General features: G+C 47.1%; 56 protein-coding genes and 2 pseudogenes (1 of these 58 cut by a window edge). 13 read left to right on the forward strand and 45 right to left on the reverse strand.

Annotated elements, in window-relative coordinates:
* Positions 1-71: 71 nt before the first annotated feature.
* From ACQCVH_RS14290 to ACQCVH_RS14320, 7 genes and pseudogenes are all read right to left on the reverse strand, one after another.
* Entirely contained in the window at positions 72-512 is a 441-nt protein-coding gene (locus ACQCVH_RS14290; protein WP_426836329.1) for an NUDIX hydrolase, read from the reverse strand.
* A 10-nt stretch (positions 513-522) separates the two neighbouring features.
* Complete coding sequence (locus ACQCVH_RS14295; RefSeq protein ID WP_426836330.1) at positions 523-1,149, reverse strand: alpha/beta family hydrolase; 627 nt, start codon at positions 1,147-1,149, stop codon at positions 523-525.
* 33 nt (positions 1,150-1,182) lie between these two features.
* A pseudogene (locus ACQCVH_RS14300) lies at positions 1,183-1,569 on the reverse strand (GNAT family N-acetyltransferase); the annotation flags it as partial.
* A 59-nt stretch (positions 1,570-1,628) separates the two neighbouring features.
* The gene (locus ACQCVH_RS14305; protein ID WP_426836331.1) at positions 1,629-2,009 is read right to left on the reverse strand and encodes a hypothetical protein; all 381 of its coding nucleotides are present in this window, start codon (positions 2,007-2,009) and stop codon (positions 1,629-1,631) included.
* 111 nt (positions 2,010-2,120) lie between these two features.
* Complete coding sequence (locus tag ACQCVH_RS14310; RefSeq protein ID WP_426836469.1) at positions 2,121-3,599, reverse strand: aldehyde dehydrogenase family protein; 1,479 nt, start codon at positions 3,597-3,599, stop codon at positions 2,121-2,123.
* Between the two features lie 106 nt (positions 3,600-3,705).
* On the reverse strand, positions 3,706-4,356 hold the full coding sequence (locus ACQCVH_RS14315; RefSeq protein ID WP_426836332.1) for a PspA/IM30 family protein: 651 nt from the start codon (positions 4,354-4,356) through the stop codon (positions 3,706-3,708).
* A gap of 5 nt (positions 4,357-4,361) precedes the next feature.
* Positions 4,362-4,877, reverse strand: a complete 516-nt coding sequence (locus ACQCVH_RS14320) for a hypothetical protein (protein WP_426836333.1) — start codon at positions 4,875-4,877, stop codon at positions 4,362-4,364.
* 225 nt (positions 4,878-5,102) lie between these two features.
* On the opposite strand from ACQCVH_RS14320, the gene ACQCVH_RS14325 reads away from it, so the two are divergent.
* Positions 5,103-6,071 (forward strand): NAD(P)-dependent alcohol dehydrogenase, encoded by a 969-nt coding sequence (locus ACQCVH_RS14325; protein ID WP_426836334.1) that lies wholly within the window; start codon positions 5,103-5,105, stop codon positions 6,069-6,071.
* Positions 6,072-6,112: 41 nt separating this feature from the next.
* Here ACQCVH_RS14325 and ACQCVH_RS14330 read toward each other — a convergent pair whose 3' ends face one another.
* From ACQCVH_RS14330 to ACQCVH_RS14355, 6 genes are all read right to left on the reverse strand, one after another.
* Positions 6,113-6,946, reverse strand: a complete 834-nt coding sequence (locus tag ACQCVH_RS14330; RefSeq protein ID WP_426836335.1) for a hypothetical protein — start codon at positions 6,944-6,946, stop codon at positions 6,113-6,115.
* A 195-nt stretch (positions 6,947-7,141) separates the two neighbouring features.
* Positions 7,142-8,056, reverse strand: a complete 915-nt coding sequence (locus tag ACQCVH_RS14335) for a peptidoglycan recognition protein family protein (protein WP_426836470.1) — start codon at positions 8,054-8,056, stop codon at positions 7,142-7,144.
* 226 nt (positions 8,057-8,282) lie between these two features.
* The gene (locus tag ACQCVH_RS14340; RefSeq protein WP_426836336.1) at positions 8,283-9,371 is read right to left on the reverse strand and encodes an NAD(P)-dependent alcohol dehydrogenase; all 1,089 of its coding nucleotides are present in this window, start codon (positions 9,369-9,371) and stop codon (positions 8,283-8,285) included.
* 205 nt (positions 9,372-9,576) lie between these two features.
* Positions 9,577-10,953 (reverse strand): sensor histidine kinase, encoded by a 1,377-nt coding sequence (locus tag ACQCVH_RS14345; RefSeq protein WP_426836337.1) that lies wholly within the window; start codon positions 10,951-10,953, stop codon positions 9,577-9,579.
* Complete coding sequence (locus ACQCVH_RS14350; protein ID WP_426836338.1) at positions 10,943-11,617, reverse strand: response regulator transcription factor; 675 nt, start codon at positions 11,615-11,617, stop codon at positions 10,943-10,945. The genes ACQCVH_RS14345 and ACQCVH_RS14350 overlap by 11 nt, the downstream gene beginning before the upstream one ends.
* Positions 11,618-11,768: 151 nt before the next feature.
* Positions 11,769-12,050 carry a hypothetical protein gene (locus tag ACQCVH_RS14355; protein ID WP_426836339.1) on the reverse strand — a complete coding sequence of 94 codons (282 nt, stop codon included), beginning with the start codon at positions 12,048-12,050 and terminating at the stop codon, positions 11,769-11,771.
* 223 nt (positions 12,051-12,273) lie between these two features.
* Between ACQCVH_RS14355 and ACQCVH_RS14360 the strand changes: the two genes are divergently transcribed.
* Complete coding sequence (locus ACQCVH_RS14360) at positions 12,274-13,083, forward strand: hypothetical protein (protein ID WP_426836340.1); 810 nt, start codon at positions 12,274-12,276, stop codon at positions 13,081-13,083.
* A 105-nt stretch (positions 13,084-13,188) separates the two neighbouring features.
* The gene (locus tag ACQCVH_RS14365) at positions 13,189-13,671 is read left to right on the forward strand and encodes a DinB family protein (protein WP_426836341.1); all 483 of its coding nucleotides are present in this window, start codon (positions 13,189-13,191) and stop codon (positions 13,669-13,671) included.
* A 38-nt stretch (positions 13,672-13,709) separates the two neighbouring features.
* On the opposite strand, the pseudogene ACQCVH_RS14370 reads toward ACQCVH_RS14365, so the two are convergent.
* A pseudogene (locus ACQCVH_RS14370) lies at positions 13,710-14,269 on the reverse strand (maltose acetyltransferase domain-containing protein).
* Between the two features lie 147 nt (positions 14,270-14,416).
* Between ACQCVH_RS14370 and ACQCVH_RS14375 the strand changes: the two are divergent.
* Entirely contained in the window at positions 14,417-14,794 is a 378-nt protein-coding gene (locus ACQCVH_RS14375; RefSeq protein ID WP_094768026.1) for a YidH family protein, read from the forward strand.
* A 60-nt stretch (positions 14,795-14,854) separates the two neighbouring features.
* Here the strand turns inward: ACQCVH_RS14375 and ACQCVH_RS14380 are convergent, their stop codons facing one another.
* A complete protein-coding gene (locus ACQCVH_RS14380) occupies positions 14,855-15,337 on the reverse strand; it encodes a cupin domain-containing protein (protein WP_426836342.1) in 483 nt (160 codons plus the stop codon).
* A 21-nt stretch (positions 15,338-15,358) separates the two neighbouring features.
* The gene (gene ypfJ / locus ACQCVH_RS14385; RefSeq protein WP_094768025.1) at positions 15,359-16,204 is read right to left on the reverse strand and encodes a KPN_02809 family neutral zinc metallopeptidase; all 846 of its coding nucleotides are present in this window, start codon (positions 16,202-16,204) and stop codon (positions 15,359-15,361) included.
* 174 nt (positions 16,205-16,378) lie between these two features.
* Between ypfJ and ACQCVH_RS14390 the strand changes: the two genes are divergently transcribed.
* Positions 16,379-17,437 (forward strand): sulfite oxidase, encoded by a 1,059-nt coding sequence (locus ACQCVH_RS14390; RefSeq protein ID WP_426836343.1) that lies wholly within the window; start codon positions 16,379-16,381, stop codon positions 17,435-17,437.
* A gap of 40 nt (positions 17,438-17,477) precedes the next feature.
* Here ACQCVH_RS14390 and ACQCVH_RS14395 read toward each other — a convergent pair whose 3' ends face one another.
* From ACQCVH_RS14395 to ACQCVH_RS14410, 4 genes are all read right to left on the reverse strand, one after another.
* Positions 17,478-18,788, reverse strand: coding sequence for a DUF4179 domain-containing protein (locus tag ACQCVH_RS14395; protein WP_426836344.1), 1,311 nt, complete (start codon positions 18,786-18,788; stop codon positions 17,478-17,480).
* Positions 18,781-19,302 (reverse strand): sigma-70 family RNA polymerase sigma factor, encoded by a 522-nt coding sequence (locus ACQCVH_RS14400; RefSeq protein ID WP_426836345.1) that lies wholly within the window; start codon positions 19,300-19,302, stop codon positions 18,781-18,783. The genes ACQCVH_RS14395 and ACQCVH_RS14400 overlap by 8 nt, the downstream gene beginning before the upstream one ends.
* 175 nt (positions 19,303-19,477) lie before the next feature.
* Positions 19,478-20,935 carry an MDR family MFS transporter gene (locus ACQCVH_RS14405; protein WP_426836471.1) on the reverse strand — a complete coding sequence of 486 codons (1,458 nt, stop codon included), beginning with the start codon at positions 20,933-20,935 and terminating at the stop codon, positions 19,478-19,480.
* 178 nt (positions 20,936-21,113) lie between these two features.
* A complete protein-coding gene (locus ACQCVH_RS14410; protein WP_426836346.1) occupies positions 21,114-21,854 on the reverse strand; it encodes a DUF1836 domain-containing protein in 741 nt (246 codons plus the stop codon).
* A gap of 249 nt (positions 21,855-22,103) precedes the next feature.
* Between ACQCVH_RS14410 and htpX the strand changes: the two genes are divergently transcribed.
* Positions 22,104-22,982, forward strand: coding sequence for a protease HtpX (htpX, locus tag ACQCVH_RS14415; RefSeq protein ID WP_094768018.1), 879 nt, complete (start codon positions 22,104-22,106; stop codon positions 22,980-22,982).
* Between the two features lie 134 nt (positions 22,983-23,116).
* Here the strand turns inward: htpX and ACQCVH_RS14420 are convergent, their stop codons facing one another.
* Both ACQCVH_RS14420 and ACQCVH_RS14425 read right to left on the reverse strand, forming a co-directional pair.
* Positions 23,117-24,100: a bile acid:sodium symporter family protein gene (locus ACQCVH_RS14420; RefSeq protein ID WP_426836347.1), complete on the reverse strand. Its 984-nt coding sequence runs from the start codon at positions 24,098-24,100 to the stop codon at positions 23,117-23,119.
* A 21-nt stretch (positions 24,101-24,121) separates the two neighbouring features.
* The gene (locus ACQCVH_RS14425; protein WP_426836348.1) at positions 24,122-25,495 is read right to left on the reverse strand and encodes an FAD-binding oxidoreductase; all 1,374 of its coding nucleotides are present in this window, start codon (positions 25,493-25,495) and stop codon (positions 24,122-24,124) included.
* A gap of 185 nt (positions 25,496-25,680) precedes the next feature.
* Between ACQCVH_RS14425 and ACQCVH_RS14430 the strand changes: the two genes are divergently transcribed.
* The 3 genes from ACQCVH_RS14430 (at position 25,681) to ACQCVH_RS14440 (ending at position 27,463) form a co-directional block, all read left to right on the forward strand.
* Positions 25,681-26,385 carry a FadR/GntR family transcriptional regulator gene (locus ACQCVH_RS14430; protein WP_426836349.1) on the forward strand — a complete coding sequence of 235 codons (705 nt, stop codon included), beginning with the start codon at positions 25,681-25,683 and terminating at the stop codon, positions 26,383-26,385.
* A 32-nt stretch (positions 26,386-26,417) separates the two neighbouring features.
* Positions 26,418-26,747 carry a hypothetical protein gene (locus tag ACQCVH_RS14435; protein WP_426836350.1) on the forward strand — a complete coding sequence of 110 codons (330 nt, stop codon included), beginning with the start codon at positions 26,418-26,420 and terminating at the stop codon, positions 26,745-26,747.
* Between the two features lie 227 nt (positions 26,748-26,974).
* The gene (locus ACQCVH_RS14440; RefSeq protein ID WP_426836351.1) at positions 26,975-27,463 is read left to right on the forward strand and encodes a DUF2798 domain-containing protein; all 489 of its coding nucleotides are present in this window, start codon (positions 26,975-26,977) and stop codon (positions 27,461-27,463) included.
* A 38-nt stretch (positions 27,464-27,501) separates the two neighbouring features.
* Here ACQCVH_RS14440 and ACQCVH_RS14445 read toward each other — a convergent pair whose 3' ends face one another.
* The 8 genes from ACQCVH_RS14445 to ACQCVH_RS14480 all read right to left on the reverse strand — a co-directional run bounded on the left by ACQCVH_RS14445 (position 27,502) and on the right by ACQCVH_RS14480 (position 40,755).
* The gene (locus ACQCVH_RS14445; RefSeq protein WP_426836352.1) at positions 27,502-29,718 is read right to left on the reverse strand and encodes an alpha-galactosidase; all 2,217 of its coding nucleotides are present in this window, start codon (positions 29,716-29,718) and stop codon (positions 27,502-27,504) included.
* A 24-nt stretch (positions 29,719-29,742) separates the two neighbouring features.
* Positions 29,743-32,781: a beta-galactosidase, LacZ type gene (gene lacZ / locus ACQCVH_RS14450; protein WP_426836353.1), complete on the reverse strand. Its 3,039-nt coding sequence runs from the start codon at positions 32,779-32,781 to the stop codon at positions 29,743-29,745.
* A gap of 28 nt (positions 32,782-32,809) precedes the next feature.
* Entirely contained in the window at positions 32,810-33,634 is an 825-nt protein-coding gene (locus ACQCVH_RS14455; protein ID WP_426836354.1) for a carbohydrate ABC transporter permease, read from the reverse strand.
* Positions 33,627-34,577: a carbohydrate ABC transporter permease gene (locus tag ACQCVH_RS14460; RefSeq protein WP_224905650.1), complete on the reverse strand. Its 951-nt coding sequence runs from the start codon at positions 34,575-34,577 to the stop codon at positions 33,627-33,629. The genes ACQCVH_RS14455 and ACQCVH_RS14460 overlap by 8 nt, the downstream gene beginning before the upstream one ends.
* Before the next feature lie 128 nt (positions 34,578-34,705).
* On the reverse strand, positions 34,706-35,995 hold the full coding sequence (locus tag ACQCVH_RS14465; protein WP_426836355.1) for an ABC transporter substrate-binding protein: 1,290 nt from the start codon (positions 35,993-35,995) through the stop codon (positions 34,706-34,708).
* A 168-nt stretch (positions 35,996-36,163) separates the two neighbouring features.
* A complete protein-coding gene (locus ACQCVH_RS14470) occupies positions 36,164-37,909 on the reverse strand; it encodes a cache domain-containing sensor histidine kinase (RefSeq protein ID WP_426836356.1) in 1,746 nt (581 codons plus the stop codon).
* A 13-nt stretch (positions 37,910-37,922) separates the two neighbouring features.
* Positions 37,923-39,452, reverse strand: a complete 1,530-nt coding sequence (locus tag ACQCVH_RS14475) for a response regulator transcription factor (RefSeq protein ID WP_426836357.1) — start codon at positions 39,450-39,452, stop codon at positions 37,923-37,925.
* Between the two features lie 283 nt (positions 39,453-39,735).
* Complete coding sequence (locus ACQCVH_RS14480) at positions 39,736-40,755, reverse strand: NADP-dependent oxidoreductase (protein WP_426836358.1); 1,020 nt, start codon at positions 40,753-40,755, stop codon at positions 39,736-39,738.
* Positions 40,756-41,024: 269 nt separating this feature from the next.
* Here ACQCVH_RS14480 and ACQCVH_RS14485 point away from each other — a divergent pair, with 269 nt between their 5' ends.
* Positions 41,025-41,333 carry a hypothetical protein gene (locus ACQCVH_RS14485; protein ID WP_426836359.1) on the forward strand — a complete coding sequence of 103 codons (309 nt, stop codon included), beginning with the start codon at positions 41,025-41,027 and terminating at the stop codon, positions 41,331-41,333.
* 122 nt (positions 41,334-41,455) lie between these two features.
* On the opposite strand, the gene ACQCVH_RS14490 is transcribed toward ACQCVH_RS14485, so the two are convergent.
* The 3 genes from ACQCVH_RS14490 to ACQCVH_RS14500 form a co-directional block, all read right to left on the reverse strand.
* Positions 41,456-41,656, reverse strand: a complete 201-nt coding sequence (locus tag ACQCVH_RS14490) for a transcription initiation factor TFIIIB (RefSeq protein WP_426836360.1) — start codon at positions 41,654-41,656, stop codon at positions 41,456-41,458.
* 69 nt (positions 41,657-41,725) lie between these two features.
* Positions 41,726-42,280 (reverse strand): GNAT family N-acetyltransferase, encoded by a 555-nt coding sequence (locus ACQCVH_RS14495; RefSeq protein WP_426836472.1) that lies wholly within the window; start codon positions 42,278-42,280, stop codon positions 41,726-41,728.
* A gap of 6 nt (positions 42,281-42,286) precedes the next feature.
* Entirely contained in the window at positions 42,287-42,559 is a 273-nt protein-coding gene (locus ACQCVH_RS14500) for a hypothetical protein (protein ID WP_426836361.1), read from the reverse strand.
* A 68-nt stretch (positions 42,560-42,627) separates the two neighbouring features.
* Here ACQCVH_RS14500 and ACQCVH_RS14505 point away from each other — a divergent pair, with 68 nt between their 5' ends.
* Positions 42,628-43,002 carry an immunity 22 family protein gene (locus ACQCVH_RS14505; protein WP_426836362.1) on the forward strand — a complete coding sequence of 125 codons (375 nt, stop codon included), beginning with the start codon at positions 42,628-42,630 and terminating at the stop codon, positions 43,000-43,002.
* A 51-nt stretch (positions 43,003-43,053) separates the two neighbouring features.
* Here the strand turns inward: ACQCVH_RS14505 and ACQCVH_RS14510 are convergent, their stop codons facing one another.
* The 12 genes from ACQCVH_RS14510 to ACQCVH_RS14565 form a co-directional block, all read right to left on the reverse strand.
* On the reverse strand, positions 43,054-44,100 hold the full coding sequence (locus tag ACQCVH_RS14510) for an aldose epimerase family protein (RefSeq protein ID WP_426836363.1): 1,047 nt from the start codon (positions 44,098-44,100) through the stop codon (positions 43,054-43,056).
* A 46-nt stretch (positions 44,101-44,146) separates the two neighbouring features.
* Complete coding sequence (gene galT, locus ACQCVH_RS14515; protein ID WP_426836364.1) at positions 44,147-45,646, reverse strand: UDP-glucose--hexose-1-phosphate uridylyltransferase; 1,500 nt, start codon at positions 45,644-45,646, stop codon at positions 44,147-44,149.
* Between the two features lie 12 nt (positions 45,647-45,658).
* Complete coding sequence (gene galE, locus ACQCVH_RS14520) at positions 45,659-46,648, reverse strand: UDP-glucose 4-epimerase GalE (protein WP_426836365.1); 990 nt, start codon at positions 46,646-46,648, stop codon at positions 45,659-45,661.
* Entirely contained in the window at positions 46,645-47,835 is a 1,191-nt protein-coding gene (locus tag ACQCVH_RS14525) for a galactokinase (RefSeq protein WP_426836366.1), read from the reverse strand. Before ACQCVH_RS14525 ends, galE begins: the two co-directional genes overlap by 4 nt.
* A 25-nt stretch (positions 47,836-47,860) precedes the next feature.
* Complete coding sequence (locus ACQCVH_RS14530; protein WP_426836367.1) at positions 47,861-48,850, reverse strand: LacI family DNA-binding transcriptional regulator; 990 nt, start codon at positions 48,848-48,850, stop codon at positions 47,861-47,863.
* A gap of 299 nt (positions 48,851-49,149) precedes the next feature.
* Entirely contained in the window at positions 49,150-49,470 is a 321-nt protein-coding gene (locus tag ACQCVH_RS14535) for a YrhK family protein (protein ID WP_426836368.1), read from the reverse strand.
* 144 nt (positions 49,471-49,614) lie between these two features.
* Positions 49,615-49,953 carry a DnaJ family domain-containing protein gene (locus ACQCVH_RS14540; protein WP_426836369.1) on the reverse strand — a complete coding sequence of 113 codons (339 nt, stop codon included), beginning with the start codon at positions 49,951-49,953 and terminating at the stop codon, positions 49,615-49,617.
* A 90-nt stretch (positions 49,954-50,043) separates the two neighbouring features.
* Positions 50,044-50,532, reverse strand: coding sequence for a methylated-DNA--[protein]-cysteine S-methyltransferase (locus ACQCVH_RS14545; RefSeq protein ID WP_426836370.1), 489 nt, complete (start codon positions 50,530-50,532; stop codon positions 50,044-50,046).
* Positions 50,525-51,424, reverse strand: a complete 900-nt coding sequence (locus tag ACQCVH_RS14550) for a DNA-3-methyladenine glycosylase family protein (RefSeq protein WP_426836371.1) — start codon at positions 51,422-51,424, stop codon at positions 50,525-50,527. Before ACQCVH_RS14550 ends, ACQCVH_RS14545 begins: the two co-directional genes overlap by 8 nt.
* On the reverse strand, positions 51,421-51,960 hold the full coding sequence (locus ACQCVH_RS14555) for a bifunctional transcriptional activator/DNA repair enzyme AdaA (RefSeq protein WP_426836473.1): 540 nt from the start codon (positions 51,958-51,960) through the stop codon (positions 51,421-51,423). Before ACQCVH_RS14555 ends, ACQCVH_RS14550 begins: the two co-directional genes overlap by 4 nt.
* Positions 51,961-52,172: 212 nt before the next feature.
* On the reverse strand, positions 52,173-52,847 hold the full coding sequence (locus ACQCVH_RS14560; RefSeq protein WP_426836372.1) for a YdeI/OmpD-associated family protein: 675 nt from the start codon (positions 52,845-52,847) through the stop codon (positions 52,173-52,175).
* Between the two features lie 35 nt (positions 52,848-52,882).
* Positions 52,883-56,080 carry a DEAD/DEAH box helicase gene (locus ACQCVH_RS14565; RefSeq protein ID WP_426836373.1) on the reverse strand — a complete coding sequence of 1,066 codons (3,198 nt, stop codon included), beginning with the start codon at positions 56,078-56,080 and terminating at the stop codon, positions 52,883-52,885.
* Between the two features lie 194 nt (positions 56,081-56,274).
* On the opposite strand from ACQCVH_RS14565, the gene ACQCVH_RS14570 reads away from it, so the two are divergent.
* Both ACQCVH_RS14570 and ACQCVH_RS14575 read left to right on the forward strand, forming a co-directional pair.
* A complete protein-coding gene (locus ACQCVH_RS14570; protein WP_426836374.1) occupies positions 56,275-56,718 on the forward strand; it encodes a MarR family winged helix-turn-helix transcriptional regulator in 444 nt (147 codons plus the stop codon).
* A protein-coding gene (locus ACQCVH_RS14575; protein ID WP_426836375.1) for an MFS transporter crosses the window boundary here: on the forward strand, positions 56,715-57,671 show its 5' portion. The gene runs 243 nt beyond the window's last position; only the first 957 of its 1,200 coding nucleotides appear in the window; it begins with the start codon at positions 56,715-56,717; the stop codon falls past the right edge of the window. The genes ACQCVH_RS14570 and ACQCVH_RS14575 overlap by 4 nt, the downstream gene beginning before the upstream one ends.

A 57,671-nucleotide genomic window follows, 5' to 3' on the forward strand; every position in this document is an offset into this window, starting at 1 on the left:
TCAAACATGTTTTACACTTCCTCAAAATAAAAAAGAACCTTGAAGGCTCTTTTTACATGAAAGAATACTTATTAGATATATCCTGTCTTTTCAAGCATTTTCCGGGCTGTACTATTCAGTGAAGGAAGGGAATGCAGGGGGAAATAGGCCAGCTCCAGGCTTTCTCCGTCTTTTTTTAGGATGCCCTCTATGTCAACCGCTTTATAGACTGCTGTTGCATTATAGATTTCATCCCCGTGGGGAAACTGATAATAAAACTCTTTCCCTGAGACCAGCGTCAGCAATTCCAAAGATTTGGCCGTTAAGCCCGTTTCCTCGAAAAGTTCTTTCCTGGCCGTCTCTTCAAAAGAATCACCCAATTCCATCCCGCCCCCGGGAATCCCCCAATCCAGTGTATCTGACCTTAATTGAAGCAGCAGCTCCCCCTTGCCATTGAAAACAATGACCGCTGAACCGGGAGCTATGATTGGCTCTGTACCGATATATCTCCGCAAAGATTTAATATAATTCATAGAAACTCCTTTAGAAAGACTGGAAGTGCTGAATATCAGAAATGACGTTCTTTAACAGATCTATAGATCGGATGGGATCATCGCTTAGCTCCAGGCTGTGATTGCCGCCTTCCACTATTTTAATTGAAAGATTGGGATTCACTTTAATTCTTTCAATGCGTTCCCAAGTGAAAAATGGATCTTGATCTCCAATGATACAGAGCCCCTTATGGCTGCCAGCCGCCATGCTACTCAATACAAACTCTTTTTGAAGCAAAGGGGTCAGCCATACTGCTTTCGCATCCAGAAAGCTTTGATCCTTTAATAGATAAGGCAGCGCCATGGTTCCTATCGATTTAGCAACGATAAAATACTGCTCATACCCTTTACTTTTCAGTGCGTCATCAATCACAAGCCGGACCGCTTCAGCCAGTCCTTCCCCGGATAAGGAAGCCTGCTCTTCACGATTAAAGCTGTAGTTAAGATGAAGGACATCATAGCCCTTCGAGTAAAATAACCCTGTACAAAAATGAAGCAGCGGAGCCTGTACCGTATACCCTGCTCCAGGCAAAATAATGGCCAGGCTGTCAGCCGTTTCTTTTTGCTCTATCAATCTGGAAGAGATTTTAGCATGATTTACTTTGTTTGCTGCTGTCATATGGACACTCCTTTTTCATGGCCTTCACCCTTTCTAAAAACAAAGAGTCTCTTTCAGCCCATTTATTTTGTCTTTGGCCTCCATATATACATTTCCGTTCAGCCAGGTTGAGTATATCTTACTTCTTAAGTACTTCTTGAATCCCTTGCTTACTGCCCCGTCATACCCCTCACGTTCAAAAAACTGATGGGCCATTTGCCGCTTCGAGCTGCTCAACAGCATGATTCTATGGCAATCCAGTGCTCTGCAATAATTCTCTGCATATTGCAATAGCTTCTGCCCAACCCCGCGGCCACGATGATGTTCGTGAACCACAATATTCTCAATTACTCCATATGGCCTTAAGACATGCAACGCTTGCATACATATGTTTACAGTCAGTGTTCCGAGAAGTATTCCTTCATCATCGTAAACAATGGAAAGATTCTCTCCCCTATCACCTTATTTAAGCAGCTCGCCTGTTAACCACAAGCTGATAGCTATAAAAAAGCAGGCCAATGATGTAGGCCAATCAGGCTGAAAAAAGAGACTTCATCCATGTAACCAAGCAGCGCCAGCGTAATAGTGCAAATTGAATATAGCCCAATCATTAAATTGAATGCTTTTGATTTAGCCTGTTGGACGGCTTTTTCACTTCCTTTATCCCTTTCTTCCGGAGTTTCAAATCTTTTATCCAGAATGAACATAACGCCTGCAAACAAAAGCATAATACCAAGGAAACTGACTGCTATTGGGACTAAATCCATCCTTGTAAATAGTATGTTTAGGACGTCTGCCCCACTAATTCCAAGGAAGATTCCCATGCACGTCAAAAAAAGTCCTGCGGCAGCAAGAAACCATGGCCATATCAGCCTCTTCATAGCACAACTCCTTTTTATATTTTTCCATAATTATACATCCCCTGCTTCAACTCTGTAAACTCAGAAAATAAACGAAGGCTGCCTCTTCAGCAGCCTTCGTTTTTTCGCTCATTATTCAGGAATATATGGCAGCTCTAATGTCTTCGGAATATTGATAACATGCACTTCTAGATAGGATTTCAGCCCTTCTTTGCCGTATTCTCGTCCAACTCCGGACTGCTTTACGCCTCCGAAAGGAAAGCGGACATCCAGTCCCTGTACGGCGGCGGTATTGATCATTGTGGTGCCTGCTTCGATCCTGCGCGCAACCTTGATCGCTTCTTCTTCGTCTCCCCAGACAGAGCTGGTCAGTCCATAAATGCTTTCGTTATGAAGCTGGATCACCTGTTCTTCGTCATCGTAAGGAATGATCGGGACAGTCGGGCCGAATTGCTCTTCCACTACAATCGGATCATGCGGATCTGCACCGAGTACTAATGTAGGCTGCAGGAAGTAGCCGTTATCCATAAGGTCCTGATCGAGGATTTTGCCAAGCTGGATGACTTCTGCCCCTTTGCTTTTTGCATCCTCAACCAGACTTTTCACATATTTGACCTGACCTTGATTATTGACCGGCCCGACGGTTACTTCAGGATTAAATGGATCGCCGACCCGGATCCAATTGTCCGCTGCTTCCCTGTATTTCTCCACAAAGTCTTTATAAATGGATTGATGCACATACACTCTTTTGGCAATCATGCAGATCTGGCCTGATGTCAGGAAGTTGGAGATGACCATACGGCGCATCGCCTTCCCATCATTAACATCAAAGCTTGGCAGCACGATGGCAGCATCATTCCCGCCCAGCTCAAGTGTCATTTTCTTGATCGTCTCAGAGGCAGCCTTCATAATGCTCTTAGCTGTTTTAGTTCCGCCTGTAAATGCGATTTTCGCTACCTTCGGATTGGATGTAAGCTCGACCCCTACATCCGCCTCCCCATGAACCAGATTAAGGACACCCGGCGGGAATTCGGAAGCAATGATCTCCACCACCCGGCTGACAGCAAGGGGCGCAAACGGGCTTGGCTTCAGCACCATCGTATTTCCGGTCAGGAGCGCAGGGGCTATTTTAATCGTTGATAGCGATATCGGATAATTCCATGGCGTGATGGCTGACACCACCCCGATGGGATCATAGGTAATAAGGGTTCTTCCGTTGTCATGCTCCTTTACCTGCGGTTCTGTTACCTCTTTTACATTCTGGCAGGCAAATTCCATCCACATCAGGGAAACGGCAATTTCCCCTTTCGAATCCCACAGTGCCTTGCCATGCTCCCGCGACAACAGCTCCGCAATTTCAGGGGTGGCATCTTTAATTTTCCGGATGGCGCGCTCCATACGTTCGACCCGGTCTTCTACCTTGCTGACTTTCCACCGGCTGAATGCATCATAAGCTGCATCTATCGCCCTGATGGCTTCCTCTTTGGTATTGACCGGTGCATATCCAGCGATTTCCTCCGGATGGGCAGGATTTTCACGGGGAAAATTTTTCTCAGTCGGTGCTTTCTCCCCATTAATGATTGCGTCAATCTTTATTGGCTCCCTGTTCATCAAAGCTTAACCTCCCATAATCATAGATAAGCCTTAGTATGATGAAATCATCAAGGTTATATTCCAAAATTTGAAAAAGCAAGGAACCAGAGTCCCTTGCCGTGATTTATTCCTTTGTCTTCAGTTTATCCAGTTCAAGCTCCACTTCATCTGCTAAATGCGGGCTGACAGACGGTTTATTGGCATTGGCAGAGAGCAGCCGCCCTGCCTTTATATAAGCTTCCTGTTCAAGTACCTTTTCCTCCATTCTGGCAAACCCGCTGAGGACCTGGTCCGCCTTAAAGGAAACCGTGCTTTCCTGGATGTTCCTGATGGCCGCCGCTGCCTGATAGCGGGCTGACAGCTCATTTTTCTTCAGCATGAGCTCTTCATATTGCTGGTGGAGTGATTCAAGCTGCCCTGCCAGTTCATTGGTTTTTTCCTGGATGATTTCATATTGCTGAATGTAAACCGAGAGCTTCTTTTCGCTGACGATCTTCTCCTGTAAGGCAAGCTTTGCAATATCTTCCTCACCCTTTGATACGGCCAGTTCCGCCTGTCTGTTGCGCTTCTCTGCTGTTTCCTGTTCCGATGCAATCAGTAACGAGTATTTCTGTTCAACAGCATACTGCTGGGCCATTGCCTGCTTTCCTTTTTCCAGCTGTTCCTCCACTTCCCTTATATACTGCTTCAGAAGGCTTATTGGATTCTCCATTTTATCAACTGCATCATGCAAGTCAGCAGTAACGATGCGTTTCATTCTTTTTAATACGCCCATTTCTCCTATTCCTCCATTTTCGTTTTCTTTTCCCACTCATCCAGGAAGTCTCTGTTTCCCTGAAAGACGGTGCTTGTCCATTCATATGAAAAAGCGGCTGTCTCCTCATTTCTGCGTATTTTATAGATCGTGTACAGTCCAATGAGTGCCACTGGAATGAACACAATCTCAGGAAGGAGCAGGAATAATCCCAGACCCGCGAGAAGTATGCCAGCCCATTTCTTCAGCCCGCCATTTTGGGCCGTTCTCCATAAAAGAAATCCTGCTGCAATCATGAGCAGCTGCAGGATAACTGCCATTATGCTGCCTGTCTGCATCGAGGAGTGATGCTGCGCGGCTGGAGCAAACTCGATCACATGCTGGTGGAACCCGCGGCCCCGATGATGAGGTGCATAGTGGATCTGCACCACTGCTGCCATTGGCCTTGAAGCTTGTCCATAGAACCAGCCCCCGGCTGATTTATAAATGGCGTATACTCCGGCAGCACCGATAGCGCCTCCGATAAGCATCTTCATTTTCACTTTCTTCACCTCCTTGTTAGTTGATGGCTGCAAAGAGAATATTAAAGGGCTTAGGAGAAAATCGGGTGAAAAAACAGGTTTTTTCAGGAGATATAAAAAAAGACCAATCTGATCCTTATTCTTCTCGCGAACGCATAAATACAAGATATATTTTTCCTAAAGCGATAGTCTTATTTGTTAGTCCCTGGAATATCTTTTCCCGAAAGAAAGAGAAGGAGGTACAAAATGAAAGCCATCATTAGTGAAAAATATGGCTCGCCCGAAGTACTTAAATTAGCGGAGATTGATAAGCCTGTGCCTGAGGATGATCAGGTCCTGGTTAAGATACACGCTGCTTCCATCAATTTTGGCAATTTGGTTTTATTAAAAGGGGAGCCGTTTCTTGCGCGTTTTGCCTTTGGGCTCTTCAAGCCGAATCACCTCATACCAGGCGGGGATATGGCCGGTGTGGTAGAAGCTGCCGGCATAAATATTAAGAAGTTCAAGCCGGGCGATAAAGTGTTCGGCGACCTTTCCGGGAGCGGCTGGGGCAGCTTTGCTGAATATGCTGCTGTTCCGGAAAGTTCATTAGCCCTGATGCCTGCAGGACTATCCTTCACAGAAGCAGCCGCTGTGCCGATGGCTGCCGTCACAGCTCTGCAAAGCCTGCGTGATAAGGGAAATATCAAAAAGGGGCAAAAGGTGATGATATACGGAGCATCGGGGGGTGTCGGAACTTTTGCCGTACAGATTGCCAAATCTTTCGGAGCTGAGGTAACGGGAGTGTGCAGTACAGGAAATATAGATATTTTGAAGTCGCTCGGCGCTGACCAATATATCGATTATAAGAAGACGGACTTTACTGTTCACAATGATCAGTACGACTTAATCCTAGGCGTGAACGGATCTAATTCAATAAGGACTTACAGGCGTGCATTGAGGCCAGACGGGCAGTTTGTCCATGTCGGCGGATCTGGGAAGCAGATGTTTCAAGCTTTGATGATGGGACCTTGGGCTTCCTTAACAGGAAAACAAAAGGTGGGCAGTTTTCTTCAAAGGCAAAATCAGAATGACCTGATGTTTGTGGCTAAACTTATTGAAGAAGGCAAGGTCCGGCCAGTCATTGACCGCACCTACAGTCTTGAAGACGTCCAGGAGGCATTCCGGTATTTTGCTGAAGGGCATGCCCGGGGAAAGGTCGTCATATCGGTATAAATTGAAGCCCCCCTTCAGTGCCTGGAAGGGGGGGCTAAAGTTTAGATGCCAAACAGCAGATATTCTTCCGCTTCGTTTACTTGTCCTTCCTTCAGCTCTTTATACCGGATATAGATCAGGCTCTCTCCCGTCTCTTCCATTTTTCCGGTATAAAGACTGACCGTCTTGATGGCTGTGTTTTCATCCATGCTGGTGATGTCTCCCGGGCTATCAACATTCCCTTCATCAATCTCCCAGACATGGCCGTTCCAAGGACCGGTAACTGTCTGGTTATCTGACGCTTTGATCTCATCGCCGTAAGGAAGCTCTCCGAATGGCGTCTGGACTGTATTTTTCTTTAAATCAAAGACAATTTCCTGAAAGTTCTCTGTTGAATCTGCCTTTACAATCAGTTTATCCCCGCTGCGGCTGACCTCAACAGGTGAATTCCCCTGTTTTATCAGCTTCATATGATCCTGAGCCGTCAGGACTTTATTATATTCTTCTTCTGTTATACCGAAGTTTTCATGATAGGGCAGTGCCTCTCCATCCTTCATATTTTCTGAAGAATAGGAAGCAAACCACTCCTGGTTTTCCATCATTTTGGTGCGCATCTTTGCACTGATTTTGTTTAACTCCATTGCCTTGTCAGGTTCCATACCAATAGCCATAATATCGGCCTCTGCCTTTCCTTCCGCAAGATAATCATAAGCTGGATAGACTGAGGTATCCTCTTTAGTCTCCTCCTGGCTTGCAGCAGAACCTTCCTTTTCATCGCCAACAGCGCTGTCCGCAGCAGCCGGCTCCGCTTTCGGCTCTTCAGTTCTGGTGTTTGAGCTGCTGCACCCGGCCATGATGCCAGTTAAACAAGCCAGCAGCAAAAATAATTTCTTCAATCCTTAAACTCCCCTTCTCTTTTAATCGGAATATATTTCCATTTAAATCACATACCCTATTTTGCCTGCTTCAAGACAATATGGGAATAGGGACACATTCCTAAAGAGCTAATGAAAGGACTAGTACTTTTGTACTTCAGGGAGCACAAAAAAGAGCATTCTCCTGCTAAGAAAAATACTCTTCTTTCCCCATGCTTAACGAATGGAAGCCGATATTTCTTTCATTTTCCTCTCCACCAGCGGATAAAAGCCTTTCTTGGCGTCCTCAGTGGAATTCCCGCCGAAGAATTCCGTCCCGGGACATGTCTTGACTGCATGTCCGCTGCTTTTGTCCAGCACTTTTTCACCTGTATTAATATCCCACCAATGATGATAGGTGATGGTATCGACTGATGGGGAGAGCCCGTATTTGAGCATGAGGAGCGCGGTTACCAGAGTGATGGTCTCCTTTTGCTCTTTTGTCATTTTATTTTTATCAAAATTGCCGACATTTTCGATTGCTATGCTATCTGCTTCAATCCGGTGCATGGCGGCCTCATTCTGAAGACCGAATGACCCTTCAGGTGCGATATTGAATGAGCGCCCGACCGCTACCTTACCATCCGGGAAGGTCGTCAGATGCTGGCTGATATCCTTCCAGCCCATCCCTGTCACATGATACTCCTTCATGCCTTTCAGCATGGAAAAATGGTTGGTGCCGTTGAATTGCTCATAAGATGGCTGAAACGTATGATGCTGCTGAACCTTGCCGACATTCCTTTTGAATTTCTGATTGAAAATCCAATCCTGGAACTCTTCTCTTGTCATCAGGACAAACTGCCCTTCCATTTGAAGTTTCTTCGGCGGGATTCTCAGTTTCTGTCCCGTATAAATCCGGTCAGAAGCAAGCCGGTTCACTTTCTTTATGGCCCCGACATCAGAGCTGAAGCTTTGTGACAGCTTCCATAGCGTGTCTCCCGACCTTACCTCAAACATGATGGGCACCCGCAGCTTCTGGCCCGGCAAGAGCAGGGTCGTCTGCAGCCCATTGATTTTCTTTAATTCTTCGGTTGTTGTCTTATAAGTTTCCGATATTCTCCACAAGGTATCTCCCCGCTTTACATCGTACATGTTTCGGGGATTATTCGCTGCACTGGCGGGGGCAGCCAATGCTGAGGCCGATAGAAGAACGCTAAGTAAAACAGCTAGTTGTTTTTTCATCTGTGATGTCCTTTCATTGTGATTCCATCCTGCTATTAGTTTGGTTGTCAGCAATGAAATTATTCCCGCCAGCTCTCCCCGCTGCTTTGTATACAAATAAACCCCCGCCGGAGGCGGCGAGGGTTTATTCTCTGTCTTATCCAATTTTTACAATCGGCTTGATCGCAAGGCCTTTTTTAGAATCTTCAAAGGCCTGGTTGATGTCGCTGAAGTCATAGAATTCCACTAGTTTGTCAAATGGGAACATGCCATTTTTATAATAATCGACCAATTGAGGGATGAATAATTGCGGCACAGCATCTCCTTCGATAACGCCGACCATGGTTTTGCCTTCTGCCATGATTTCTTCATGAACATTGATTTCCATTTCCGGCGTCACACCGACGATTGCCAGTGTGCCAAGCGGACGGAGAGCCCGAAGCCCCTGGCGCACCACAACCGGAACCCCGGTGGTTTCAAGTCCGTAATGCACTCCGCCATTAGTAATTTCTTTTATCCGTTCAACCACATCTTCGTTTTTGCTGTTAATGACATGTGTAGCACCAAGCTCTTTTGCTTTTTCCAGGCGGCTTTCATGAATATCAATGGCGATGATATGCCTGCATCCGGTTATTTTGGCCGCCATGATGCCGCTCAAGCCTACTGCCCCTGTGCCGTAAACAGCAATGGACGTTCCAAAATCCGGCTTCAGGCGGTTCAATACCGTTCCGCTTCCGGTTTGGATGCCGCATCCTAAAGGTCCAAGCAAGGCAAGATCAACATCTTTGTCGACCTTAACCACATTTCGCTCATTGGCAACTGCATATGTACCAAAAGATGATTGCCCAAAGAACGTGGAAAGTTCGTGATCATGCTGATGCAGACGATGGGTTTCGTCTTCCATTTTGCCCCCGAAGTTAAGGTCATTGAATTCTGTGCAGACTGTTGGATGACCTGTTAAACAATTTTCGCAATGGCCGCAGGAGGCAAAAGACAGCACAACATGGTCTCCCGGCTCGATTGTTTTTACGCCGGCACCAACTTTTTCAACAATTCCGGAGCCTTCATGCCCCAGTACAACCGGATAAGGCGTCAGGCCCAGATCACGTGCCACGGCATCTGTATGGCAGACGCCGGAAGCAACGATTTTAATCAGAACTTCATTTGCCTGTGGTTCGGCCAGTTCTACTTCTTCGATCTTGAAGTCTTCTCCCTGGCCATGGGTGACAGCTGCTTTAATCTTCATAAGATGTCATCTCCTAAATAAATGGTTTATCATTATTTTAGAACATTAATATCTCTGTTTCAAAATATCTTGCTCAGCTTAAAAATCTCTTCTTCGAAGTACGCAACACCTATCAAAAGTTACACCGAAATACTAAAAAGCAGGTATTCATGTACCCGCTTTTTAGTATGGCAGTTAAAGAACCATTTCAATCATTACTTATTGTCTAATCAAAAGGTATTTCGACCCGGAATTCCGCTCCTCTCCCAGATTCACTTTCCACAGTGATCCGCCCTCTATGAACATCTGCAATCCACTTGGCGATTGAAAGCCCAAGCCCGTGTCCGCCTTCCTTGCGGCTCCTTGCTTTATCTGCCCGGAAGAAGCGGTCAAATACCCGGGCCTGCTCCTCCCCGCTCATGCCGATCCCGGTATCTTTTACCGAGAGAACAAAAATGCCGGTCTGCCTATCCGTCTTCACACCGAGCTTCACGCTGACTTCTCCTCCAGAGGGGCTGTACTTAATCGCATTATCCACCAGAATATACAGAAGCTGCACAATCATCCCGCTGTCGGCATGGACCATCACCTGTTCAGGAGCGCGGAGTGAGAGCTTGATCTGTTTTTCAGCCGCAAAACTTCCAAAAGAATTAAGGACCTGTGCGGTCAATGGACGCATGTCCTCCCATTTCCGCTCCAGCACCGCACCTTCAGCAGAATCTGAGCGGGCCAGGGTCAGGAGATCATTGATCAGCTTAGTCATCCTTTTTACTTCATGCTTCAGTCCATTCATCATTTTCCTTGTAAAAGGATCAGGATCCTCAAGCTCCATTTCAATCGCTTCAACCGAGGAAAAGATAACACTCAGAGGGGTCCGGAGTTCATGGGAGGCATTCGCCACGAATTCACGCTGCTGGTTATATGACTTCTCAATCGGGATGAGCGCTCTCCTCGACATCATCCGGCTCAACCAGATTCCAATGCCGATAAAGACAGCGGCCAAGCTGCTTAAAACAATAACCACCCATTTAAAAATCGTATTAAAATAAGAGATATCCAATCCGATATACATCATCCCTGCTGTCTGTCCCTTAATAATGACTGGCTTTGCAAGCATAAGGACCCTGATGTCAAAGTCCCTGAACTGGCTGTAGTCAGCTTCATCCCCAGGAATCTGGAGCGTCTTCTGCCTGATCTCACTCTGGCCGGGTGTCCAGTTTTTTACAAGATCCAGAAACAATGGCCGCAGCGGGCCAAAACTTTCATTGGCACTGACCAGGCTGCCATCCCCGGCAGCAACATAATAGAACAGCTGATTCTCGCTGAGAAACACCTGCTTGTCTCCTTCCCTTTGCTGGGGCCTGTGCCGGCGGAAGCCATCCTCCTGAAACTCAACTGTTTCCCGGTTAGCCAGCTCCGTAATTTTCCGTTCCTGGTCGGCATAGATGACACCGTATAAAATAAAGAGGACAATGATAACAAATATAATCAGAAAAAGAGTGATGATGCCGCTGTAGAACAGTGTCAGGCGAAGGCTGGTCTGGCCGAACACCTCCTGAGGCAGCTTCTTTTTCCATCTATCCAGGAAAGGTCTAGGCTTCAATTTTATACCCCACTCCGCGAATGGTTTCAATGATGCTATCTGTTCTGTGCTTATCAATCTTCTTTCGCAGCAGCTTGACGGTGGCATCGATTGTTTTCATTGAAACTTCTGATCCAATGCCCCATATCCGATCCAAAATCATCTCTCTTGTCAGGACCTGCCCTTTATTGCGCAGGAGCATTTCAAGCAGCTGATATTCCCTCGGAGTCAGGAAGATTTCTTCCCCGTTCAGGAACAGCGTATGGCTCGTCCGGTTCAGCTCAAGACTTTTCCATTGGATAACATCCTCCTGAAGCGGAGCAAGCATCCTCCGCGATAAAGCCTTCAGCCGGGCAGCAAGCTCATCAATTTCAAACGGCTTGATCAAATAGTCGTCAGCACCTGCTTCAAGCCCTTCAACCCTGTCAGATACGGCATCCCTGGCAGTCAGCATCAGAATGGCACCGCTGTATCCTTCCCGGCGCAGCCGGCGGCAGACAGAAATGCCATCACCGTTCGGCATCATCCAATCCAGGATTAGCACATCATAATAGGAAGCCTTTGCATATTCATAAGCATCCTCGCCTTCCATCACCCAATCTGCTTTTCCGAACCCTTTCTTCTTCAGCAAATGGACGATCAATTCACCCAGATATTCATCATCTTCTGCAAGCAGTATCTTCAATATGTCCACCTTCCTGCATTTCGTTATGATTAAGATATCATAAGTCGGTGAAAATCCAGTGAAAAAATCATCCGCCTGCTTCCCATTCCCCAAAAGAAAAAAGACTCTGCTGTGTATGAGTCCTTTCTGCTATCAACCATTATGATTTTCGCTAGCTTAACAGCTTACCGATAAAAACGATATAAGCCAAGACTCCGGAAAGACCCACTGTTATTATGAGAGAAGCAATGCTTCTCGCCATACCCTTCCAGTTCTGAATGCCGCCAAATCCCATAACAGCTAAAACAAAAGCCGCCAGGGTCAGGCAAAGCAATGATTTGAAAGGGTCGAGGCCGATGATGGAATAATCAATCGGTCCTGAAAAAGCAGCTTCCATAAACAGCAGGATACAAATGATAGAGAAAATGAAGGACCAGACATTCACTTTTTGCATAGAAACCTCCCCATTAAGAACAGTTAAAAAAGCTTGCCGTTTTGATTTAGTATAGAGCAACACATCGTTATATCCTTATATTACCAAAGTTCATACCACAATAAATCCTCTAATATTTTTATTTCTTTTTTTCTTTTCATCTGTTTTTCACCGAAGCTCTCTATAGTGAAACGTGTAAACAGCAAGACGAGCAAAAATCTAAATTAAATGGAGGAATGTATCGATGAAGAAAAAATGGGCTGGATATGCACTTACAGGAGCGTTGTCGCTTAGCCTTATTGGTGGAACGGCATTCAAGGCAATGGCCGCAGAGGAGAGCGGGACAGGGACTGCATCTGCTTCTCTTCTAGAAAAGGCCGGACGAGTATTGGATGACAGCACCAAGGCTAAGGTACAGGCCATCATGGACAAGATGAAAAAGGAATTGGCTGCAATCGGTGTTGAGCTTCCTGCAAAAAAGGAAAAGCAGGACCTTTTCGCTAACCTGGATGAAGAAACGAAAGCTAAAGTACAGGCCATTCAAGATCAGGTCAAAGATGGCTCCCTTACTCATGATGAAGCTGATGAGCAATTAAAAGTACTTGGCATCACTCTTCCTGAGAGGCATGGCAAAGGAGATCCTTTCGCTGATCTGGATGAGGACACGAAAGCCAAGGCACAGGCCATTCAAGATCAGGTCAAAGATGGCTCCCTCTCACGCGATGAAGCTGATGAGCAATTAAAAGCACTTGGCATCACTCTTCCTGAGAGGCATGGCAAAGGAGATCCTTTTGCTGATCTGGATGAGGACACGAAAGCCAAGGCACAGGCCATTCAAGATCAGGTCAGAGATGGCTCCCTCTCACGCGATGAAGCTGATGAGCAATTAAAAGCACTTGGCATCACTCTTCCTGAGAGGCATGGCAAAGGAGATCCTTTTGCTGATCTGGATGAAGAAACGAAAGCTAAAGCCGACAGCATCATGGATTCTGCCAAAGAAGAATTGGAAGAGCTTGGCGTAGACAAGCCCCTGATGGGCAGACACAAATTTTAATAAGAAAGGGACCTTCAAACCGAAGGTCCCTTTTCTATAAAAAGGCAGGAATTCAATCTGTGCAGGAAGAAGAAAAATGGTGATAGATGATCAAGGGGGCAGCTTATGAGAAAAGAAGAAATTATCGAAGAAAAAGCAACATTCATTGATTGGGTGCAATCGCTTGAACAAATGGAAGATCAGCTTTGGTTCCACCCTTTCCGGGAAGGCTCCTGGGGAACAGCGGATGTGGTCTCCCACTTTATCACCTGGGATCGATTTGTCATCAGCCGGCGCATGCCAGCCCTGATGAGCAAAGGGGAAATTCCCTCCGAAGTGATTGATGCAGATGCGCTGAACATGGAAGCAAGACTCTACGCGAGGTCAGGAATCAGCAAGCAAAAGCTGATCAGTGAGTTTGCCGAGGCAAGAGAAGAGCTTCTGTCACTTTTGAAAAAACTGGAGCCGGAAAGATTTCAGGAGCTGTACCCCGGGAGGGACATAACAATCAGCCAATACTTTGCCGGCTTGATTGAGCATGACCACAAGCATAAGGAGGAAATTGAAAATCATTGGGAGTGTTATGTGAAGCAGGCCAGCCGGCAATAGGCCAGTCTGCTTTTGGGTTTCATTCTGCACCTGGAATTTTAGATGTCTATAAACTTAATCACTCTCGCCGGGTTTCCGCCGACAACGGCATTATCAGGCACATCCTTTGTTACAACTGCACCTGATGCAATAACTGCATTGTCCCCAATCTTTATGCCCGGATTAATGACGGCCCTGCCCCCGACCCAGACATTATTTCCAATGGTGACAGGCTTCCCGAACTCCGGGCCGGCATTCCGCTCTTCCGGATGCAGCGGATGCCCTGCTGTATAGATATGTACACCTGGAGCCATAAAGCAGTTATCGCCGATATTCACTTCACACACGTCCAGGATGACACAGTCAAATTTGCATAAAAGTTTTCGCCAATCTTGATGTTATAGCCATAGTCACAGCGGAAGCTTGGTTCAATATAAAGCTTCTTCCCAGTCAATCCCAACAGCTCTTTTAAAAGCGCTGTCCGTTTCTTCTCTTCAGTTTCTTCTGTCAAATTGAACAGCCGTGTCAGTCTGCGTGCATTGGCCCTTTCTTTTACAAGGATTGGATCTGCCGCATCATATAGCTCACCTGCAAGCATCTTTTCTTTTTCAGACAGCATATTAGTGGTACCCCTTCCAGATTGAGAGTTTACCCTTATTCTACTTGCTCTTTGGGCAAGGAGCCAGTTGCATCAGGTTGCAGATTAGCCAATTTCCCCAGTGTATGCTACCATTTATCCAACAAACTGATAGTGTGGTGATTGAGGATGGACAATGGGCAGCCTACAAAGGATTCTAAGTATATCCAGCAGCATTTGGCCAATGAGCGGACCTATCTGGCCTGGGTCAGGACAAGCATCACAATTATAGGAGTCGGCTTCCTTATCACAAATCTTCACTTTTCCACTCTGCCGGCTGCTTCGATGATAGGAGACGCCCTGGCGCAGATCATCGGGCTTGCCTCCATTATTGTGGGTATATTGACGATCATCATGACCACAATCGGCTACTTCAGGAAAGGGCATGAAATCAACAGCCAATCATTCAGGTTTTCCAGAAGGATGATTGTTCTCCTCTCAGCTCTTTTGCTGCTCATCTTCGCAGTGTTCGGATTTTATTATATGTTCGTTTGGGGAATTCTTTAAAGCAATCAAAAGCCTGGCACTCATCTTGTGCCAGGCTTTTTTGTTTATTTCACCCATTTTTCAAGCTGGGCCTGTACCTCCATAGACAGGGTCTGTTGCAGGCACCGGTACACTGCGGATATCTGAGAGTGCCTGCGCGCGCCCTCCCGGATCTTTCTTTTTCAAATCATGACTCATTCCATCCGGGTAGGCTCCAACAACCTCAAAGTCTTCTGAGCTGTCGACGTTTTTATGTCCTGTCCCTGCAGGCAGCACAATGACATCCCCCGCTTTCACTTCAACTCTTTCTCCACCGTCCCCGCCTAACAGAATAGTAGCGCGGCCTGAACGGACACCGAGGACTTCGTGAGAGTTGCTGTGATAGTGATGGTAGTCGAACACACCGCCTGTCCATGTGCCGAGCCAGTTATGGCGGGTAAATGTTCCCTCTATTGTATTGGCATTGTCACTGAAGATTCCTTCATAGATGATGACAGGCAATTCCTGATTGTTCGGGATATCACCATTGTCCTGCAGAAAAAACGATCTTACTTGCGCACTCATGTGCATCCACTCCTTTACAGGTTATAAATTGCGGGCGCTGAACGTATCGCCGCCCTCTATCGTTCCACTCTGGAAGCCTCTATTGAACCAGCGCTTCCTCTGTTCAGAGGTGCCGTGGGTAAAGCTTTCCGGGACTGCATAGCCCTGTGCCTTTTTCTGGATTGTATCATCGCCGACTGCATGGGCTGCCTGGATCGCTTCCTCCAGATCACCTTGCTCTAGATAACCCATTCCCTGTGCATGATGCGCCCAAACGCCGGCATAATAATCAGCCTGAAGCTCAAACCTGACCTGATATTTATTGAATTCTTCCTGGCTGAGCTTTTGGCGGAGAGGCATAATTTCATCCGTAGTGCCAAGGAGCGTCTGGACATGATGGCCGACTTCATGGGCAACAACATAGGCCATGGCAAAATCGCCAGGCGCCTGGAATTTTTCCCGAAGCTCCCTATAGAAGCTTAAATCAATATAAAGCTTTTGGTCCCCAGGGCAATAAAATGGCCCGACCGATGCTCCTGCTGCTCCGCAGGCAGACTGGACGCTGCCGGTATACAGAACAAGGGTAGGCTCCTTGTACTCCATCCCCCGCTCCTGGAAAATCTCACTCCAGACTTCCTCTGTATCCGCCAGCACTACTGATACAAAATCGGCCAGCTCCCTTTCCTCGGCCGTTTCTTCATAAGGTGCAGGCGACTGCTCCCCTCCGGTCATCCCCAGACCGCCAAGAAGTTCGCCGGGATTGCCTCCCAATAGTGTAATAATCAGGACAATGACAATACCTCCGAGGCCTCCCCCGACGAGCGTTTTGCCGCCCATTCCCCTTCTATCCTCAACATTGGAGCTCGCTCTTCTTCCCTTCCATTTCATGGTTTATCCTCCCTGCTGCCATTTTCTTTCGCAAGAATCATATCTTTTAGTCATATACCCGCACAGGACAGGAATTATCTCCATTAAGGGCCGGAATTTTTTACATATAGGAAAGGCATGATCATCCTGTTTCTATCATATAAATGGATATTTACCGATTCAGGAGGCCGTATTATGCAAAAACTTTTTGTAAGGCCCTATTTGACCACCCATAGCCTGCAGCCTGAGAATCAGGAATCGCCCATTGAGTTCATTTCAGGCAGGAGAGTCGGCAATTCGCTTTTTTACCGGAGAAATCATTTTGCCTATCCTTCGCTTTCAGCATCTGCCTATTGGCTGCCTGTCAATGGATTGGTTTCTTCACCCCGGCTCTATTCCCTGACCGAATTAATGAATCTCCCATCGAGAACCGTGACCGCCATTTTGGAATGCGCCGGGAACAAGAGGAGCCTTTTTGAACCCAAAACCTTCGGTGAGCAATGGGAAAAAGGCGCGGTCAGCCAGGGAAGCTGGAAGGGTGTTCCGCTTGCCTCCCTCCTCGAGGGGGCGGGCATCCAGAATGGAGCGGCAGAAGTCATCTTTGAGGGCTATGACTTTGGAGAAAGAACCGATCTTAACGAGGTTTATTCCTTTACAAGAAGCCTTCCGCTGGAAAAAGCCCTTCATCCGGATACACTGGTTGCCTACGAATATAACGGAAAGCCGCTTCCCTTCAAGCACGGCTTTCCATTAAGGCTTATCGTTCCCCAGTGGTATGCGATGGCTTCGGTCAAGTGGCTCAAAAGCATAACCGTTGCAGATGCTCCGTTTACAGGACCTTTCCAGACTATTGATTATGTCTATTATCCTCATAAAGAAAAGGATGAAGGAGCAGCACCAGTAACGAGGCTCCATGTCAACAGTTCCATCCGCCATCCATTGGACGGGCAGATTCTTCAAACCGGAAGCCATCCTGTCAAAGGCATTGCATGGACTGGTAAAGGGAAAATCGAAAAAGTGGAGATTAGCACCGATGGAGGTGAAAACTGGAAGGAGGCAAGGCTTGAAAGCCAGCCAGCCAGCGGGTATGAGTGGCAGCCCTGGGCGTACGAGTGGGAGGCCGGCAAAGGAGAATACACTCTTATGTCCAGAGCGTATGATACACATGGCCGTGTACAGCCGGCTTCCCCATTTTGGAATAGGAAGGGGTATGGGTATCATGCGATTGATATGGTGAGTGTTAAGGTGGAGTGAACTAATAGCCAGGCACCGATGAAAAGGTGCCTGGCTATTATCATGGCAGTTCTACAGTAAAAGCTTCAAACATTTCCGGCTCAGGCATGACAAAGGCTTTGAAAATCAGTTCCTTACTCCCAGCTGCCTTAAATACTTGTTTATATAGGTTTCCTTCCACCCTTTCAGCAAACGGTTCCTTCTCAATTGTGAGGTTTTCTCCATCAGCCGTCTCAAGAATGGTAGGATTTCTCGTCAGCTGGTCATCATAGGCAAATTTACTGTCCACCCTGAAAAATAAGGTGGTACTTTTCTTTGTACGCTCTATGTCTGTTACCGTTATTTTGTCTCCCCCTCTCTGCTCAAGTATAGCTGGAAGACCGCCTTCATTAAGAGGAATTATTACTTCTTCAGGAGCGCTATGCTGGGCCGGCAGCGTATAGGGGATGATGCTCAAGGATTTAGTCCCCTCTTTTACCGGAGAGTATAACATACTAAGCGTTGCCTCCTCCTTTCCGTCCACAGTATTGCCATGCCCGCTTCCCGACATCTGCCTGAGCGCCAACCCCTGATTATCCACAATATTGAAGTGCAAATCTGTATAAGGATCCAGCTTTGTTTGTTCCAAATCAGCTGTCAGACTGACAGAAAGATCCGTACCAGCAGGGCCGATCTTAACTGAATTCACATTCACTTCCATCCCTTGAATGTTTTTGGTTTCTTTAGGCCGGATAACCGTCACTTCGCCGGACTGTTTGACCGGGAATTCAAATTCCCACTTCCCCGGCATCAGACCGACTGCATCCACCCTGAACTTCATGGTGAACTCCTCCGGAAGCTCTTCGGTCGGATTAATATCCAGAATCCCCTGGTATTTTGCCGGTGTAACAAACTTTCCTGACGAGCCTGAGCTAAAGTTGATTTCCTTGCCATCCACATAAATAGCCGGCCGCTCCATTTCTCCGATCGCCAAAAGCGACTCATGTGTGAACCCAAAGGCCAGCCTGGTTCCATCATAAAAGACTTCATTTATGGTTAAAGTGATGCCTTTATCTGTTGCCGATTTGCCGACCACTTGGGTAAGACCTTTTGCATCGGCAATTTCCAGCCCTTCATCTCCCGAACCGCTGAAAAAGGTGCCCACCACCGGGATTTCGGAAGCGATTTTTGCAATGGCAGGAGAGTACATAGCCGATCCAATAAATAGGGCAAAACCTGCTGCAGCAGCACTGATGGTGTATAATGCTTTGCGCCTTAATGTTTTTTTCGGCTTGGTTTCCATTACAGCTTTGCTTATTATGTTATCCAACTTATCTTTCGGCACAGCTATTTTGTCTATTTCTTCCTTGAATTGAGGAAATTCGCTATTCATTGACACACTCCTCCTTCATCTTCTCCCGCAGCAGCCCGATCCCGCGATGGATATTTGTTTTAACAGTGCCTTCCGGACATTCCAGCAATTCTGCAATCTGCCTCACTGAATAATCGCGATAATACCGGAGCATCAAAACAGTCTTATACTTCTCATCCAAGCCCTTTATCAATTCCAGCAATTCAGAACCGCCATCTTCCGGCATATAGGGAGATGTTTTTCCTTCCAGCGCTTCTCTTTCCATTGGGATGACCCTGCTTTTCTTTTTCAGCAGGTCCTTACATGTATTAATCAGGATCCGCGCCAGCCAAGTTGAAAAATACTGTTCTTCCCTTAATTGCTGAATCGATACGAGGGCTTTATATACCGTCTCCTGGAAGGCCTCCAGGGCATCCGCCTCATTTTTCATATACAAGTAAGCCATCTTATACAGCTTCTCTTTCTCTGCCTCCAATAAATCCTGGAAGGCCTTCTTATTTCCCTTTTTCGCCTGCTTCACTTTTTTTATATCCACGCTGCCCCTCCTTTCTTTCTGCTTGTTAGAGTGCTGGGGGATGGGAAACGTTTCAAAATAGAGCAATTATTCAAGTCATGCGCCCACTAATATTTAATATTTTTCAGCGGCAAGCCTTTAAAGCCTTGTACCACCACAAACAACCGGCAGGATTTCCCCTGCCGGCCAACTGCCGCTACTCCTGCGGCTTTTCTATTTTCTTATTGATTTCCACACGTTCTTTCCCCATAAAGAGAATGGTCACTGCTGCAATGCCGATCGGGATGAGGGCCAGCATAAATATGATGGTGATGCTGTCTGACATCCCTGCAATGATTTTATCAAGAACCGGAGCCGGGATTTTCGCCCGCTCCGCCGGTTCGAACAGCTGCTGCGGGTCGCCCATCGGCATCGCCCCGCCGCCCTGCATGCCTTTAAAAGCATTCTGCAGTTTATCAGCAAACACATTTTGCTGAATGATACCGAAGATGGTAATGCCGAGTGTCATGCCAAGCGAACGCAAAAATGAGTTCGTTGAGTTGGCTGAACCGCGGTACCTCGGATCCAGATTGTGAATGGACGCTGTCGGAAGCAGCGAAAATGAAAACCCTACTCCAAATCCGGTGAGGATCATAAACAGAGTCAAAGCCCATCTGGCTGTATCCGGTGTCATATTCCCAAGCAGAAGCATGCCGGCAAAAAAGGAAATGACCGAGATGACCATCAGATACCGATAGCTGGTTTTTGTCTGGAAGATCCCTCCGATGGCGCTTCCTGCCACAGAACCAAGCATCATCGGCGTCAGGATCAGCCCGGCGTTTTTAGCTGACCCGCCGTACACGGCCTGGACAAAAATCGGGATGTACACAGCCAGGACGACAAATGTGCCGCCGTAAAGGAATGCAAGGATCTGGGAAGTTGCAAAAAGGCGGCGCTTGAACATCCAGAAGGAAATGATCGGTTCATCCGCCCGCGTTTCCACCCACAGGAATACAATGAAAAAGAGTACAAAGCCCGCGAACAGTCCGATGATCTGGAAGGAGTCCCAGGCAAATTCCTTTCCGCCGAGCTCAAGGCCGAACATAAGGCTGACCACTGCAGCCACCAGGGTGAAAGCACCGGCCCAATCAATTTTCTGCCTTTGATAGTCATTGGATTCATGATAGTACTTGATGATCAGGAATACGGAAACGATCCCGATCGGTACATTTATGTAGAAAACCCAATGCCAGCTGATCCAGTCGGTAATGAATGCTCCGAGCAGCGGGCCCAGGACACTGGCTGTCCCGAACACAGCCCCGAGAAGGCCGGTCATTTTCCCCCGTTTTTCAGGCGGGAAAATATCAAATACAATCGTAAAAGCTATCGGCATAAGGGCTCCTCCGCCTACCCCCTGGATAGCCCGGTATACGCTGAGCTGGACCATTGACTGTGCAAGTCCGCAAAGGGCCGAGCCGATCAGAAATACAGCCAGTCCAAAAATAAAAAAGCGCTTGCGGCCGTACATATCGGACAGCTTCCCGAAAATCGGCATGCCCGCCATGACGGTGACCATATAGGCTGAGGTGGCCCAGACAAACTGTTCGAATCCGCCCAGGTCTGCCACAATGGTCCCCATCGCTGTGGCAACAATCGTGTTGTCCATCGCTGCCATCAGGATGCCCAGCAAAAGCCCGGCCACTACAAGATTTACATTCTTTTGTTCTGCCACGTTAAACCTCCATTAAAACTGAAATAGGATAGAAAAGATATCTATTCAATTTTAATTATTATCCTTTCAAACATCAATGCCGCCCGTTCGACAAACTCTTACAGAAACACACTGCGGTACCCTATTCTCCGTTAAGAAACAGGGTCGCACTCACATATTTCCTTGTCAGTGTTTTATAGTAGGCTGACAGCACAGTGAGGACAGCGGTTGTCAGCACATTGGAGACAAGCTCTTTTTGGGATCCGGTCAAATCTGTGAATCCTTCCAACGCGGCCTCCGATTCCCTCCGGATTTCCTGCTCCACTTGGAAATGGGCAGTGCCTTCAGCCAGCTTCTGCGGATGCACTTTTTCAAAAATGCCGGCATATCCAGCGTAGAAGTTGATCGGATCAATAACATCATCTGTCCTATCTTCCGGATTATTAAAAAGAAGCGTCAGGATTTTGCGGATTGAGCCAAAATCCAGCGCCGACTTAAGATCCTCCACAATAAACAGGATCGCCGTCTGGTCAATGGTATACTTTTTCCCGGCCTGGGGCGTTCCAACCAGCTCGCGCATTTCTCTTTTAACCCAGTTCTGCACTGCTGTGGACGAAAGATTCGTATACTCGATCTGATTTCCGAGCGAGACAATCTCATTGACACTGAAGCCCGGAACCGGCGAATTCTGCCTCATGATCTTCTCGAATATCGCCGGCATGTCTGTCTCTATGAAAATCTCCAGCTTCTTTCCATATATATTGGTCAGGTGGCCCGACTTCCATGCTTCCTGCAAAACGGCCTTCGGGTTCTTCTCCCCTTCCCCTCTGAGGGCAAACAAAAGCTCCGCCATCCTGGCCCTCGACAACTGAAACAACTCCACGCTACTCAACTCCCGCCCGATACTTTGTAACCCTATCCTAAATCTTTCCCCTGACACCGTCAACGGTGCTTCCGCGTGCCTGGCACCATCCGTGGACAAAAATGGCGTATTTGTCTTTTTGCGGTGTCAGGCACGGAGTTATTGGAGAGGATGTTTTATACTTGCTTATTTGTGAATAATCATTTAAAATAAGGTCAAGTTACAAGTTCAAATGACCTTAAAATTTATATATAAAAAGGATGAGAAGAATTGGGTAAAAGGATATTTTATTTTTTATTGACCAATGTGCTGGTTCTGTTGACCATCTCGATTATTTTTTCTCTGATCGGCGGCGGAAATTATATCAATGCACAGGGCGGGATTGATTTTGCTTCCCTTCTGATATTCAGTGCTGTCATTGGTTTCTCCGGATCCTTCATCTCCCTGGCAATGTCACGCTGGATGGCAAAGCGGATGATGAATGTTCAGGTGCTGAAGCCTGAAGGGTCTTTATCTCCTTCTGAAAGGCAGATTGTTGAAAAAGTCCACCGCCTCTCAAGGGCAGCGGGACTCACACATATGCCGGAGGTCGGAATTTATCATTCTCCTGAGGTTAATGCATTTGCGACCGGGCCTTCCAAAAAACGTTCATTGGTTGCTGTATCGACTGGCCTGCTTCAGGAAATGGATGACGATGCCATTGAAGGCGTCATTGCCCACGAGGTTGCCCATATTGCCAATGGCGACATGGTGACCATGACCCTTCTTCAGGGTGTAGTGAACACTTTTGTTGTATTCCTGGCACGTATCGCTGCCTGGGTGGCATCAAGATTTGTAAGGGAAGAGATGGCACCGATTGTTCACTTCATCGCCGTAATCATCTTCCAGATCGCATTCTCGATTCTTGGAAGCCTGGTCGTGTTCGCCTACTCAAGGCATCGTGAATACCACGCAGACCGGGGAGGCGCAGACCTTGCCGGCAGGGATAAAATGACTCATGCCCTGCAGATGCTGAAAGCTTACTCCGCCCGCATGAAAGGCGAAGAGCAGACAGCGATATCAACCTTGAAAATCAATAATAAAGGCAAACGCTCTTTATTCTCCACCCACCCTGACCTGGATGAGAGAATCAGACGTTTGAACAGCTAATACCACTATGCTGGCCCGTTAAAGGCCGCCTTCCCCCGGCGGATTTAGCGGGCCGGCATTTTTGCTTTCTTCCTTTTCCCCTGGAAAAAGAAAAGCACTGCCGCAGCAGCGCTTTTCCTAGATTCCTCTTTTCACTAAACATTCGTTTTGGCATCCCCTGCACCAATCGGGAATTCTTCCTCCGTCCTTTCGGAAGCAGGTTTTTTTGACCAATAAGTGGCCAGTATCGGTCCGGATATATTATGCCACACAGCACCAGCTACGCTCGGCAGTGCAGCGAGAGGGCCAAAGTGTGCGGTAGCAAGCGCCACACCAAGACCTGAGTTCTGCATGCCGACCTCAATGCTGATGGCTCTCCTCGTACTTTCATCCAGTCTTAAGGCTGAAGCGGCCAAATAGCCCAATAACAGCCCCAATCCATTATGAAGTGCCACAGCTGCAAAGGTTAGCAGCCCTGCCGATGCTATATTGGCTACATTTCCTGCCACCACTGCTGCCACAATAATGATGATGGCAATAACGGAAATAAGCGGAATGACCGTAATCCCTTTTTCTACTGCCTGCGGCATAAAACGGCGGATGAGCAGGCCAAGAACGATCGGAACAATGATGACCTGAACAATCGATAGGATCATGGCTTTTGCATCCACCGGCATCCACTGGCCTGCGAGAAGAAGCAGGATAAAGGGAGTCGCCAGCGGGGCCAGGAGCGTTGAGAACGAAGTCATCGCAATGGAAAGCGGCAGATTCCCTTTTGCCAAGTAAACCATCACATTGGAAGCCGTTCCCCCTGGTACGGATCCCAGGAGGACCAGGCCGGCGGCAAGCTCCGCAGGCAGATTCAAAAGGTAAGCAATTGCGAATGCCCCAAGCGGCATGATGATGAACTGGGCACAGACACCGATAATAACAGGCACCGGATTTTTAAAAATAAGGTTAAAGTCGGTCCCTTTCAAGGTCAGCCCCATTCCAAACATAACAACGCCAAGCAGGATGGTGATATAGCTGCCGAACACAAGGAACGGATCAGGCAGCAGATATGCAATCACCGCCATGCAGATGACCCATACGGCAAAATATTTGCCGGCAATTGTACTGATTGTTTCAAGAACCTTCATCAATTTTCCCCCGCTTTCTTTTTAGACAAGTTTATTGGGATTCAGGAGGCCTTCAGGATCAATTGCCTGCTTGATTTTTTTCATTACCTCGTAAGCCGCGCCATGCTCCCTCTCCTGATACTTCTGCTTTCCAACCCCGACCCCATGCTCTCCTGTACAGGTTCCGCCGCGCTCCAATGCATACATGACTATCCTTTCATTGAACTCCTCTGCCTGCTGCACCTCCACCGGATCATCCATATTGATCATCAGCAGCACATGGAAATTCCCGTCCCCGACATGTCCGACTATGCCCCCGGCCAATCCCAGTGCATCGAGATGGACCTTGCTGTGTTCCACAGCTCCGGCCAGTTCTGAGATAGGCAGGCACACATCTGTTACCATCATCTTCTTTCCTGGATACCCGTGAATATATGCATAAGCGAGATTATGGCGCGCCTCCCAGAGCTGTGTCCTGGAAGCATTGTCAGTTTCAAAATCGATTTGTTCTGCCTGGCAATCCTCGGCGATTGCCTTCATGAACTCAACATCCTGCTTCAGCCCTGCCTCGTTTCCATGAAACTCCAGAAACAGTGTCGGCTTTTCAGCATACCCGGTCCCGCTGAATAAATTGACCTGCTTCATCGAAGCCTCATCAACAAGCTCTCCCCTTGCTATAGGAATTCCTGCCTGCAGGATGCCGACAATTGCTTCGACCGCAGAAGTGATGGTCGGAAAAGAAGCCCTTGCCGCCAGAATGGCTTCAGGTATTCCGTACACCTTCAAGGTCAATTCAGTAAAGCAGCCCAGCGTCCCTTCAGACCCGACAAACAGTCCATTCAAATGATAGCCGGAGGATGATTTTGCCGCCAGATTGCCTGTATGTATAATGGTCCCGTCAGCTGTCACCACTTCAAGATCACGAACCTGATCCCGCATCACTCCATACCTGACCGAGGTTGTCCCGCTCGCATTGGTCGCAGCCATCCCGCCTAAAGTGGCATCTGCCCCAGGATCAACCGGGAAAAACAAACCATATTTCTTCAGCACTTTGTTCAGCTGGGACCGGGTAACGCCCGGCTGCACTCTCACAAGAAAGTCCTTCTCCCTAACCTCAAGCACTTTATCCATTTTTGAAAAATCGACAGTTATCCCGCCGTCATAGGGAATCACATGCCCTTCCAGGCTGGTCCCGCGCCCAAATGGGACAACCGGCATTTTATGACGCCTGGCCGCCATGATAATATTTTTGACATCCTCCGCCGATTCCGGAAAGACCACCACATCCGGCAGGCTTTCCTTATGATAGGATTCATCCCGGCTGCGCTGCTCCCTTTCTGTTTGATTGACAGATACCTGCCCTTCTTTTAACACACTCTGCAGTTCCCCGATCACTTCCGTGCTGACTGTACTCATGCATCTCTCTCCCTGCTGAATAATGGTTTCTACCAATTAGTTAAATTTCCAGATTGGTCCAACCTTTTTGTCCATTTTACTAAATTGTCTGAAAAAATCAATAACTTCTTTCAAAGTGTTGAGCTTTCCCTGGATATTCTGTATGATGAAATCGCTTTACCTGTCATTTTTAGGGAGTGGATAATATGAAAAAAAAGGCCTATGAAACTATAATAGACCACCTCCAGCATATACTTTTTTCCGGTGCCTTCCAGCCCGGGGACAGGCTTCCGACTGAACGGGAGCTGGCAGCCCGCTTTAAGGCGAGCCGCACATCTGTCAGAGAAGCCTTAAGGCAGCTCGAAGCACAAGGGCTGCTCGAAATCAGGCAAGGCAGCGGGAGCTATTTGAAAGCCAGTACGGAAGCCCGGCCAGAGAGCGTCTCTTTTACCATTGAAAATGAAAAAACTAAGCTTGTGTATGAAATGCTGGAACTGAGGCGTGCTTTAGAGGTGGAGTGTGCCGGGCTTGCAGCACAGAGGGCAGGCTCTCTGGATTTGGAGCCGATCAGACAGGCCCTTCTCCTGATGGAGAGCACCGATGATGCAGAGCTGGGGATTAAGGCGGATGTCGACTTTCATTTCGCCATTGTCAATGCCGCCCGCAATTCTATCTTTGCCAAACTGTTTGAAACGGTAAGCGGACATATGAATGACACCATCCGTGCCACCAGGAAGGAAAGGCTCCTTGATCCATCGAGAAGACAGGATACCATTGAAGAGCACAAAGAAATCTTTCTGGCCATCGCATTAGGCCACGTCCAAGATGCAAGGCTCTCCATGGAAAAGCACATCTCCCAGATCCGGAGGGAGCTTTCTTTAGGGTTGATCGAGAGGCAGCAAATACAGTGAGCATATTATAGGCTGAAATCAGGAGGATCATTATGTATTGGGAGACTATGCCCGGCTGGTTCTGGGCAATCTATTATTCTATTCTGTTCATCACAATGGCTGCGGCGGTCTATTCTATTATTAAAAAACAGCTGATGATTCCATCAGTCATTTTAATTCTCTCTGCCCTGAGCTTACCGGTTGTCAGCATGATATCAAGCATCGAAAGAGATACTTCAATAAATGAGCTGGAACACTTCCTCAGCCAGCTTCAGCAAGGTGCGGGCTGGACTCTATTTTCATTAACGGGATATTTATATTTGGCAGTTTGGTGGTTTCTGTTCTTTTTAAAAAAGAGGAAAAATGTACAGTTTTCTTCTTAATCAAACGTTTGATTAAAGAGCCTTAAACACTTGGGGCAGCTGCAATCTTCGGTTCTAAAGGCTGGATGGAAAATTGCCTGATGACTTTTCTGATAGGAACGGGAGTACCTTTCTTTCGGGATAAATCATTTATGAATGGCCTATAAAATAGTTCACAAAATGTTCACTTACGAGGGGGGTCCTTCTCTCCCTATAATAACTGGGTGTCAAAAGAAGGGATGATGAACGTGCCGACAACGAAAAAAGAAAGCCTGCAGTTCGGGCTGATGATGTGCCTGGGAATGGTGGTCGCTATGACTACTTATAATCTCGTAATCAATGGAATGATCGGTGAAATACCAATTCTTTCATTAATCTTTCAGTATATTACCGGCTTTGCTGTTGCAATCGTACTGGAAATATTTATCGTAGGCCCTGCGGCCGGAAGGATGGCTTCTAAGCTGCCTTATGACAAATCGAATAAATTTATTAGCATTGTTTCTATGTCGTTATGCATGGTAGCGGGAATGGTTCTCCTCATGTCTTTGTATGGACTCATCACAGCCTATTTCACCGGACACCTTACTGGGGGATCATGGATGCAAAGCTACGGATCAATCGCTTTTAAAAACTTTATCTTCGCCCTGCCCCTGCAGCTTCTCATTATGGGTCCGCTTGTCCGCTTTCTATTCGGGAGATTTGTTAAAGGCAAAGAGATGGCTGGATCAGCAGTTTAATTGCACTAGAAAAAAGGGCGGTTCTCCCGCCCTCCTTTTTAATCCACTGCTTTTAAATGGAATACATATGATTGGAAATCTCCGCCGCGCTCGGCAGCCTTTCCATTGACACCGTTGAACTCAGCGGGCAGCTGCAGCCCTGATTGCATCAGCTCATCCCCGTAATAGCTTCTGCTGCTTCCTGATACCTGATACTTAATAGAAGGATCCAGTCCTGAAAGCTTCAGCATTTGCTGTTTCGGCGGATTCGCCATTGCCAGCACTTTATACCAGCCGACAAGCGCCTCCTTTTTGTCCTCATTTACTGTCAGCCAGGCTGTTTCGTTGCCTTCAAAAGGACTCAATAATCTGTAGAAATGCCCGTCCCTTATCAGGCTTCGATGCTGTTTATAAAAAGAAACCTGCTCTGAAATCCGGCTGCGCTCTTCATCTGATAGACTAAGGGGATTCAATTCATAACCGAATGTTCCAAAATAGGCTGTATTGGCCCGGGTAGGCAGCGGAGTCTCTCTTAAAGTCTGGTGGTTCGGCACGGCTGATACATGTGACCCGATGCTATACAGAGGATAGGCAAAAGAGGTCCCATATTGGATCTTCAATCTTTCGACTGCATCTGTATCATCGCTTGCCCACGCCTGCGGGGCATAATACAGCATTCCGGGATCGAACCTGCCGCCCCCGCCTGCACACGATTCAAATAATACCTGCGGAAATTCTGCTGTCAGCTTTTCATACAAGCGGTACACCCCAAGTATATAACGGTGGAAGAATTCCCCCTGCTGCCCGGCCGGAAGATTTGCTGAAAAGGCTTCCGTGATATTCCGGTTCATGTCCCATTTAATGTAGGACAATCCTGTCGTTTTAATGATGCCTGACATTTTCTCATATAAATACTCGACGATTTCTTCCCGTGAGAAGTCCAGGACCAGCTGGTTCCTCCCCAGGGTTTGACCCACCGCCCAGTCAGGATGCTTTTCATACAGCCTGCTTTTCGGACTGATCATCTCCGGCTCGAACCAAAGGCCGAATTTCATTCCGGTTTCCTTTATTTTTTCTGCCAGCTTCTCCAATCCATTCGGGAGCTTGCTTTCGTCTGTTTCCCAGTCGCCAAGCGAGGTTGTGTCATCATTGCGCTTGCCAAACCAGCCATCATCCAGGACAAACAGCTCGATTCCCAGCTCTGCAGCCGATTTTGCGATATTCACCAGCTGTTCTTCGTTAAAATCAAAGTAGGTGGCCTCCCAGTTATTAATCAGAATCGGCCTTTCCTTTTTGCGCCATTGCGCAGGAATCAGATGTTTCCGGTATAAATTATGGAAGGCCTGGCTCATCCCGTTCAGCCCGCTGTCAGAGTATATCATCACTGCTTCCGGGCTCTGGAATGACTCCTTTTCCCCCAGAGACCAGTGAAACCCGAAAGGATGGATGCCAGCTGTCAGCCTTGCTGCTTCATAATGGTCTACCTCAGCCTGGATGATGAAATTGCTGCTGTAAACAAAGTTTAAGCCATAGACCTCGCCGCTATGCTCGGTCGCATCAGGTCTCGCCAATGCTGCAAACGGGTTATGATGGTGAGAGCTTGCCCCTCTTATGCTTGAAATGGACTGGATTCCTGCCTGGAGCTTTCTTTCCTTCACATGCCGCTCCCTTGACCAGGTACCTGCCAGATGAAGAAAGCGAAAGTTACTATCAGGTAAATCAATGGACGCACTCATCAAACGGTCTATTTCAAGAGGCTCTTCTCCTTCATTTTTAAGGCGGACGCTTCTTGTGATCGCAGGATGATTCTTGAAAATGGTGTAATTCAGCACAAGCTCAGCCTGAAGCTTTTCATCCCTTAAAAAAATCTGGAGTGTGGCCGCTTCCCCATTCTCCTCCGTGTAGGTGGCCGGAAGCCCCTTAAGCAGGGGCTTCCCTTCTAGTACCAGATACCGTTCAAAGCGAAAGTCAGGAATATGATTGAATCCATTTCTTTTAACCACAATGGCAGGCTCCCTGAAATCCGAGCTGCCATAGACTGGATATTCCTGGCGCAATGTTTCAAGGGAAAAGGCAGGATCATCCGCATAAGGGTGGCAGCTTGCTGCGGTCGGTACATCATAAATCTGTAAATGGGAAAAATCCTCCCGGTGGCGGAGTGCCTTTCCGTAATAAAGATGGCCAAGCTGGCCGTTTTTCATGACATGAAAAATATAGCTGACCTGCCCATTTGTGAGATGGAACTGTCTTGTCTCTCTGTTTGCATGTATTAGCATAGGATCACCTGCTTCAAAAAATTCTTATACCCGCTCAATGACAAACTCGAATACCATGTCTTTTTCCGGCTGGATTATATGTTCGCTGTGGACAGGAGCCCCCCAGCTGTCATCGCCGCCCACACCCATCTGGCGGCCGGCAACTGTCACCACTGTGTAATGGATATCAGGCAGTTCATAGTGATGGTTTGCATTCTCCAATTCAAATGCCGTGTATGGGGAAACTGTACACTCAACCGGCTCCCCTGCTGCAGAGATCCTGAGGCCTGAACCGGTCTGGCTGGTTATGTCTACTGTGCGTACACCGGTCCGGTTTCCGGACTCCTGCGGCATCACATAGCCGGAGAAATTATCCTTTACTGTGTTCTGGAATCTTCCAAGCCTGGCTCCCCGATTGCGGTCATCATAATTCTCCTCCGGCCCAAGGGCATACCAGTCAAGCCTTTCATATTCAGCCGGCACCTTGAAGGAGAGGGCGAAAATTGGCATTTGCGGAAGATTTTCTGCACCATTGTATACTGATCTTACATGTATGGAACCATCCTCACGTACTGTGTAATGAACCTTTACGCTCATTTTTTCGCTGATGGAGAAATGATAGCTGAACGCAATTTCGCAATAGCTTTCTTCTTCCTTTACTTCAACCGCTGTACACTGCCTTGCAAGGCTGGCCGCATACCAAGCCCCTGATGTGAACCCTTGGGCAAATCCTCTGTCATTGTCAGTCGTCGCTCTCCAAAATAAAGGGAATACCGGATAGGAGATCATTTCTTTTCCTGCATTTTTCATCGAGACAAGCGTTCCAGCCTGCTTAGAGAATAAGATGGAAAAATCGCTTCCATGGACGCCGATATTTACGTCTCCCTGAATCAGCTTAAGTTTGCCGCAGGCTGCTTCAGCTGCTTTTTGCCCAGCTTCCACCTCGAAAATATACTGGCCAAATGCAGCTTCATGCCCTTGTTCTGCCCATTGCTCCGGCTCTCTAAGGATAAGCGAAGCTGTAATGCAGTACTCACCAGCCTTATCTCTAATTGCTTCAGGCCATTCGAAGACTGCATACCCTTCTTCACCTGGATTTACAGACAAGGACGAAAATCCTTTGAAAATCTCTTTACCCTCATGCTGCAGTGTATACTGAAGGTTATAGCGTTCCAGATTAGTAAATAAGCTTTCATTCTTAATCCTGGCACCTGCCCATTCTACTTCCAGCTTGAAGTCCTGATACAGGAATTTCACTTCCTGCATTTTTGGGGACAGCTCCCGGTTGGCATAAACAATGCCGTTCGTGCAGAAGCCGTAATCTGTCGGCCTGTCGCCGAAGTCCCCGCCATAGGCAAGGAATTCTTTGCCGAAGCGGTCTTTTTTCACCAGTGACTGGTCAATATAATCCCAGATAAAGCCGCCCTGGTACATTGGATATTTATTTTCCAAATCCGTATATTTGTACATGCCTCCAAGCGAGTTGCCCATCGCATGCATATATTCACAGCTGATGTATGGCTTTTCGGGATTTTCGCTCAAGTATTTTTCAATATCGGCCGGCTTGGCATACATTCGGCTTTCCATGTCGCTCGTTTCGCTGTAGTTCCGGTCATAAAATACCCCTTCATAATGAACGAGCCTGCCAGGGTCTTTTTCCTTGAAATACTTTGAGACATTCAGTATCACATCGCCGGCATATGATTCATTGCCGCAGGACCAGATCAGAATGGATGGGTGATTTTTATCGCGCTCATACATGGAAATGGCGCGGTCCATGACAATATCCTCCCATTCCGGCAGATTGCCCGGAATATTCCAGGAAGGCTCTACTTTGCCCATCTTCTGCCATGATCCATGAGTCTCCAGATTCATTTCATCAATAACATAAATCCCGTATTCATCACAAAGCTCATACCACAGGCTCTGGTTCGGATAATGCGAGGTGCGGACAGCGTTGATGTTATGCTGCTTGAGCGTCTTTATATCCCAGAGCATATCTTCCCTGGTGATTGCCCTCCCCGTCCGGCAATTGAACTCATGCCGGTTGACGCCTTTAAAGACAATCCGCTTGCCGTTCAGTGTCATGATTTTATCTTTCATTTCAAACCTTCGGAATCCTACTCTTTCCGGAACAACCTCTTCTATACTTCCGTTTTCTCTATAAACCGTTAGATAAAGCTTATACAGGTTAGGCTGCTCGGCACTCCATAATGCAGGAGAGTCAAGACCGAGCGTGAATTCCCAGCTCCCGCCGCTTTCAACTGCCTCGCCCGAGGAAACCCGGTTTCCAAGGTCGTCATATAAATCTGCTGCAATCCGTGACGGCACATCAGAGCCCTTCAGCAGTTCAAGCCTTCCCTTCAGCGTCCCGCTGGTGAAGTGGTCATCAAGCTCTGTCCTGACATCAAGGTCATAGATGTGAGTGCCAGGTACGGTGTACAGATACACATCCCGGAAGATGCCGGAAAAACGCCAGAAATCCTGGTCCTCCAGCCAGCTTCCTGTGCTGCGCTGGAACACTTCAACAGCGAGTTTGTTGCTGCCCTCCTTCAGAAAAGGAGTCAGTTCAAACTCGGCCGGAGTGAAGCTGTCCTCACTGTAGCCTACGAATTCTCCGTTCAGCCATACATAGAATGCGGACTCCACTCCCTGGAATGAAATATAAAGGGGCTTGCCCTCCATGGTGCCAGGCACCGTGAATTCTTTTACATAGCTCCCGACAGGATTAACGTCCTGCGGAATCTCAGGCGGGCGGATGTCAGCCAGCCCGTCCCATGGATACATTGTATTTGCATACTGGGGCTTGCCATAGCCCTGAAGCTGGATATGGCCAGGTACGCTGATATAATCCCAGCCATCACAAGAAAAGTCCTGTTTGTAAAACTCGGAAGGCCTCATAGCGGGGTTGACCGAATAATTAAATTTCCAGCTGCCATTCAAGCTGTGGCGCATGCTCATGGAAGCACCCGCCCTGGCTTCTTCCAGTGTTTTATAGTATTTATGATCTGAGTGTGCGGGGAGGCGGTTCACTGCAAACACACTGACATCCGATAGCCAATTTAAAGATGGAGTTGAAGACATTTTCCTGCACTTCCTTTTTATAAAAAATTTATTTAACCGATCCCATCATCCCTGCCACGAAGTGCTTCTGCATAATGAAGAAAATCAGTGCAGACGGGAGGGTAGCAATGACGATGGCTGTCATGATCACACCGTAGTCAGGTGAATAGCTGGAGCCCAGATTGGATATCAATAGCGGAATCGTCTGGTTTTCCGGTGACTGAAGGACAACCAGCGGCCAAAGATAGCTGTTCCAGCTTGCCATAAAGGTAATGATTGCAGCTGCAGCATAAGTCGTTTTCATGGTTGGCACATAAATGCGGAAAAAGATGCCCAGCTCAGTAAGTCCATCAATCCGCCCGGCTTCAAGAATATCGCGCGGGAACATCTTTGTGCTCTGCCTGAAGAAGAAAATCAGAAAAGCGGTTGTAATCGTAGGCAGGACAGCTGCCGTCAGGGTGTCGATCCCGATCATTGGCATAGTCTGCGAAATGGTTCCGAACATGCGGAATAAAGGTACCATTAAAGCAGCAAACGGAATCATCATAGATAAGAGAAGAATATTGAACACGATATCCTTCGCCCGGCTTCGGTAAATTTCAAAGCCATAGCCTGCAAGAGAAGCAATCAGAAGCGCCAGCAGCGTCGTAGAAATCGAGATTTTCGCTGAATTCATTAAAGCCGGCACCAGATCAACCGTATTCAGGAGGTTCGTCACATTATCCATAAAGTGGCTGCCTGGAAGCAGCCTGCCTTTCGTTACATCTGCTGACCTGTTTGTTGAACTGACGATCATCCATAGAAATGGGAATATGGAAATGATAGAAGCCGCCACCAGTACGGTGTAGCCTATTATACGATTCGATTTACTCATTCCTGTCACCTGCCACTTTAAACTGAATGATGGAGAAAATGACAATCAAGATGACAATGGCATATGAAACCGTTGCAGCATAGCCAAAGTCTGGTGTGTACTTAAAGGAAAGATTATAGATATATTGAGAGATTGTCATCGTTGCATTTGCCGGTCCGCCCGCAGTGATATTCATGACTTCGTCAAAGAGCTGCAGTGTACCGATTGTTGATGTAATAGATGTAAAGAGAATGATCGGCTTCAGCATGGGCACCGTTATTCTGAAGAACTGCTGGAAAGAAGAGGCGCCGTCCATTTTGGCTGCTTCGTAGATTGACTGATCCACATTTTGAAGAGCCGATAAATAAAAAATCATATTATATCCCGTCCACCGCCAAGTGATTGCCACAATGATCGTCACTTTTGCCCAGAACGGGTCAGTGAGCCAGGAAATCGGCTCAGAAATGAGCGCCAGCTTCATCAGCATAATATTGATGATTCCATCCTGGCTGAAAAGATACTTAAAAATGACCGAGTACGCTACCAGCGACGTCACGCACGGCAAAAAGATCGCTGTCCTGAACAGACCCTTCCATTTAAGTGTTTTGTTGTTAAGCAATACAGAAAGGAATAAAGCCAGGATAATCATCACTGGCACCTGGACAATCAAGAAGATAACTGTATTTTTAAGCGTTGTCAGGAAAGTTGGGTCCTTCAGGAGCCGGGTATAATTATCGATCCCGGTGAATTGAAGGTTTGCGCCTGTCCCTGACTGAAACGAAAGAAGCAATGCCTGTGCCATTGGATAAAAATAAAATAAGCAAATTAATCCGGCTGCAATGATGATAAACGACCATCCAACTGCACCATTCTTTATTTTAAGCCTTCTGTTTGGTCTTGCTGTGCCAGGACCATGCCCCGGCTTTTCTGCTGTCACTGTCTGGCTGGCTTTTGCCGGCATCATATTCATCAGCTCCCAACCTTGTTTTGAGTAGGAAAAAGCCCCGTTCATCCGCCTGATAATCAGTTAGCTCCATTAAACCGAAAGGAGTAGCCGGCGAATTCCCGAGGCTTAATTCTTATTTATTTTATTTATTGAATCTGCGCTTCTGCCTGTGCCTGTGCGTCTTCAAGCGCCTTATCCAAATCTTTGCCCTTTAGATAGTTCTGCATTTCAACTGCCAGAATATCTTCAATCGCATATGTGTGTAATCCGTAGTTTACTTGAGGGATCTGTTCTGTCCACTGTGCGAAGTCAGAAATGACCTTCTGGCCGCCGAAGAAGTCGTCACCGGATGTATACGCCTCTCCCTCTGCTGCCGGTTTGTAAGTGCCAATTGCCCCGATTTCCGTATTCAGAGTCTGATAAAAATCAGCATTGGATCCAAAGGTCTTTGCCAGGAATTCTGCTGCTTTCTCTTTACCAGGGATATTCAGAACGTACCATGAGCTGCCCCCGAGATTTGAGGCATTTACTGAGCCTGAAACGTCTGACTGCTTCGGCTGCGCTGCGACTGTCCATTTGCCGGACTGGTCAGCTTCTGCTTTGATGGAAGCTGTGATCCAGTTGCCTGAAGGAACTGTTGCAACATCTCCGCTGTTGAAGCCTGCCACAAACTGGCTCCAGTCTGAAACCGGCTTAACAAGGTCTGCATCCAGGATAGCTTTGTATGTCTTGAAAGCTTCCTTCAATGCTTCGTTGTCTGCCAGATCAGGCGTTTTTCCATCTTCTTTCAGATACCATGAGCCGCTGGACTGGATCATGGTGCGGATCAGGCCAAGATCTTTCGGGTCCTGAGTCAGCATATGCTTGCCTGTAGCTTCTTTCACTTTTTTGCCGATTTCAATATATTTGTTCCAGTCAATGTCTTGAATATCATCAGGTGTATAACCCGCCTGCTCCAGATAATCAGTTCTGAAGTAGAGACCTGTTACACCTGTATCAAATGGAAGTCCATAATTCTTGCCATCAAGGCTTGTCGGCGCAATCTTGTATTGCGCGAAGTCATCTGCATTGAATGAATCTGTCAGTTCGTAGAACATATCAGGATATGCCTGCAGGAAGCTTTGAGCACGATAGTCCTCGATCAGGACGATGTTCGGCAGTCCCTTTGTCGTCCCTGAGCTCAGGCTTGTGTTAAGCTTTTGAATGATGTCCGCCTGTGCATTTTCAACAATCTTCACGTCTAGCTCAGAGTCCTCTTTCTGATAAGCTTCTTTTGCCAGTTCCAGTGCTTTGATGTTGAAGTTTGGATCCCATGCCCAAACTGTTATTTCATTTGTATCTTTCGATTCTCCTGAAGCATCTTCAGTATCTGACCCTGAAGAACAGGCAGACAGCATCAATACTGCGATTAATAAAAAGGCCAGCAGCTTTTTCATTGATTCCCCTCCATCTATATTTTGTAAGCGTTATCTTTCTGTCTTTATCCTAGCATCTTACAGGAAGGGAGTATTAGGAGGATTTTTCTTAACATTTGTAATATCTTTGTCTCATGAATGCGTTTTCATTAACTTGTCCTTGGACTATTTTTAGAAATTCGGACGATTTCAAGCTCTTGGGAGCGGTATTGTGAGCCGAATGGTTGTCCCGTCTCCCGCTTTACTGGAGATGGATACTCCCGCATCGTCCCCATATATGAGCTGCAGCCGTTCATGTACATTTCTTACGCCGATGCCGGTGAAGAGCTGCTGCTTGCTTTTCGCAGGCATCTGCTTATCTTCCTCAACCTCCATTCCGTCACCATTATCCACCACCTCGCAAATCAGGCTGCCGTTTTCCTTCCAGATCAGTACATTGATATAGCCTCCGGCCTTCCGATTGAACGCGTGAAAAAAAGCATTCTCCATAAAAGGCTGAAGGATTAGATTGGGAATAAGCTCCTCAAGACAGTCAGGTGAAACAAAATAATTGGTTTTGATCCGGTCTCCATAACGCTTTTGATTAATAAAAGCATAATTTTTAAGATTTTCAAGCTCCCTCTTGACCGTCACGGTTTCACTTGGAGAGCCGATTGTGTTTTGAAGCAGCGATATAAGCGCCATAATGGTGTTTTCCGCCTCCTGCCTGCCTCCCTGCTGAACCATAAAGCGGATTGACGTGAGCGTATTATATAAAAAGTGCGGGTTGATCTGCTGCTGAAGGGCTGCCAGCTCGGCGTTGCGCTTTTCCTTTTGCGTCTGCATCAGTTCCTCGACATAATCATGAAGCTCGTCCAGCATACTGTTAAAGGCATGGGCGATTTTCTTTGTTTCATAGGTCCCTCCCACAGTCACATACTGGACAAAATCATGCTTGGCCGCTCCTGAAATCTGACTTGCCAGGGTTGAAAGAGAATTTGTCAGCCTCCGGGAAGCAAAAAATACTATAAATAATATGACGATTACAATTAAAATAACAATCTGGGCAATATCGCTTTTATCAACCAAATCTCCGAACGCCACTTCCTTATCAATAATATTGAACAGGTATAAGTCAAAGGAAGGAAGATATTCCATTAGGATAATGTGATCCTTCCCCATAAAATCCCCTACTTTATATGGCTCAGTTCCTTCCAATTCCTCTGTATAGCGGCGGAGGTCAGCTGATGTCCGGCCAATCAGATCCGATCTGCTGCTGGAGAAAATAACCCCCGATTTATTTGTGACAAACACATGATTCCCCGGGCTTGTATAGCTGGCATAAAACTTCCTGAATTCTTTCTCCTGGATGGCAAAATAGAGCTCCCCAAAGTCCCTTCCTGAAATCGGCTCCCTGATTGCCCTTGATGCTACGATAAAATTCCTGTCATCCAATTCAATTTCCTTGCCCGGCCTGAAATCATACTGATACATCAGCCTCTTTGGATTCCGGAGCGTATTTTTCCGGATGGCACTCCTTCTCAGCTCCTCGTCGGTTATGGGCCAGTAGGGCCGGTCGGTCGCATAATCCATTCCATTCTTGCCCGTTACCACAATGCCTACCTCATACGCATCCAGATACGATGTAATCCGGTTCATCTGCTGATACATATTAAAATAGGAAATCATCTGTTCATATTCCGTTTCCCGGTCACTCAGTATCCTTTTGACCGCCCCATTTTGAAGAACTTCATTTGAAGTATTAACAATAGAATAATGAAAAGATTCAAAGCTGTCCTTCACCTGATTCATTACCTTTGAATTAGTGATGCTGAATCTATCGATAAAGAACTGTTCAGACATCCTGACCACTGTCACAGTCAGTACAGCGGATACCGAAATGATAATGAACACTGTGAAAAGGAACTGCTTCATAAAAAGTCCGTTAAGTCTCATAAACTCTCATCTCTTATCTCGTAAAGTATTTTCGTTTATATTGGCTTGGCGACAGCCCCGTCCTTTTCTTGAACACCCGGCAAAAATAACTGTGATCAGAGAAACCGACCAGCCCGCTGATTTCTGATATGGTTGCCTCCCCCTTCAGCAGGAGCTTAGAGGCCTCCTCTATCCTTATTTTGTTCAGCTGCTCAATAAAGCTTCCCTCGTTATGGGCTGAGAAGTAGCTGGATAAATAGGAAGGATTGAAATGAAAGTGCCTGGCAGCTTCAGTAAGGGTAATAGGCTCTGCATAGTGTTCTTTCATGTATTCAATAATTTTTTTTATAGTAATGCCGTTTTGGTTGTCAGCAGGAACCAGGGATACACTCATTTCTTCAATAAAGCGCGACAGGACTTCGAGCGCCTCCTTTGCAGTCCCTGCATCTTCGATAGCTTTGAAGTATTCATATTTCTTCTTTTGGATCGCTTCTGCTTCAACATCCATATTTCCAAGGATGACCGTAAGATTAAAAATGCTATTCCCCAAGAATGCTTTAAACTCAAATGGTTCGAGAGAACTGTCTTTTGCCAGGGAAGCAGCATATTCACTTAAATAGGCCAGCGCAGAATGAGAGCTTCTGCTTTTGAATTCCTCTGTAAACCATTCCAGGCTGAAATCCTTCCTGCCAGAATCACCGGCAGGCAGCTCTTTTTCCCTCAAAAGCCCTTTATCAGGAAAATAAAAATAATAGGGAAGCAGTTTCAGGATACTGCTCTTCCACACAGCACCAAGCTCAGAAAACTCCCTGAATGGACCGCTGAGCGCAAAGGCAGCTGCATTTTCAGAAACAGCAGCTGCCTCGATTGCAAGGAGAATCTGGGCCTCCTTCTCTTCTGTGTTAATCAAAATCCCTGTAATACTTTCAACTGTAAAAAACGGCACAGCAGCCGTTTTGTCCGCCCTTTGAAGAATGACTGCTTTGACTTGATCCGCAAGCTCTGCTGCAGTCTTTGCTGTACGCTTAGCCTCTATTCCCAGCAGGTAATAATCGCCGAAAGGAAAACTTTGTTCTATAGCAGAGCGGTCTAGAGCCACATCATAGCCGGCAGCCAGCTTTTCTATTACTGATTCTATTGAATGGCTGCCGGCTCCTTCCGTTTGCATAAGGGAGGGAATTTTGCTGGCGGCTGTCTGAAGTACCTTCAAGAGTCCTTCCGCATCAAGCTTTGGTTTTAATATATAGTCAACCGCCCCGTTCTGGAACGCCGTTCTAACATAGTCGAATTCCCCATAGCTGCTCAAAACGATGATTTTTATATCAGGATAGCGCTTAGTCACTATCCTTGTCAGTTCCTCTCCATCCATGATCGGCATTACAATATCTGTCAGAACAATATGCGGTCCTACTGCCTCAATCATGTCCAGTGCCTCCTGGCCATTGGAAGCCTCACCCGCAATCTTGAAGCCAGCTTGCTCATAATCCATATAATGCTTGATTCCCTGCCTTATCAAAACCTCGTCATCTACGATAAGCACTCTGCACAGCTCTTCCTTTGGCATAATTGACCCCTCCATGCAGGAATTTGTGTTTTTCTCTATTATAAATTATTCTCGGAAACGTTTTCATATTTAAATGCAGGTAATTTTCGATGTAAATTAGTGACAGATTATCTACGATGATTATGATTCTACCTAATTTTTCAATTTTTCTACATAAAAACTGAATTATTCTACAAAATTTTTGCTTTTTTCTACATAAAAATCAGTGGATTCAACAAATAGTACATTTTATGGTAAAAAAAGCGCCGGTCCACTCTGGACCAGCGCTTCCCTTCGTTCTGCTTTACTTATCTTCCGCAACCTTCACCAGCTGCTTGCCCATATTCTTTCCTTCAAAAAGACCAAGGAAGGCATCAAGGATATTCTCAAATCCTTCTGTTACCGTTTCTTCGTATTTGAGCTTTCCTTCGCTGACCCATTTGCCGAGGTCAGCAGCTGCTTCTTTATAGCGGCTGGCGTAATCTCCGACTGTGAAGCCTTTCATGAGCGCGCTCGTTTTGATCAGCTGGCCCTGGACGCGCGGACCTGTGTCTTCTCCCTGCTTGTTATAAGCCGAGATAGCACCGCATACCGGCACCCTTGCAAATTTGTTCAGAAGGCTGATGGCTGCATCGCCAATTTCTCCGCCGACATTTTCAAAATAAACATCAATGCCGTCCGGACAGGCCTTTTCCAAAGCATTTTGGATATCGCCTGCTGTCTTGTAGTTGATGGCTTCATCAAATCCAAGCTCATTTTTCAGATAAGAAATTTTCTCATCAGATCCTGCAATTCCGACTACACGTGCTCCCTTGATCTTAGCAATCTGGCCCACTGCGGATCCTACTGCTCCTGCCGCACCTGAAACAACGACTGTTTCATTTTCCTTCGGCTGGCCAATGTCAAGAAGCCCAAAATAGGCAGTCAGTCCTGGCATTCCCAGTATCCCAAGGTGAGTTGAGATTGGGGCAACCTGGGGATCAATTTTGCGGACAGCCTTTTCTGAGGCAACGGAATATTCCTGCCATGGCAGCATTCCGACAATATAATCACCTTCATTAAAAGCATCCGACTTGGACTTTACTACCTTAGCCACCCCTCCGCCGTGGAGTGCCTCATCGAGCTTGAATGGCTCTACATATGATTTTGCATCAGACATCCGCCCGCGCATATAAGGATCCACAGACAGATAAATCGTCTCAAGCAAAACCTCTCCTTCCTTCGGCTCCTCGACCTTAACATCGGCAAAACGGAAATCATCCTTCACAGGTGTCCCTTTCGGACGTGAAGCAAGCTGAATTTGCTGCTGAGTATTCGGTAGCATGGTCATCCTCCTCTTAAATGATAATTGCACTTTACCATATTGATGAATGGTGATTCAATCTTGAAGGGCCAACTTCCGCACATCCCGACGAAATACCCAGCACTCACGCCGTGCCAGGCACCGCAAAAAGACAGTTTCCGGCCTTTTGTCCACGGAGGGTGCCAGGCACGGTGAAACCTATTGCCTGCTCGTTCGTATATAATCATAAGGGAAAAAATGTAATCATCATTTTTCCATTCTGCTGATAATCAGGAAAGAGGGGAACCCCTATGCCGACCTTACTTATTGTTAACCTTTGCATTGTGTTAGTTCTTTCCGCTTTTATGTCCTATATTACGAGGAACGGAAAAAAGAAGGACAAGGGATTTATTCTGTCTTATTATGAATTGAGCCATAGAAGAAAAGTGATTCGTACCTTATGGGAGCTGCCTTTCCTCATTCTCCTCCTGACCCTGATGTTCTTTTTCACGGATATTGAAACTATCTATATGCTGTCCCTTTCCGCCCTGCTGATCTTCGCTTTTATTGGCCAGTTCTGCTATAACTACTATAAATGGAAACAGAAGGAGAAGGCATGATCGGTTGAGATCATGCCTTTTCCTTCTGTTTCGCGTACCTGGCACCGCAAAAAGACAATACCGCTATTTGTCCACAGACGGTACCTGGCACAGGCAGTACCGGCAGCACCGGCAGCATTCTTTTAGAAAATAGTCCCCTTAAATTTTTCCGGCTTTGTAACATAGCTTTCAATTATGTACCCGCAGCAAGTGCAGATGATATGCTCAACGGGTGATCCAAAGCTCATCTTATTGTCGGGTATGATTGTCCCATATCCGTGCTGACTGCCTTTGCCTAATTCCTTCCCTTCGCATTTTGGGCATTCCCCAGCTATTTTTTTCACCGGTACTCCTCCTTCTTTTAGCACTCTTTTGTATCTAATACGAAAACAATGAAATTAAGTTCCGCTATCTTAACTGAAACTTCCCAGCAGTTCATCCGTCCCCGGCCGCCAAATCATATGATGGGAACCCTTTCCCCAATAGTCTTCCATTACAACCTCTGGCTGTCCGAACTTCCGCTTCCATATTTCCTGGGCTCTTTTGTACCCGCTGTCGAGGCAGAACTCCTTTATTCCCCTTTCCTGAAAAACAGAATACAGACTGCCCAGCAGACTGCTGCCAATTCTCCTGCCTTGAAAATCAGGGTGGACAAAAACTGTGCCCACTTCAAATAAACCTCTGTACTCCCCGCCAGTGCCTTCAAGGATCAGACTGCCGGCGGGCCCAAATTCAACAGTACCGATCATTTTCCCATCCACCTGTGCAAGCAGAAAATACCGGTTCTCCCCCCGGCTTGAAAGATCCTCCAGCAGGTACTCTTTTTTTACTTCAATCTCTTTCTCAATATCATCTAAAAGCCCTCCGATGCCTTCCTTGTTAAACGTATCGGTGATCACCATTCTAAAAAAGTCATTCAGTTCCGCTGTATCTCCGTAAACAGGTCTTCTAATATGCATCTCCAGCATCTTCATCTATTGGTAAAATGCCGATGCTGCCAGAACGAGGCATATTGCAGATGCTAAAAACATAGCGGCTCCAGCCCCCCGGCTTGCCTTCAGTTTCATCCCCAAAGCCCCAAAGAAGATGGCAGCCGCCGCTTTAGAAGCTCCTTGAAAGAATGAACCGCCATCTGCAAAAACAGAACTGCTAAATAGAATAGACAAAAGCAGAGAACCTGCAATTAAAATCCTGAACCATAGAGGCTCTCTCAAGAAAAGCCCTGCAAACAGCTTTAACCGTTTCATCGTTTATAACTCCCTTCAAAATAGATATAATCCTGATGAATAAGAAAACAGATTGGAGGCAGTTCTTTATGGGGCAAGATGGGTATGTATCGCTTTGGGCAGGGAATCTGACATCCGAAAAAGAACTTCAGGAATACCTTACTCTATCCTACGATGAAGAAGGAGATGCGTTGCCATCTTTATTTGAAAAAGATTCAGGAATTGATACGGATGAGGATTTTATGGAATCTGACTTTCTCGTTCAAGGAGTGAGGAGCCTCCCTCTATTGCTGGAGGGGTGTTCTTATGATGAGTATGTGATCCCGCGATTTGTAAACTTGCTGGGCGAAAAATTGAACCATGAAGTTAATTGCTTACTTTTGATTTATAATCTGCAATACAGCAGGGAAGATTGGCGTGCACAAGGCAAGCTGAAATTTCTGGGTAGTGTCAGGTATCAGTAGAAAAAACCTGTACAGTTCAGACTGTACAGGCGATGCCCTGCCGGCTAATAATTATGCTTGTGAAAACCTAAAAGTAGTAACCGACCGGTAAGCTTCCCCTTTTTTCAAAATACATGATGGAAATTCCGGGTGATGCACCGCATCCGGCAGCCCCTGGGTCTCCAGGCATACCCCCAGGTGATTGGCGGCTGTAACGCCGCGAATGGAAAATGGCCCCTCCAGTGTATTGCTTGTATAAAGGACAACTGCAGGCTGATCAGTTTCAACTACAAGGCGCCGGCCGCTTTCTGCGTCATATAAGCTGATTTCTTCATTCTCATTTTCAGCGAGCAGGAATGGATGGTCATAGCCGCTGCCGACCCGTATATTCTGCGGATTATCCGAAGTGTTCCCATCCTTGAGTTTTCGGCCTTCTGTAAAATCAAATACCGTTCCATTGACAGGCACGAGCTTGCCGGTCGGAATGAGTGCTTCGTTCAGTTCCGCAAACCGGTCACTTTTAAGCGTCAGTTCATGATCGAGGATATCCCTTTTCAAATCTCCGCTCAGATTAAAGTACGAATGATTCGTTACATTGACAATCGTATCTTCATCACTGGTTCCTTCATAGCTGATCTCCAGCTCGTTCCGGTCATTCAATGTGTAAGTAACCTTCATCTCGAGATTTCCTGGATAGCCTTCTTCGCCATCTTTGCTGACATATCTGAAAATGACGCTTGCATAATCCGGCCCTTCAGAGATTTCTGCATCCCAGAGCTTTTTATCAAACCCCTCTATTCCGCCGTGAAGATTATTTCCGCCGTTATTTTTGGCCAGCTTATAGGTTTTTCCATTCAGCTCAAATGCCCCGCCGGCAATCCTTCCGGCATGGCGCCCGCAAACTGCTCCAAAGTATGGGGAATGCTGCTGGTACTCTTCCAGAGTATCAAAGCCCAGGACAATATTTTCCATCCGCCCATCCCGGTCCGGCATAAGGATTTTCGTGATAATACACCCATAATCAAGGCAGGAAACCTCCATTCCCTGTCCATTTACCAGTGTAAAGATGGAAACTGTCCGTCCATCCTGCTCTGCAAACTTCTCTCTAACTGCCTTCATTTGCAAGACTCCCATTCATTTAAAATATGTGTTCCAGATTCTGCAATTAATCTAGCTCCGCCAGAAAATCAGCAAATCTGCGGAATGCCGCCAGGCCCGATTCAGTCTGCTTGAACACGCCTGCATCTTCAAGGACCCTTACAAACTTATACCCTATTTCTTGGCGAATAATGGCCTTGGCATTTTCCCTGTTTAACTCAGACGCATACTTTTCTTTCATATCAATGGCCCATGGCATATGGTAGTCCTTTACCTCTGAATGCTGATCCAGCAGGAACTTTTCTATCTCACTGATTTCCTTTTCCAAACGCGCCGGGAGAACAGCCAGACCCATCACTTCAATCAGGCCGATGTTCTCTTTTTTAATATGATGGACATCGGCATGGGGATGAAAAATGCCGAGCGGATGCTCAGTGTTTGTGCGGTTGTTCCTGAGGACAAGATCCAATTCATAAAGTCCATCCCGCATTCTCGCAATCGGTGTAATAGTGTTATGCCTCGTCTCTCCTGTAAATGCCTCTATTTCAGCTTCTGTATCACTGTATTGAACCCATGCTTCAAGGATCATCTCTGCCGCATCTGCAAGCTCTTTCTGTTTTTGACCTCTTAGGCGGATAACAGATAACGGCCATCTCAGCATGCTGGCGCTTATAGCGGGGAAACGGCTCAGCTGGAACGAGCCGATTTCATCCGCACCTGCCATGGCAAATTCATAATTGCCGCCCTGATAATGATCATGGCTGAGTATGGATCCGCCTACTATCGGCAAATCAGCGTTGGAGCCAAGAAAATAATGCGGGAACTTTCCTGTGAATTCCAGCAGCCTCACAAAAGTGCTGCGGTCGATTTTCATGTCGCGGTGCTCCCCGCAAAGGACGATGCAGTGCTCGTTATAATATACATACGGGGAATACTGCAGGAACCACGGTTCATCAGCAAGCTCCAGGTCGATGATCCGGTGGTTGGAGCGCGCCGGGTGCCCCGGCCGTCCTGCATAACCTTCATTTTCTGCACACAGCAGGCATTTCGGATATTTGGAGGAAACAACCTTCATCTCCCGCTCGCGTGCTATCTGCTGCGGATCCTTCTCCGGCTTGGACAGGTTGATAGTGATGTCCAGTTCGCCATAAGCGGTGGCGATTTTATAATTGATATTCTTTGCAATGCTTTTTGTCTGGATATAGTTGCTGTTCCGGCTGAGGCTGTAAAAATACCTGGTAGCCTCTGCAGGGCTATCCCCATACTTCTCATAGAACTCTTTATTCACAGAAGAAGGCTTTGGAACAAGCACATCCATGATTTTGCCGGACAGAATGTCCTTGTCGCTTTCCAGGCTGGTAATAATGCCTTCAGCCGCCGCATGCTCAACGAGGTTTTCCAAAAGATCAGGAATACTCATTTCCCCTGCTTCGGCATGCTCCGGATAGTCGACAAGCCCAATCAAAGACATGATCTGATTTCGCGCATAAATGGTGTCCCGCTGCTCAATCATTCCGAGGGCTGCTGCCCTGCTCACCAGCGTCTCTATGCTCGTATATACGTCCATTCCAAGCCCTCCTTATTCGTTATAGCCGTGCGGATGTGCCTGATGCCAGCTCCAGGCATCTTCAATAATCTGCTTGATGCTTGTTCTTTGCGGATTCCATCCGAGAACTGTTTTTGCTTTCTGCGAGGAAGCGATGAGGGTGCTTGGGTCCCCGCTTCTTCTCGGAACGACTTTTTCCGGAATCTCATGCCCGGTCACCTCACGGACTGCCTCGATCATTTCCTTAACAGAAAAGCCCTGCCCGCTTCCAAGGTTAATAATCTCGCTTTTTCCGCCATTCTGCAGATACTGGAGGGCAAGCAGATGGGCATCGATTAGATCTTCGACATGGATGTAATCGCGGATGCAGGTTCCATCCTCTGTGTCATAATCATCGCCGAATATTGAAATATGCTCCCTCTGTCCAAGGGCGACCTGGAGAATGATCGGGATCAGATGTGTTTCAGGCTGATGGTCTTCGCCGATTTCTCCTGTCGGCCTTGCTCCCGCCACATTGAAATAACGGAGTGATACATATTTTAAATCATGGGCCGTCTCGCACCATCTCATGATTTTTTCCATCGTCAGCTTGGTTTCGCCATAGGCATTCGTAGGATTGGCAGGCATCTCTTCCGTGATCGGCATTGTTTTCTGCTCTCCATAGGCGGCAGCGGTCGAGGAGAACACAATATTCTTCACATCGAACTCGGTCATCACTTCGAGCAGGACCTGAGTACCGTAGACATTATTGTTGAAATATTTCAGCGGACTCTCCATAGATTCGCCTACAAGCGAGTTGGCCGCAAAATGAAGGACGCCGTCAATGCTTTCCTTTTCAAACACACTGCGCAGAAACTCCTTATCACGGATGTCCCCCTGATAAAACTTCGCATCAGGGTGAACCGCTTCCCTGTGGCCTGTCTCCAGGCTATCGACAACCACCGCTTCATAATTCTGGTCAATCAGCTGATAAACTGCATGTGAACCGATATATCCTGCACCGCCAAGAACTAAAATACTCATTCCTGCACCTCCAAAATGAATTCCTTGGTTCCATCTCCAACACTTGCTGCGTAGAAATCTGCAGCATGGCCGATTCTTTCCATGTATTTCTTGCCTACCATTTCAATGAAAGAAGGAGCTTTGTCTTTCTCAACAATCGCAATCGCACATCCGCCAAACCCTGCACCAGTCATACGGGCCCCAAGTGTGCCTTCCTGCTGCCAGGCGGCTTCCACCAGAGCATCAAGCTCTTTTCCGGTTACTTCATAATCATTCTTCAGCGACTGATGCGACTCATTCATCAGCTTCCCGAATTCTTCAAGGCGCCCTTCCTGCAAAGCCTTGAATGCCTTTAGCGTCCTCTGGTTCTCATAGACAGCATGCTTCGCCCTTTTTAGAAGGACTTCATTTCCGATCAGCTGCTTATGCTGTTCAAATTCATCCTCTGATAATTCCCCAAGTGATGAAATGGAAAGCTTAGACTGAAGCCTGGCAAGCGCTGCTTCACATTCGCTCCGCCGTTCATTATATTTTGAATCTGCCAGCTCCCTGCGCTTGTTCGTATTCATGATCATAATCTGATAGTTTTCCAGATTAATAGGAGCATATTCATACTTCAAGGTATTGCAGTCAAGCAGGATGGCGCTGCCGGACTGGCCCATGCCGATGGCAAACTGATCCATGATGCCGCTGTTGACGCCAATAAATTCGTTTTCGACCTTTTTTCCCAGCTTAACAAGGTCGATCCTGCCAATATTACATTCAAAGAGTTCATTAACGATCACTCCGACCAGCATTTCCAGTGAAGCAGATGAAGAAAGTCCGGCGCCATTCGGAATGTTGCCATACACGAGTATATCCATTCCGGATGGAAGCTCCCATCCAGCTTCCTCTATATAAGCAATCATGCCTTTCGGAAAGTTCGCCCAGCCATGCTCTTTTCTATATTCAAGACCATCCAGGGAAAATTCGATGATGCCTGCTTCCGGAAAATTCTTCGAATATACTCTGACCAGCCTGTCGCTCCGCTTTTTCGCAGCCCCGTAAGTCCCAAAAGTAATGGCACAAGGAAAGACATGGCCGCCATTATAGTCTGTATGCTCCCCGATCAGGTTGATGCGCCCAGGGGAGAAAAACAGCCTTGCCTCTCCATTCATAGAGTCTGGATAAATGGCCTGAAAGTCATTGATTAATGTGTGTTGTTCCATATCGTTGTCTCCTTATTTCACAAAATTAAAAACTGCTGCTGCGGGCAATCAGTTCTGTTGCAAGGAACACCTTCTTCGCAATCTTCCTGCCCTGGTTTCTTTCCAGCAATAAATCGACAGCTGTCTCACCCATCAGTTCTGTATGCACCTTCAAGGTTGTCAGTGATGGGAATATATACTTCGATACACTGATATCGTTAATTCCGATCACATTCACCCGCTCTGGAACCTGGATGCCAGCTTCATGAAGGGCTCTCAGGCAGCCGATGGCAATAAGGTCATTGCCTGAAAATACTGCTGTCGGGAGACTTTCCCCTTTATCTTCAATCATTTTTTTCATCTGCATATAGCCGCTGCTCACTGTAAAGCTTTCGATATAGATATTCCCTTCATCCAGAAGCCCGCGGCTGGCCATATAATTTCTAAAAGCCTTTTCACGCGCATCTTCAATTCCGCCCGATTCGTCCTTAAAGATTTCCTGTCCGCCGATATAGCCGATGGATTTATGATGTTTACCCATTAAATAGTCAAGTATTTTGACGGCCGCTTTTTCAAAATCCACGACAACCGAATCATACCGGTCTTCATCCGGGCTGTAATCTGCAAAAATAAGAGCGTCGGTGATTTCTCCAAGAGCATCTGCCTGCGCTTTGCTGAACTTCCCGACAGCTATGACGCCCTGAAGGCTTTCACCCTTGGCTTTTTCCAGGTCATCGTAAAAATAGTTGGCATACTGGATGCCCAGCTGCTGGCAGCGCTGCTCGATGCCATAGCGGATCGACATATAATACAGATCTTCCAGTTCTTCTTTCTCTGTGTACCAGTGAATGACAGCAATTTTTAAGGCAGCATCCTTTTTGGCCGGCTTTTTCTTGTAATCAAGCTCTTCAGCAGCTTCAAAAATCTTCTTGCGTGTATCGTCTGTCACCGACAGGGAAGCATCATAGTTAAGAACCCTGGAAACAGTGGCAATCGATACCCCTGCTTTTTCTGCAATCTCCTTGATAGTCGCCATATGCAGCCTCCTTCCGTTCAAAAAATAAATCGCTTACATTTATTTTATAACTTTTAGTAAATAAATCAATATTTTTACTAAAATATTTACAAAGTTTTAATGTTGCAGTTTCCCATTTATAAAAAAGGAGTGACCTCATCAGGATCACCCCTTTCCTTTTATCTGGTTCTTTCTGGTATCTTAACTTCGTACGGGTTCAAAGCGACTTCACAGCCCAGTTCAGAAGAAAGACCAGAATCGAAATTTGCCAAAAAAATAAAAATCGAGAGACAGCATTCACTCCTCCCGATCTCCAGCCACTATTCATTTTCTTGCTCCTTCCATCTCCCTTTCCCGCTGCCCGGCTTAATACTCCTGATATGCAAGTCCTTCAATATATTCAAAACCGCCCTGGCAATCATAAGGATACTGCCAGCGAGAAAAAATGAAATAGCTATTCTTTGATCCACATCTATCAGGTACAGGATGCTTCCAATGAAATACAAAACGCCAAGAAAGAAATCATTCAGCCAGGAGAGGACATTATACCTTTTTTCCACAATCATCTTGTACTTTCCGACCTGGATATACACGTCCTCGTCATTATCATACACCTTTTTTTCAATCTCCAATGCAATCACCCTCCCATTGGGGTTTTCCCTTTTTTACTGCAAGGATTCGTGTTATTTACTGGAAAACAACGTCGCAGGAGTGATAGCCTGGGCATAAATCCTCTCTTTAACAAAATAAAAAGCCGCCCGTAAGCAGCCAGCTGTTAAAGTACCCTATACCTGCCAGATTCTCTTTGCCTGTTCCAGGTCGCTGAAACGGATGATGTTCTTCTGCATCGGCGGGGGGCATGCCATATTGTATTTTCTGATCTTTTCGTTGATTGCAGCAGCGTCCTGCTCTGAATGGCATGAATGGACCATTTCGGAGATTTCTTTCTGGAGCTTGAGCCATGGCGGCAAATAGCCGGCATCCTTGGCGATTTTCTGAAAGCGCTGGTAGGTATCCTGCTCCAAATACTCTTTAGGCAGCGGCTTGCCCTTTCCGATGAAGTTATCTTTTTCCCCTGCATTTTCAAGAATATCACCGATTAGATCGTTGTGTTTCCTGTCCATGGAAGGCCTCCCATCATAGCATTTTCCTATTATATTATCATTATTTTCTAAATATTAACATAAGAGGGAAGAATACCTGACAGCTATTTCTCAGCTCTTTATGCTGAAATGCTTCCGCTCATGCTCCAAAAGCCATTCTTTTCTCCAAATCCCCCCGGCATATCCGGTCATGGTTCCATTTGTGCCAATGATCCGGTGACAGGGAAGAACGATGCTCAGCTTATTTCTTCCGTTTGCTGTCCCTACTGCCCTTACCGCCTTTTCGTTTTCAACCAGGGAAGCAATATCCTTGTAAGTGCCTGTGCTGGCATAAGGAATGGAAGTCAAAGCATTCCAGACACGCTGCTGAAAATCAGTCCCCTCCATCATATATGGGAAAGTAAATTCCCTGCGTTCTCCTTTGAAATATTCATCCAGCTGCTGCCAGCATTGTTTAATGGCATCAGGATGCCCTTTATCCAGCTGGTATTCTGCTTTTTCACGATCAGTAAATAATATTGATACAACATCCTGGTCATTGCCGGCAATTTCAATGGTGCCGATCGGAGATTCGTAATCAGCCCGATATACTTTATTCATATAAAGACCTCCATAAATAAAAGACTGCATAAGCCTGCCAGCCATCCCACCGGCTTGCGGCTTTTTCAATTTCTTCAATGAATGGCTTTCTGTCAAGCCCCATCTGGTGCTTTAAAGCGTTCTGAAGCCCCGCGTCCCCAATGGGAAATGCGGCAGAATCCAGGAGACATTTCATCCGTACATAATCTGCGGTCCACGCCCCGACTCCTTTAAGAGACATCAGCACAGCCCTTGCTCCCGGCTTGCCTGACAGGTTATCCTTCTCTAGCTTTTTTTCTGCCATCAGTTTTGCAATTCCTATGATGTATTCTGCTTTCCGGCCTGTAAACTGCAGCTGCTTCAGATCTTCCGGTTCAAGGGCAGCAATCTTTTCTGGTTCAGGAAATAACCAAAAGCACTGGCCCTCATAAGAAAAGCAAGTCCCATACTTTTCGGTGAAAGCCTTTTTCAGCTTATAGGCGAAGGTGAGATTGATTTGCTGGCCGATAACCGCCCAGACAAGCGCCTCAAATAAATCAGGGATTCCTATGATCCGCAGCCCGGCATAACGTTCTGCCAGACCCTTCAGGAGAGGGTCTCCAGCTGCCATCCCTGCAAATCCGCCTGCATCACGCTTTAAATCAAGCCACTCTTCAATAAATGCTGCTGCCTTCTTTCTTCCATTATCGGATGGAGGACCAAGCAGAAAGCTCGCTTGAAGATGGGTTTCTGTAGAGCTTAGCTTCAGAAGGATCACTTCCCCATCAAAGATAATCCCCTTAAAAACTGCAGAACCTTCAACATAATGGAGGATCTCCTGGCTTGACCTGCCCAGGAAGATGAGGGCTTCACTGAAAGAAAAATGAGCAGGCAGCTCCAGCTCCATTGAAGTCTGGCCGTCTTTCCACCTCATTCCTGAGGCACCTGCTTTCGTTTCCGGTATTCACTTGGCGTGCAGCCATTCAACTTCCGGAAGCTTTTATAAAAACTTGAAGGGCTGTGAAATCCTGCTTCAAAGCATATCTCCAAATTCGTCAGCACGGAGTGAGCCAGCAGGTGGGCAGCTTTATCCACCCGGACCTTTTCCAGGTATTCGCGCGGTGTTTCCGATGTTTCCTCTTTAAATAACCGTTCCAGATAGAATGCACTCATCCCTGCATCCTCCGCAATATCCTGCAGCGTCACTTTTTCCCCATAATGATTGATCAGAAAAGCAACGACCTTCCGGACCAGCCCGACTTGAGGGGAATGCTCCACTTCCGGCTGGCACCTTTTACAGGCCCGATAGCCTTTCCGCTCCGCCTCCGCTTTACTAAAATAGAATTCAACATTGATCTTTTTCGGCTTCCTTGACCGGCAGGATGGCCTGCAATAGATTTTGGTTGTTTTCACTGCTGTAAAAAAGAGGCCGTCATATGTCCGGTCACATGCCAGGATTTTTTCCCACATCTCTTCAAAAGACAAAGAAACCTTCTCCAACCTACTCCCTCCTGTCCATCTGCTTTGTATGGCCATTTTACAGGATAAAGCTTCCGGTTTCGTCTTCAATCTTGCTGTTATGGTCCATGCTCTGCAAATCATCACCCGTGTACAGAGGCTTACAGGAAAACAGAATTCTTGTCCGCCTTCTGCTTTTAGGCTGTACAGACAGCGTGAGATTCTTACGAACGGTCTCTCCTGTACAAATCCCTGCTTTTATATCCTTCCGCCATGATCATTTTCATCTCTTCCCGCCTTTTATCCCTTGTTGCTTCCTGCTTGGCACTGTAGACATACCTGGCCCAGTCCTTCCGGTAGCCCGGGGTAAGGGACTGGTAGAATGAGAGCAGATCAGGCCGGTCGTCTAGATCTTTCTCTACCTCAGGAATCTGATCGATATAATCATCCACACATTGGCTTGCCTTGGCAGAGGCTTTATTTTTACCATCCGAATCTTCTTTAAGCCCCACTACCGTAAACACCTCATCAAGCCCCACCATCCGGGAGAATTTGATGCTGCTTCCTTTAACATAGCCATCCTCATCGGCTCCCAGGCCCGCCAGCAGTTCATCACGATGGATGAAGCTTTCGTACACCTTATTGCCCTTTTTCGGATAAGCTAAGTACAGATAGCCGCCAGGCTTCAGAAAACGGCCATTTATGATTTCAGCAGCAGCTTCCTGCAGGGAAGGCATATCGAGTACAAATGCAAAAACCAGATCGTAGGAAGTACCTTCTGCAAGCCAGGTACTGTAATTCTCCAGTTCAGGTAAATAGTTCTTTCCTTCAGGCATATGGAGAACGGCTGCCTTTTTGTACTTTAATAGATTCAATTTGTCAGCGATTGTTTTAGCCATTAGCTTTTCTCCTATGTCCTTATTTTTTAAAATTGTCAGACGTTCAATATCTCCCGGATATCATCCTCTGTGAGCATTCCCTGACTTTTTCCGCCAGGCTCGATGACCTCTTCAATGAGATTCCGTTTCTTATCCTGCAATTCGTTCATCTTTTCTTCAATGGTGCCGCGGGCCAGCAGCTTGATCACCTGTACATTATGCCTTTGGCCCATTCTGTAGGCCCGGTCTGCAGCCTGGTTCTCGACTGCCGGATTCCACCAGAGATCATAAAGGATGACCGTATCGGCGCCGGTCAAATTCAGTCCGGTCCCGCCTGCCTTCAGGGAAATCAGGAAAAAGTCATGCTCACCGCTGTTAAAGCGCCCGCACAGCTTGACCCTCTCCTCTGAGGGAGTCTGTCCATCCAGGTAGAAGAAGCCGATGCCCTGCCTGGCCAATTCCCTGCCGATCATATCGAGCATTTTCGTGAATTGGGAAAAAATCAGCACCCGCCTGCCGGACAAACGTGATTCTTTAATGATCTGGAGCAGCTGCTCATATTTCGCAGAGCTTCCCTTATATCCGTCCACGAACAGAGCCGGATGGCAGCAGATCTGCCTCAGCCTGGTGAGTCCGGCAAGGATCCTGATCTTGTTTTTTCGGAGCGTGTCTTTGTCCAGGTGCTTGAGTGTGTCATGGCGGAGCTTGGCCAGATAGGCGGCATACAGCTTTTTCTGATCTGGCAGCAGCTCGGCTGACTCAAGATATTCCGTTTTTTCCGGAAGCTCCGAAAGCACATCCGACTTTAATCTCCTGAGAAGGAAAAGACTGGTTCTCCTGCTGATTGTTTTCCTGTCGAGAAAGCTGAACTCGCGGAGCCCCTGGAAGAGCTCCGGGAAGATCACATGAAAAATCGACCATAGTTCCTCCAGAGAATTTTCAATCGGTGTCCCTGTAAGAGCGAACCGGTTTCCTGCCTGGATTTTTTTAACCGTCCTAGCCGTTTGGGTGACAGGATTTTTAAATGCCTGTGCCTCATCAAAAAAGACTGTGCTGAAAGGCTGTTTCTCATAGCTGCTGATGTCCTTGCGGAGCAGCGGATATGACACAATCAGGACATCCAGCTCTCCTGCTTCTGCCAGCATCTTCTCCCTATCAGATTTGCTTCCGTCCATCACTATGCTCTTGATCTCCGGTGCGAATCTTTCAAATTCACTGTGCCAGTTATAGGTCAGTGAAGACGGGCATACGATCAGGGCGGGCTGGGAGGACCTCCTGATTGCAGGAAGCTCGGACTGGATATAAGCGATAGCCTGAAGCGTCTTCCCCAGTCCCATATCATCTGCAAGGATGCCGCCGAAACCATAGCCCGCCAATGTTTTCAGCCATTGATAGCCTTGTTTTTGATAGTCGCGCAGTACAGGCTCCAGGCTTTCAGGTACGGCAAATTGTCGGCTGCCAGGGGTCCGGACCTCCTCGATAAAGTTCCGGAAAGACTCTTCAAAGCTGAATACCTCCCCTTCCTCCAGTGATCCCATAAGGCGGAGCCCTGGGACCATGGGGACGTTCAGCCCCTCTTCCAAATCCTCATCCTGGGCAGGAACCTCATTCAAAAACCGCCTGATTTCATCAAACTCTCTGGATTCAAGGGAGAGCAGCGCCCCGTCCCGCAGCCGGTAATATTTCCTTTTTTCCTCAAGCGAAGCCAAAAGGCCGCGAACTTCATGCTCAGGGATCCCGTCCATGGCAAATTTGAATTCCAGCCAATTGGTCCGTTCTTTTTTCACTTTAACGGAAATGCGCGGATGAATGCTTTCCCTGAAGATTCGGTTCCTGATTGCGGTTGTCGCATAGACCTTGACCATCGTCTGAAGCTTTGGAAGCTGCCGGTACAGGAATTCATATTCCAGCTCTTCGTTCTGGAGATAGTAGCCGCTGTCGGTTCTGGCAAAGCTGCTTTCCTCCATCACTTCGAGGATAGTTCTTTCTTTTTCCTCATCCCTGATCAGAAGGAAATCTGTATGGAACTCCTTCTCCTCAAGCGGATTAAAGACGACATTGTCATACTGAAACTCGAGGCTCGCCAGGAGCCTGTTTTTCAGGCGGTCCAAGTAGAGTTTGGCTGTCAGCGGCGACTGGATGAGCTGAGTCTTGATCCCGCCCGGGAGATGCACTTCCCCCAGCTTTTTCAATCCTGGTACGACCTTTTCCAGCATAAAGCCGACCTGATCCTTTTGGATGGGAATCCGGTCCGTTCCTGAAGCGGCGAGCATCCCCTTCAGGTCTGCCAGGCGCTTGCAGTCATCATTTTCAAGCTGATAGATCATACCCCTGTACAAGACAGACTGATAGGCCTGCAGAATTAAGATTTTGTCCATGCCTTTCACCACAAGCCGGCCGCCTTTATTTTCGTCCAGCTCAAAACGGAACGTTAATGGCAGCTGCTCTTCCGGCACGCTGATGCCTTCGTATACATGCCCGCCATTTTTGAGCTGTACCTTCGGGGCAGCTGTTAAAAGGGAAAGGAGCCGCCTCCAGGAGGTAGGCGGGATCAGCAGGATAGACGCGTCAGCTTCTAAAGTCTGTCCTTCTTTATGGGCCTGCTCATCCTCAATGATCCGCATCAGTTCCTGGAGAACAGCATCATCTTCTTTCCGGAAATAATGCCCGGCAGGTTCGTATGTAAAGAAGGGGGAAACTGCACTCTGGCTTCTTTCTTTTACATCCTTAAGGAATTTCCTAATGTCCCTGACCGGGTGCATAGCTATGCTGGCTTCCATTCCAAGCATGGTGCTTCCATCTGCAAGAGATATCGGCATGCATGTAAAGCAGGCTTCTGCAGGCTGCCTGTTCTCGAAGTGCAGCTGTTCCCCGCTTGAGCGGGAAGGCTCTTTTTCGAAAATCGTCAGCAGCCCTTCTGCCAGCGACTCATGCCCCGCTCCTTCCACATCCATCAATGGGGCTGTGCCATTTTTCTGATGATCAAGTATCGCCAGCAGGACGGCGGCAATATGCTGGCAGTCTGTTTTAACCGAAGCAAGCCTGGGACAGCTGCAATCCGCATGATAGCCTCCTTTCCCGTCCCCCTGGATCGTCACATGGAAATCCTCCGCGGCCATCACATCTGCCTCGCAGTATTCCGGCTCATACCGGCTGAATACTACCTTTTTGGAACGGAAAAAAGTATCTCCTTTCCTAAAAGAAACCAGCCCGCATGCCTCTTTTATTTTTTTGCTGTCCAATTGAATGTTCAACTATATCCCCTCGTCCATTATTGATACTGAAATTTTATCATAGAGACAGGGAAAACCCTATTTCTCTTTCCTGCCGACCTTCCTTGAAATTGTAAAATTATGGCCTGCGCCCTGGACAGAGGCAGACCTTTTCTGTTATATTATTATAATTACTCAAGGTAACCATTATTATTGATAACTAATTGGATATAGAGGTGTTTGCTATTAAAACGTTTCAGAAATTCTTTCATCAGCTACTGATGCTCTACCGCCCGTTTGAAAATAAGCTTAACCAGCTTCTTGCACAGCATCAGCTTCAGAGGGCGCAATGGACCATTTTATATTATATCTTCAATTTTGGCTCAGCCACTTTAGTTGAGCTTTCCCATTACCAGGGCGTTGAAAAACCGACTGTCACACGGACAATCACCAGACTGGAGGAGCTCGGCTTTGTGGAGCAGGTGCCAAGCAAAGACCGCCGTGAAAAAAGGATGCAGCTCACAGAGCTCGGCCATAAAGTCTACAGTGAAGTGCGGCTGACCATCGATGAATTTGAGCAGAGGATCCTTAAAGGTTTTACAGAAGAAGAACAGCTCGAAGCCATTCGCCTCATGGAAGGCATCCGCAGCAACTTAATGGAACAGGGGGAAACACATTGAACAGCTCAGATGCAAAACTTTGGACCAAGGACTTCATCGTTGTATCCTCCATCAACTTTTTTTTAACACTTGTCTTTTACTTGCTGATGGTCACCATCTCCGTCTATGCCGTCAATGAGTACGATGCATCGACAAGCCAGGCCGGACTTGTAACAGGGATCTTTATTATTGGGACGCTCATCGGCAGGCTGTTCATCGGGCGCTATATCGATCTGGTCGGCCGCAAAAGAATGCTGTTCATCGGACTGGTTTTCTTTACGCTGACGACTCTTTTATATTTAGTCCATGCCGGGGTTGCCTTTCTTCTGGCCAACCGTTTCGTTCACGGAATTACGCTTGGCATGGCCAGCACCGCTACAGGTACAATCGTTGCGCAGATCATTCCGGCAGCCAGGAAAGGCGAAGGGATCGGCTACTATAGCATGAGCGCGACACTGGCAACAGCGGTAGGACCGTTCATCGGGATTTATATGAGCCAGCATACAAGCTTTGAAATGATTTTCAGCTTTTGCCTGGCATTGGGAATCATAAGTCTGGCGACCGCCTTTCTTGTCACTGTCCCGCCTGTCACAGGCTCTCCGAAGAGCGCAGAAGCAAAAGGCTTCAGGGTTTCGGACTTTGTGGAACCAAAAGCGCTGCCGATTGCTGTCATCACCCTGGCAATCGCATTTTGTTATTCCAGCGTCCTTTCTTTCATCAATTTCTATGCGATGGAGCTTGACCTTGTGGACGCGGCAAGCTTCTTCTTTATCGTCTATGCAGTCGCCGTCCTGCTGTCCCGTCCGTTTACAGGGCGCCTGATGGACCTGAAGGGCGCCAACTATATCATGTATCCGGCATTCATCTTGTTTGCCGCAGGCATGCTCCTGCTCAGTACTGCAGGGTCAAGCTTTGTCCTGCTATTATCAGGTGTACTGATCGGCCTTGGATTCGGAAATATGCAGTCAAGCACA

Source organism: Bacillus infantis (genome assembly GCF_050107595.1).
Lineage (GTDB): Bacteria > Bacillota > Bacilli > Bacillales > Cytobacillaceae > Bacillus_AB > Bacillus_AB infantis_C.

Bases quoted from the DNA above. Each gene is read 5' to 3' on its own strand.
- ACQCVH_RS14470 (WP_426836356.1), bottom strand. From the start codon at position 37,909: ATGAGACTTAACGGACTTTTTATGAAGCAGTTCCTTTTCACAGTGTTC.
- ACQCVH_RS14380 (WP_426836342.1), bottom strand. From the start codon at position 15,337: ATGAGTGCGCAAGTAAGATCGTTTTTTCTGCAGGACAATGGTGATATC.
- ACQCVH_RS14340 (WP_426836336.1), bottom strand. From the start codon at position 9,371: ATGAAGATTAAAGCAGCTGTCACCCATGGCCAGGGAGAAGACTTCAAG.
- ACQCVH_RS14540 (WP_426836369.1), bottom strand. From the start codon at position 49,953: ATGGACAGGAAACACAACGATCTAATCGGTGATATTCTTGAAAATGCA.
- lacZ (WP_426836353.1), bottom strand. From the start codon at position 32,781: ATGTCTTCAACTCCATCTTTAAATTGGCTATCGGATGTCAGTGTGTTT.
- ACQCVH_RS14360 (WP_426836340.1), top strand. From the start codon at position 12,274: ATGAAGAAAAAATGGGCTGGATATGCACTTACAGGAGCGTTGTCGCTT.
- ACQCVH_RS14435 (WP_426836350.1), top strand. From the start codon at position 26,418: ATGTATTGGGAGACTATGCCCGGCTGGTTCTGGGCAATCTATTATTCT.
- ACQCVH_RS14290 (WP_426836329.1), bottom strand. From the start codon at position 512: ATGAATTATATTAAATCTTTGCGGAGATATATCGGTACAGAGCCAATC.
- ypfJ (WP_094768025.1), bottom strand. From the start codon at position 16,204: ATGAAATGGAAGGGAAGAAGAGCGAGCTCCAATGTTGAGGATAGAAGG.
- ACQCVH_RS14295 (WP_426836330.1), bottom strand. From the start codon at position 1,149: ATGACAGCAGCAAACAAAGTAAATCATGCTAAAATCTCTTCCAGATTG.
- ACQCVH_RS14430 (WP_426836349.1), top strand. From the start codon at position 25,681: ATGAAAAAAAAGGCCTATGAAACTATAATAGACCACCTCCAGCATATA.
- ACQCVH_RS14315 (WP_426836332.1), bottom strand. From the start codon at position 4,356: ATGGGCGTATTAAAAAGAATGAAACGCATCGTTACTGCTGACTTGCAT.
- ACQCVH_RS14355 (WP_426836339.1), bottom strand. From the start codon at position 12,050: ATGCAAAAAGTGAATGTCTGGTCCTTCATTTTCTCTATCATTTGTATC.
- ACQCVH_RS14390 (WP_426836343.1), top strand. From the start codon at position 16,379: ATGCAAAAACTTTTTGTAAGGCCCTATTTGACCACCCATAGCCTGCAG.
- ACQCVH_RS14465 (WP_426836355.1), bottom strand. From the start codon at position 35,995: ATGAAAAAGCTGCTGGCCTTTTTATTAATCGCAGTATTGATGCTGTCT.
- ACQCVH_RS14460 (WP_224905650.1), bottom strand. From the start codon at position 34,577: ATGATGCCGGCAAAAGCCAGCCAGACAGTGACAGCAGAAAAGCCGGGG.
- ACQCVH_RS14550 (WP_426836371.1), bottom strand. From the start codon at position 51,424: ATGAGGTGGAAAGACGGCCAGACTTCAATGGAGCTGGAGCTGCCTGCT.
- galE (WP_426836365.1), bottom strand. From the start codon at position 46,648: ATGAGTATTTTAGTTCTTGGCGGTGCAGGATATATCGGTTCACATGCA.
- ACQCVH_RS14525 (WP_426836366.1), bottom strand. From the start codon at position 47,835: ATGGAACAACACACATTAATCAATGACTTTCAGGCCATTTATCCAGAC.
- ACQCVH_RS14480 (WP_426836358.1), bottom strand. From the start codon at position 40,755: ATGCTACCGAATACTCAGCAGCAAATTCAGCTTGCTTCACGTCCGAAA.
- ACQCVH_RS14455 (WP_426836354.1), bottom strand. From the start codon at position 33,634: ATGAGTAAATCGAATCGTATAATAGGCTACACCGTACTGGTGGCGGCT.
- ACQCVH_RS14485 (WP_426836359.1), top strand. From the start codon at position 41,025: ATGCCGACCTTACTTATTGTTAACCTTTGCATTGTGTTAGTTCTTTCC.
- ACQCVH_RS14305 (WP_426836331.1), bottom strand. From the start codon at position 2,009: ATGAAGAGGCTGATATGGCCATGGTTTCTTGCTGCCGCAGGACTTTTT.
- ACQCVH_RS14475 (WP_426836357.1), bottom strand. From the start codon at position 39,452: ATGCCAAAGGAAGAGCTGTGCAGAGTGCTTATCGTAGATGACGAGGTT.
- ACQCVH_RS14365 (WP_426836341.1), top strand. From the start codon at position 13,189: ATGAGAAAAGAAGAAATTATCGAAGAAAAAGCAACATTCATTGATTGG.
- ACQCVH_RS14445 (WP_426836352.1), bottom strand. From the start codon at position 29,718: ATGCTAATACATGCAAACAGAGAGACAAGACAGTTCCATCTCACAAAT.
- ACQCVH_RS14545 (WP_426836370.1), bottom strand. From the start codon at position 50,532: ATGAATAAAGTATATCGGGCTGATTACGAATCTCCGATCGGCACCATT.
- galT (WP_426836364.1), bottom strand. From the start codon at position 45,646: ATGGACGTATATACGAGCATAGAGACGCTGGTGAGCAGGGCAGCAGCC.
- ACQCVH_RS14530 (WP_426836367.1), bottom strand. From the start codon at position 48,850: ATGGCGACTATCAAGGAGATTGCAGAAAAAGCAGGGGTATCGATTGCC.
- ACQCVH_RS14505 (WP_426836362.1), top strand. From the start codon at position 42,628: ATGGGGCAAGATGGGTATGTATCGCTTTGGGCAGGGAATCTGACATCC.
- ACQCVH_RS14310 (WP_426836469.1), bottom strand. From the start codon at position 3,599: ATGAACAGGGAGCCAATAAAGATTGACGCAATCATTAATGGGGAGAAA.
- ACQCVH_RS14325 (WP_426836334.1), top strand. From the start codon at position 5,103: ATGAAAGCCATCATTAGTGAAAAATATGGCTCGCCCGAAGTACTTAAA.
- ACQCVH_RS14420 (WP_426836347.1), bottom strand. From the start codon at position 24,100: ATGAAGGTTCTTGAAACAATCAGTACAATTGCCGGCAAATATTTTGCC.
- ACQCVH_RS14425 (WP_426836348.1), bottom strand. From the start codon at position 25,495: ATGAGTACAGTCAGCACGGAAGTGATCGGGGAACTGCAGAGTGTGTTA.
- ACQCVH_RS14560 (WP_426836372.1), bottom strand. From the start codon at position 52,847: ATGGCTAAAACAATCGCTGACAAATTGAATCTATTAAAGTACAAAAAG.
- ACQCVH_RS14555 (WP_426836473.1), bottom strand. From the start codon at position 51,960: ATGTGGGAAAAAATCCTGGCATGTGACCGGACATATGACGGCCTCTTT.
- ACQCVH_RS14335 (WP_426836470.1), bottom strand. From the start codon at position 8,056: ATGTACGATGTAAAGCGGGGAGATACCTTGTGGAGAATATCGGAAACT.
- ACQCVH_RS14405 (WP_426836471.1), bottom strand. From the start codon at position 20,935: ATGGCAGCGATGGACAACACGATTGTTGCCACAGCGATGGGGACCATT.
- ACQCVH_RS14500 (WP_426836361.1), bottom strand. From the start codon at position 42,559: ATGAAACGGTTAAAGCTGTTTGCAGGGCTTTTCTTGAGAGAGCCTCTA.
- ACQCVH_RS14495 (WP_426836472.1), bottom strand. From the start codon at position 42,280: ATGCTGGAGATGCATATTAGAAGACCTGTTTACGGAGATACAGCGGAA.
- ACQCVH_RS14375 (WP_094768026.1), top strand. From the start codon at position 14,417: ATGGACAATGGGCAGCCTACAAAGGATTCTAAGTATATCCAGCAGCAT.
- ACQCVH_RS14510 (WP_426836363.1), bottom strand. From the start codon at position 44,100: ATGAAGGCAGTTAGAGAGAAGTTTGCAGAGCAGGATGGACGGACAGTT.
- ACQCVH_RS14395 (WP_426836344.1), bottom strand. From the start codon at position 18,788: ATGAATAGCGAATTTCCTCAATTCAAGGAAGAAATAGACAAAATAGCT.